We start from the raw sequence: 41,616 nt of genomic DNA on the forward strand, positions 1-41,616 counted from the left end.
TGAAGAAAAGAAAAACTTCGTCTTTGAGACCGTTTTTTCCTCAGACGAGAAGCTTGAATTCATACGCAAGGCAAAAGATGCAGGGTTCTTCATACGATTTTTCTTTGTATGCACAGAAAAGCCGTCAATTAACGTTCTTCGTGTAACAAACCGTTTCCTCACAGGCGGCCACGAAGTCCCTATTTCTAAAATCGTGACCCGCTACTACAAGTCACTAGCGAATGCTGCCGTCGCAATCTCCATAGTAGACAGAGCTTACATCTACGACAATTCCGTCGACAATCAGTTGCCTAAGCTGATTTGCAGAATGGTTGACGGAGCCTTGTATAAGCAGTACGCCGAGATATTGCCCAATTGGGTTCAGGAACTGCTGTAATCAAGGCACTGTAACCCTAGGACATTCTTGTAATTTTAAAAGGCCGCACCATTGGAGGCGCGACCCTTGTTTGTAGTGATAGTTATGGTTTTTCCTTAAGAGTATTACGCTTGACCATTGTTGTTTCTGAATCTTTTTTATTCACCTTTAATTTTTTCATATTTTCATCAAACAAATCATCCTCAGGATTATGAATAAAATCATGATTTAAATACTTATCCATTAAAATGAATTTCTCATCACGAGGTTTATTCATCAAAGCTCTGTCAAACTCATCATCATGTTCGTAATCAAATAATGTTCCACTTTTCATTTGTGCCGATACAACATCTGCATTTGTTTTCCAACCATGAGAATGCATCAACACAAATATCAACCAAAAGAAAAACGGCGGAACAAAAGACCAAACACAAATCTTTGGACATGGATCAAAGATGAGAATGTACGTTACCGAAAAAAAGACATATGCCAAAATATATAAGATACACCTTTTCATATCAAATCACTCTTTTTCAACTATAATGTCACCAACATCAACCCTACCACCGCCAAGACCTTCCGCAAACTCTTCTGCAGCACGTTGTGTCGGGAATGAATTACAATCTCCTCCATTGTTACAATTTGCGAAGCTGTTGTTAAAATCTTCAATAAAAGCTTCATCATCGGCTTTTGAATACAAATCTGAAGCACCAAGCAAGGCATCAAAAGCATTTAAGCCGACGGCCATTGTCTTTCCAACAGCTGCTGATCCTTCAATAATAATTCTTTCCGTAACATGCTGAACTCCGGCTTCTCCTATTCCAATAGAAGCTCCACCAAGTCGATTTGTTCCCCCTGTAACAAATCCTTTTGTAGCGCCATATAAAGCAGTCGATCCTCCAACAAAAGCAGCTGCTGCCGTACCTGTTGTCAAAAGATATGCACCAACAATGGAAGCTGCAGCAACAGCAAAGTCTCTTATCACCCATCCGACAGTAGCTTCGCTATAGCTCATTGGACGAATCTCATAAGATCCCCCTCGTTGCCTTACCATATAATTGCCCTTATTGTCAACACTTGAAATCGGATTCACTCCATTCCCCGCATACAGATACGGACTAGCAAACTGACGAGCCGGATCCACACTCACCCACAATCCGAGCATGGGGTCGAGATATCTTGCGCCGAAGTAGTTCAGCTCGGTCTCGTCATCCTTCTCTTGGCGCAAAGCGCTATGTCCAGCGGCTCGGCAATGAAAATACACAAGTGTATTTTCGCAGCACTCGCCTTGCGGACATATTCCCGTAAAGTTCTCGGTGACCTTGTCACCTTTCTGTTCCAAATCTACCTGCTCGCCGAAGGGCGGACAGCACTTAGCAACTTGTTGCTTAGTGCGCATGGCCACCACGGTGGCGCGGTAGTCGTAGGCGGCCTTCACACTGCCAGCACCGACACCTGTGCCGTACACCAGCATGGTGGAGCCAAGGTGGTTTTTGAGGTAGAATTCGTCAGAATGCTAGTCTTCAACTCCATAGCGGCCGAGGCCATTGGGCATGTTGACGCCTCCAGCGTCCATATTGCCTATACTGCAAACTCGTGTGCTTTCCATCCTGAACTCCACCGGCATTCCCCTCCAATCATAGGAAATTTTCAGGGATTTGGACTTGCGCAGAGCGCAATTCACTGCGGATCGGCAATGAAAATACACAAATGTATTTTTCACTGCTCTCACCTTGTAAGAATTTGTCCTCGATGAGATTTTCCTCGGAATCGTAGACGAAGTTGTCCAGCTTTGCTAATTAACTTTAACACATTTGTGTAAATTGCAGTTAGGCATCACATTTTCATAGAGGATGTTTTTTACATCCGTGAGTAAAAATTTCATTTTTAAAAAAATCGTACATCAACAAGTCTGCATTCAACCAATCATCACCACGCGAAAAATATTCAAATCTCTTACCGACATTTTTACCGCCCTCAAAACGATTCTTGCCTCCCCAGTGAAAAAGGGTAAAATTTGGATTTCTAATTTCTTTTTGGTTATCCAATTCTAACATAAGTTCTTTTTCAATAGCTTGCAGTTTTTTTGACTGTTCTTGAGTCAAAAATTCCATTACTCCGCAACGATTAGACCATACTTTATTTTTAGAACGATTTCTTGTGTACAGAAATAATTCACAGTTATTATCCCCTGCTAGCAAAACCGTACAAAAACCCCTAAATGCATAAATCATTATTTCTTCATCAAGAGAAAAATCAACATTCACACGTTGTTCAAAAAACAAATTGAAAAAAATATTTTGAGCCAAATTATCAAAATATAATTGATGATAATAATCTCTTTCTACAGACTCTAATGATTCTTTTTTTTCATTATTTCCGAAAATTTTCACGTTACGTTGAGCCAACTCATCCTCTGATAGTTCTTCTTTTTCGCAGGAACTCAAAAATAAAGTTGCAATAATTAAAAATATAAGTCTATTTCGCATCGATCATTTTCCCAGAATATGGCTTTGCATCAAGATATCTTCCAGCAGGAATAGTCATTATGTGATACTGCGATGGAGAATTTGGATAAGCAAAATACAGGTGTCCAGACCTTAATTCTAAAGCCATCATTGAAGCGCGTTTTACGTTCGTAGGACCATTTGTCCAATCAACATCAGGACCTGACAACCCTTCGCTTTGGAACCAATGATCATTAGGTCCTTTGAGTGGACGAATCGTTCTCCAGCTATGTATGTGGATATAATCTCCGTTTCCAAATCCTGTTCTTACATAATCGTCTCCACCATATGCAATTCCATTTTGCCCATTTTGATTGTAGTAAAACCTTGTTTCTACACCATTATCAAAAGAATAACGAGCCACAGACGCAAGTGTCTCTTCAATTCCTGGACTACTCATAAAGTTACGTTCAGCAGATGCCAAGATATCTAATTCGGCTGGGCTTACTGTTCCCTGGTAATCAGTAGGTACAAATTGGCCTTCGGTACAACGCTCTCCGTCCTCATAATAGTTCCCATCCGGATCAAATCCATTTATAGGGTTGACAAAATTTCCGGCATACAGATACGGGCTTGCGAATTGTCTCTTGGGGTCCACACTCACCCACAATCCAAGCATTGGATCCAGATATCTTGCGCCGAAGTAGTTCAGCTCGGTTTCGTCGTCGCGTTCCTTGCCTGTAAACGTTTCCGTCACCTTATCGGCGGGTTCCATCAAGTCCACCTGCTCGCCAAATGGCGGACAGCAATTAGCAACTTGTTGCTTAAAAAAGGACAACGGATACATTTAAGGGGTGCACCAAAAAAATACTAATCAATATTCAACCCAATTATTTCTTTTCATTTTCCTTCCCATATCGAACTAATTCATAAAAAAATCTAGACATATTAAATAGAAAAACTAAAGAAGTTGTGTAAATACTAATTCCTTCAGCAATTCTGGAATCGTTCATACAAGCTCCTAAAAATGCTGGACCAAAAAAAGAAAAACAAAAAACGGGGCCTACTAGTATTTGTAAAAAAAAATGCCAAAACTTACGATTTTTAGTTTTATTCAACGCCGAAACATGTATTTGAAACACAACAGTAAAAGGAATACTTGCAATAAAATAAATCATTCGGCAAATTCCTTATTCCATTCTGACGTTGTACATTGGTCAAGAACGAATCCAGCAGCACCACCAACAGCACCACCGATAGCTTCCGCAGAGGAAGGAGCAACATAGCCCGCAGGAGCAGCTCCACCCAATAATTCTGTAGCACCAGCGCCCATCATTGCTCCGAACGCAGTTGTCACGAACCCTTTAGTAAAATCTTCAGCAACTTTATCTCCATCAAAACCTTCAAGTTTTTCTGACCCTAGAATTTCAGCAAATGCCGTTGAGCCACCACTAGTTAATCCTCCAACAAGACCACCTAAAAGTGTAGCCTTAAGAAGACCTCCATTGATACCCACAGCTCCGGCAGCAACATAGGCGCCATACGTAACCACGCCTACAATAGTTTCTGTCACGGGATTGTAATTCTCTCCACTAACTCGCCTATATTCAGCCTGAGCATCCCACGATGCAGCAACACCTGTCCCAACACCAACCAACAAACCAAAAGGATTAAAGGCTTTCCCATCATCATCCACCCCATTCACGGGATTCACTCCATTCCCCGCATACAAATACGGGCTTGCGAATTGTCGCTTGGGGTCCACGCTTGTCCACAATCCGAGCATAGGATCCAGGTATCTTGCGCCGAAGTAATTCAGCTCGGTCTCGTCGTCGCGTTCCTTGCCTGTAAACGTTTCCGTCACCTTATCGGCGGGTTCCATGAGGGAGACCTGCTCGCCGAATGCACGGTAATCGTAGGCGGCCTGCACACCACCCTTGTAGCCAGAAAAATAGGTGTCGTTGTAGGCGGAGGTTCCGTATACGAGCATAGTGCTTCCGAGATGATTCTTGAGAAACCATTCAAATTTTGCGCTGGGGATGTATCCCGCGAGTTGCATCTTGTCGACACCATAGAAGGGATCCGTGGCATCTTCCACGCCGTAGCGGCCAAGACCCTGCGGCATATTAACAACAACCTTTGTTTCGCTGGGAGTGCCGTTGTGGAAACTTTCGCGGACCTCGGTGCCGATGCCTGTGTAGTGGGTCACGAGTTCGCGTTCCCAGTCGGCGGCGTATGTTCGCTCGGATGTCGCGCCAGAGGATGTCTCGGAAATGCACGCCTTGCGCTCACGGGTCTTGGACACGCGCCTGCCGGAGCCGTCGTATGCCATCAGCACCCTGACACTGTCCCTGCTGCAACTATGCGTATTCTCAAGTACATTTCCTGATTTGCTTTCCATCCTGAACTCCACCGGCATTCCTCTCCAATCATAGGAAATTTTCAGATTTTTGGAACGGTCCTCGATGAGATTGCCCTCGGAATCGTAGACAAAGTTACCGGCAGCACTCATATCGCGGTTTGCAGCAGACATTCCGCCCATGCCACCGGAGACCTTCTCGAGACGGTTCGTGTTTGCATAGTAGCCGTACTCACCGCCGGTAGCGCCATCACCCCCGCGACCCTGGCCGCGGCGCTGGCTTACAATTCGGCCCTGTTCATCATACTTAAAGTATTCATTGAACATATCCTGTTCAGAATCCTCCACAGACGTGAGACGGTTCATGAAGTCGTACACGTACTTGCTACTACGTTTTTGTTCCCCATTAGCAGCAAGTTCATGAACCATGTAGCTGATGTTACCGTTGTACTGAGGAACGCAATTGTGGTTGCCACAGTCTTCATAGTAGAGTTCTTCTTCAAATAGCTTCTTCCCGTCAGCATTTTTCGCAGTGGCTGTTTTTACAGCACCCGAGATATGGTAGGTATAATCAATTGTAACATTGTTGCCAAGCCTTACGGTCTTAACATTTCCTGTAGGGTAATATGCATAGGACACAAGTTCCGTAGACAGAGATGCACCATTCTTGACGAAAATAGATGAAATTCTTCCCAGACGATCATAGACATACTGGTCCGAAACGGCACGATTCTTGGCATAAATGTTTAAGCCGTAAGGATACTTTTCTGATTTTTGCGATTTTATTCAGTTATGCAACGAAAAAGCCGAGATGAACATCTCGGTTTTAAAGTTTTTCTTTATTCAAGAAATTTATTCTAAAGAAGCGGCGCTGAACTAAAGGCGCTTCAGCACAGCCTGTGCGTGATGGTAGAAGCCTTCTTCCATTGCAACAGCGGCAATTGCCTTGGCGTTCTTCTTGATGGCCTTTTCGCTGTAGCGGATGATGGACATACGCTTCAGGAAGTCGTATACGCCGAGAGGGCTGAAGAAGCGGCCAGTGCCGTTAGTGGGCAGCACATGGTTGGGGCCGGCAAAGTAGTCGCCTACAGGTTCAGAAGACCAGTGACCGATAAACACGGCGCCGGCGTTTTCAATCTGGGCAGCCATGGATTCCGCTTCGTCGGTCATGACTTCCAGATGTTCCGGAGCAATCTTGTTTGCAATGGCAACGCCATCAAACCAGTCCTTTACCACCAGGATGCGGCCGAAGTTGTCCAGCACCTTCTGAAGCAGTTCCTTCTTGGGGCTGTTTTCAACCTGGACGTCTACGCAGGCAGAAATCATCTGGGCGGTTTCCATGTCGTCGGTAATGCAGATGGCGGCTTCGAAACCAGAACCATGTTCAGCCTGGGAAAGCAGGTCTGCTGCAACGAAGTCAGGATCGGCAGTCTTGTCGGCCATGACGAGAACTTCGGAGGGACCAGCCACCATGTCGATGTCTACGACACCGAAGACTTCCTTTTTGGCGACGGCGGCGAAAACGTTACCCGGGCCCACAATCTTGTCGACGCGTTCAACAATAGTCTTGCCCTTGGCATCCTTGGCACCGTAAGCCAACAGGCCGATAGCCTGTGCGCCACCGATGTGGTAGACTTCGGTAATGCCCAACTGCTGGAGCACGAAAGCCACGGCACGGTTGATTTCGCCCTTGATGGGAGTAACCACAACGATGTCCTGAACACCTGCAACGAGAGCGGGCACTGCGTTCATGATCACGGTGCTGGGGTAAATGCCAGCGCCACCGGGAACATAGAGGCCCACACGCTTCATGGGGCGGATGCGCTGACCAAGAACTACACCGTCCTTACCTTCCATGAGCCAGGATTCTTCCATCTGGTTCTGGTGGAAGTCGCGGACGTTCTTGATTGCCTGCTTGAGAGCCTTCTGCAATTCAGCGGGGCACTTGGCGGCAAACTTTGCAATTTCCTTTTCGGAAACGCGGATGTTCTTGCCCTTGAGGCCGTCGAACTTCTGAGCGTATTCCACAGCCTTGGCGTAACCACCCTTCTTGATGTCAGCCAGGATATCTACAACCTTGTTATAAATCTCGCGGCTGGGAGCAACTTCGCGACCGCAGATGCGTTCAATTTCCTTAGAGCTAGGAGTAGCCTTAATTATTTGCATTTCTTAGTTTCCTTCAAAATCTTGTAGCACAGACCGTCCATCAAGGCAAGCCAGCTGGCTTCGATGATGTTGGTGCTGACACCTGCCACATTCCAATGTTCCTTGTCGTCGCCGAAGGTAGTCCACACACGGACCAGAGCGTCGGAACCCACAGAAGAACCTAGAACGCGGACCTTAAAGTCGTCCAGGCGGACCTTGGCCATGTACGGGAAGAACGGCAGCAGAGCCTTACGCAATGCGGCATCCAGAGCGTTCACCGGACCGTCGCCTTCGCTTACCTGATGGCTGATCTTGTCGCCAATCTTAAGCTTTACAGAAGCCTGGGAAACAGAGAGTCCCTGAGGAGTCTTGTCTTCGGTGACGCGATAGTTCATGAATTCAAAAGGTTCAGTGAACATACCCAGCTGGCGGTAAACCAGCATCTTGAAACTTGCTTCGGCAGAATCGAAGTGCCAGCCGGCGTTTTCCTTTTCCTTGATAGCCAGCAGGAGCTTTGCCACCATGGGATCCTTCTTGTCAATGCCCGGCTTGATAGCCTTCAGCTTTTCTACAACCAGAGAACCGCCAGCCTGATCGCTGGTGACGAACACGCGGTCGTTGCCCACGGAATGCGGGTCCACATGTTCAAAGCTGCGGGAAACCTTCATGACGCCATCGATATGGGCACCGCCCTTATGAGCGAAAGCGGCCTCGCCCACATACGGAGCGCGAACGTCGCTTGGAATGTTCACGATCTGGTCGACGCTCAAGAACAGCTTGCGGAGTCCCGCCATCTTCTTGGCGGCAAAGAACTTTACACCCATCTTGAAGTTCAGGTCAGCCATGATGGTAGTGAGGTTGGCGTTACCGCAGCGTTCGCCGTAACCGTTAATGACACCCTGAATCATGGATGCGCCGGACTTCACGGCGTAGATGCTGTTAGCCACTGCCAGGCCGGAGTCGTTGTGAACATGGATGCCCAGAGGTACGTCTACATGTTCCTTGACGGCTTCAAAAATTTCTTCCAGTTCCCAAGGCATGGTACCGCCGTTGGTATCGCACAGAACGATAAAGTCCGCACCACCGAGGGCGGCAGCCTTCAAAGTTTCGATGGCATATTCAGGATTGGCCTTATAACCGTCGAAGAAATGTTCGGCGTCGTAAATAACTTCCTTGGAATGTTCCTTCAAGAATTCAATGGAAGACTGGATCATGTCCAGGTTTTCTTCCAGAGTAGTATGAATGACTTCTGTAACGTGAAGGTCCCAGCTCTTACCGAAGATGGTCTTTACTGGAGCTTCGGACTTCACCAATGCCTGGAGCAGCGGATCCTTTTCGGGAAGAATCTTCGGGCGACGAGTACTACCGAAAGCAGCGATCTTGGCGTGCTTCAGCTTCAGCTTCTTTACTTCGCGGAAGTATTCTTCGTCGGTGGGGTTGCTCGGGTTGGGCCAGCCGCCTTCAATGTAATCAATACCGAAAGAGTCAAGAATTCGAGTAATCTGGATTTTATCGGCCAGAGAGAGACTAATCTTGCGATCTTGATTGCCGTCGCGCAGCGTGGTGTCATAGATAAAGCATTTCATAAGTGCAGTAAATTTAGCAAAAAACTTTGTTTTTTTTCGATGTGTTCATACAATAAACAGTAAAGCAAGGTGTTTGCCTGATGTTTAAAAAAGAGATGCAGCGAATTTACTGCATCTCGTAATTTTTTTACCCGAAGGCCGATTCGTTGAAACTATCCCTGGGAGGTTTCTGCGAAGGTCAAGTTTTCGTAATTCTTGATAGCCAGATTCAGACGATATTCGTTGGGGAACAGACAAACTAAGTTGCGTTCCTTGTCCAGCATGCAGTCCATGGCATATTCTTCAGCGAACTTGTTCACGTCCTTTTCGGGGCCGGAGACCCAGCGGATACCGTGAGCGGGTACGCGATCCAAAGAAACGTCAGCGCCGTATTCACTCTGGAGACGGAACTTCAGCACGTCGAACTGCAGTTCACCCACCACACCGATCACCGGAATAGCGGACTTCATAGGTTCATAAAGCTGGGTAGCACCTTCTTCAGAAAGTTCAGCCAGGCCCTTGGCCATCTGCTTGGACTTCAGCGGGTTCAGGAGGGTGACGCGGGCAAAATGTTCCGGAGCGAAGTCAGGAATGCCGGTGTAGCTCATCTTTTCACCATCGGTCAGAGTATCGCCGATGCGGAACAGACCGGGATCGTTAATACCCACGATGTCGCCTGCCCAGGCATTGTCAATGACTTCCTTGTCCTTGGCCAGGAATGCGGTAGGAGCAGCCAGACGGATTTCTCGGCCGGTACGCACATGGAAAACCTTTTCGCCACGGGTAAAGCTACCGGAGCAGATACGCAGGAATGCGGTACGGTCACGGTGCTTGGGGTCCATGTTAGCCTGGATCTTAAACACAAATGCGCTAAAAGCATCTTCACCCGGATCCACAGGACGCTTGTCGGTATCGCGGATCATGGGAGGAGGAGCCAACTGAGCAAAGGCATTCAACAGCTGACGTACACCGAAGTTGTTCACGGCACTGCCAAAGAACACGGGGCACATCTCCCCCTTCAGGAACTTTTCGTGGTCAAACGGATCCATAGCGCCAGTGACCATTTCGTATTCTTCCTTGAACTGTTCCACCCAGTTCTCGCCGCACATTTCAACCAGGCGGGGATCATCGGGACCAGTCATCTGGATAAGCTGCTGCTCCCCTTCTTCCTTGTTAAAAGTATGGAAGGTATTGTCGGCGATGCAGTACACACCCTTGAAAAGCTTACCCACGCCAATGGGCAGAGTAAAGGGAGCCACCTTGATCTTCAGGACATTTTCGATTTCATCCAGCAGGTCCAGCACATGGCGACCATCAAGGTCCATCTTGTTGATGAAGGTGATAATCGGAGTGTGGCGCATGCGACACACGTTCATGAGGCGGATGGTCTGCTTTTCTACGCCGTTCACGCTATCGATAAGCACCAGGGCGGCGTCCACAGCGGTCAGGGCGCGGTAAGTATCTTCGCAGAAGTCCTGATGGCCCGGGGTATCGACCAGGTTGAACATGCAACCTTCGAAGGGGAAATTCAGAACGGAACTGGAAACAGAAATACCACGCTGCTGTTCGATCTTCATCCAGTCAGAAACCGTGTAGCTGCGGTTGGACTTGGCACGAACATGGCCTGCTTCACGGATTACGTTGCCGTACCACAGGAACTTTTCGGTAATGGTTGTCTTACCAGCGTCAGGATGGCTAACGATGGCGAAAGTGCGGCGTTTAGAAATTTCTTCGTTCATAAAAAGGCTCTAGGTTCAAGGCAAAAGGTTTGAAGCCAGGAACTCAAGAATTAGGGTTCATTTTTTTGCGGCGGTAAAGATAGAAAAAACAGCCGACACCTCGACTGTTCTCCTTAAATTTGACAGGGCTTTTAACTGTTTATTACATCTCGGTGTAAATCTGGTAGCTGTTACGACCTGACTTTTTCACATCATAAAGGGCCTTGTCTGCGCGATCAAATAGGGCCTGATAGTTCATATCCAGGTCGTTTGCAAAGGCCGCCCCTATCGAAATATTGATGACATTCAATTTTTCGTCGTTGCAGAAAGCTTCGTCGGAATTAGAAATCAGATGGCTGATGCACAAGGTCAAATCGGCCATGCTCTTCACGTTGGGCAAGAGCACCACGAATTCATCACCGCCGAAACGGCAGATGGTCACGGATTCAGACTTGTCAAAAGTCTTCTGCAAGATGTTTGCGAACAACTTAATGGCTCTATCCCCTTCCAGATGTCCATAAGAGTCATTCACCACCTTCATATGGTCCATATCCACCACCAGCATGGCTCCGGAATTGTGCTGAACCACCATGAACTTGTCAAAGGCGCGTTCCATGTACCTGCGGTTCCACAATCCAGTTAGCTGATCTGTGTAGGCGGAATGCTCACTCTTATTGATATTCACTTCATTACTGTACATGGTCTTCAGGTGCTTAACCATGGCCTTGTTAATAAAGAAGCCACTTACGAACATCACCACGAACTCGATGGTCATTCCGTCAATGTGGGTAACAAACCATTCGACGGCATCCGGATTAGCAAGGGCGCTGGCCTCGAATTCTGAAATCTGCCAGTTGCTGACCAACATCATCAAATAGCTGAGGATACTCATGGTGACGAAAGTCCTGCGCTTACAATACAGAAGGCTGGTCATGGGCACGAAGAAGTAGCTTAGCGAGATGTCCATGTGGCCAATACTCATGACGTAGATGGTCACCAAGGCACCTACCAGTCCAATGTACTTGATAATGGAACTTTCAGGTTTGAACTTATAAAGCACCGAATGGCCGATGGCGAAAACGAAAATCACCAAAAAAGACTGGAGACAGGCCCAATAAGTGACGCCAGGAAAGGCGGCAAAAAGAACGCCTAAGGCGATCGTCGGAGAAACAAGGCAGCAATACCAGAGGATGCGGCAAAAAATGCCATTCATCCTTTTTTCGTTGTTGTCTAGAAAATACGAGAAATGATTGTCATAATATTCGGAACCCATGGACAAGAATATAGATGATTACGTCGGGTTCAGAACATCTAACTATACAAAAACACCCCGAAAAACAGATATTTTTATTACAACCTGTATGGTCCAGCCACTACCTGTGGTGGTACGGGTGATTTTGCATCACCATCTGGGCCCGGTAGAGCTGTTCCGCAAAGATGATTCGGGCATGGTCGTGGGTAAAAGTCAGAGGAGACAGGCTCAACAGCATATCGGCGGTTTTCTTCAAATTCTCGTCTATACCGTATGCGGAACCGATTAGAAATACCACATTTCCCGGGAAGCGGTCACGGAGCGTGTCAGATAGTTTGACCGTGTCCATCAGCTTCCCCTCTTCAGAAAGAATGATCCGCTTGAAATCGCTCTTGGGGAATTTCTTCTCGAAAAGGGCAGCTTCCTGCGCCAGGGACTGGTTTCGGTCGTCCAGCTTCGATTCCTTGAGTTCCACGACTTCCAGAGGGATGGCTCCCCCACGGAGACGCTTGACGTACTTGTCGACTTCGTCGGCAACAAAAGGCGAACCTGCCTTACCAAAAACTGCGAGAACCCATTTCATGATAGTGATTAGTGGTTGGTGGTTAGTGATTAGTAAGAAGCAGGATTTGGGAAGTTTTTTCTATAGAGACGCGCTGGTGCGCGATATTTATACTGTCTACCAACCACTGTTTACTAACCACTCCTTTACATTGTTCGTTATCTTCCAACTGACAAGCGGTCGATCAGGAAGTTTGCCATTCCCTGCTTGCGCATGCGTTCCTGGGTCTTGGCGATGTCGTAATCCACGCGGATGATGCGCACGCACTTGGTTTCGGTATCCAGCAGGCACCAGCAGGAACGGGGATCGCGGTCACGAGGCTGCCCCACACTGCCGACGTTCACCAGCAGACGTTCCGTATTCTCGATGGTATATTCGTATTCATCCAGAATCTTGGGAATGGCCATGGGGCGGCTTGCCACGATAACCGGGCTATGGGTATGTCCCACAAAACAGTAGCGGCCAGAAAAATGATCGAAGGCGTCCAGAGCATCTTCCAGTTCTGTCACATAGACCCAGTCTGCAGGGCTCAGGGGCGATGCGTGAACGAAGCAAATATCGTTTTCTTCACGGATGTAGGTCAGGCTGCGCATGTATTCCACAGATTCCTTGGAAAGGTGGGTCTGGGTCCATTCGATAGCCTGCTTGGCGTAGGGGTTAAAGCCTTCGCTGGATTCGTGCTTGATGGCGACACTATCGTGATTACCGATAATGCAGATGTCCATATTTTCACGAGCCAGGGCTACACATTCATCGGGGTCTGCGCCGTACCCCACCAAATCACCAAGACAAACCTTCCGATCTACACCATTATCTTCCATGGACTGGAGCACAGCCTTGAAAGCTTCGGCGTTAGAATGGATATCAGAGCAAATTCCGTAAAGCATGAGCCTAATTTAAATAAAAAAGAAGAAATATGAGAGAATTAGGTGGCGAGAAAAGCAAAAATTAAGTTTTCTTTTCTACAAAGCTAAGGCCTTAAACGTCATACGCATTTAAAAATACGGCTCTATTTACTATTTTTGCGTCGTATGGAAATTGTTCAAGACAAGCTGAAGGTCAGCATTGCCTACACTTTAATGGAAAGGTCCGGGAAGATTCTGGAAGAAGTGCCGGCATCCCACCCCTTCGTGTACATTCATGGGTACAACAACATTATCCCCGGTCTGGAGAGTGCCTTGAATGGTCGCCGCGTTGGCGAGAAATTCACAATCGACATTGACGCGAATCTCGGCTACGGTCTTTTCCGCGATGACTTGATCCTGGAAGTCCCTAAGGACGAACTGAAAGAAATTGGTGAAATCTGGCTGGGCATGGAACTGGAAATGTATCAGGATGAAGACATCCGTGAGTTCCAGTTACCCGAAACGGCCGACGAATTTGTAGATGGACTGAACCTGGACAGCGACGACGATAACGAAGCTGACGGTATATACACCATCAAGGAAATCCGCAAGGAAACCGTAATCGTAGACGGCAACCACCCCTTTGCCGGTAAGGACCTGACCTTTGACGTGCAGGTCATTGCCGTAGAATCCCCCAGCTTTACCGAACTGGAATCAGGATTTCCCGATAAGGACGAATTTGACGAACAGGATGAGTTCGACGAATTCGGCGACGATCTTAACAACCCCGATAATTTCAACAGGAGATGGCGATAATGGCCAACATGGATGAACTGAAGAAAGCCGCAGGCGTACGCGCCGCTGACATGATCAAGGACGGCATGACCGTCGGTCTTGGCACTGGAAGCACCGCAGCCCACATGGTTAACCGCCTGGCAGAACGCATCAAGACCGAAGGTATCAAGGTGGTTGGCGTTTCTACTAGCTGGAGCACCACCCTGCAGTGCCGCGCTCTGGGCATCCCCCTGAAGGAAATGGGCGAAGTCTCTCACCTGGACATGGTCATTGACGGTGCCGACGAAATCGACGACAACCGCAACCTGATCAAGGGCCGCGGTGCAGCTCACCTGCTTGAAAAGATTGTGGCCTCCATGACCGACAACTACGTGATTATCGCAGACAGCGGCAAGAAGGTGAACCAGCTGGGTACCAAGTTCGCAGTTCCTCTGGAAATCATCCCGGGTGCAATCGCAGTCGTAACCGAACGCGTTGCCAAGCTGGGTGGCGAAGTCAAGGTCCGTATGGGCGCTCCCGGTAAGGACGGTCCGGTGATTAGCGATTCTGGCAACCTCATTGCCGACGCCAAGTTTGCTCCTATTGCTGATGCAGACAAGCTGGCTCGCGAACTGGAACACATCGTCGGTATCGTCGGTCACGGTCTGTTCGTCGACATGGCAACCAAGGTAATCCTCGCCGACGAAGAAAAGGGACTGATCGAATTCTAAGGAACGAGGTTCTAGGTATGAGGGCGCTCGCAAAGCTCGCTTTCAGGCATGAGGACGGAGCCTTCGGCTCCTTTGAGCTAGATAATCGCGCCGAAGGCGCCTTACTTTAGCTCACAGCTCATTACTCACAGCTCATCGCTCACAGTTCGTATCTCATAATTTGAGTCTGCGCCACTAGATCCTTCGCTCCGCTCAGGATGACAAACGCAGACAAATATCTCATAACTCGTATCTCGTAATTCGTAATTAAAAAAATCCCCCGCATTTCTGCGGAGGATTTTTTAATGCTTTGAGCCAAGCTAATTAAGCTTCGTCGTCAGCCAGTTCCGGAGCCTTCTTGATCACGTTGCGGCGGCCATAGCGAACCTTGGACGGATCGAAAGTGGTTTCAACCGGAGCAATATCAGCTTCGTTCACAACCGGTGCTGCAACAGCTGCGGGAGCTGCGGCGGGGGCTTCAACTGCGGGTGCTGCGGGAGCGGCCGGAGTTTCAACCGGGATGCGAGGAGCGAGGGGACGGCGTTCAGCAACAGGAGCTTCAGCGGCGACCGGTGCAGCAGCTTCGGGAGCGGCAGCTACGGGAGCGGCGGCTTCTGCGGCAGGAGCTGCAGCGGCGGCGTTGAATTCACGACGGGGACGTTCCGGGCGGCCTTCGCGACGGTCGCGGCGGTTGCCACGTTCGTTGCGTTCAGCGCGCTGTTCACGCTGTTCATTACGGGCAGCCGGCTGTGCAGCGTTGGCGGCCTTGTTTTCGCGATTTTCGCGGTTTTCCTTTGCAGGACGTTCCTTATTTTCCTTCTGGCGATTTTCCTTGTTGTTGCGTTCACCGCGCTGAGCCATTTCCTGAGCGTTAACGGGGCGGCGTGCGCCCGGCTTCAGGTTCATGTCGGGGGTGAGCTTCTTGAAAATCGGGGTACGAAGCATAGTAAGGAGCTTGTTAACCTTAGTCAGGATAACGATGCTCAAGATCACTGCAACGAGTGAGAGAGCGATTGCGATGTATTCCATTCGGGGCACCTCATAAATAAGGGTTGACCGCGACTACAGGCTGGAAGAACCCGCAGGCGGTGTGGCGTTGGGTTAATGTAATCCGTATTCGGATTTATGCTTAAAGCCATCTTACTAGCGCCTCCGGAGAGGCTTGACTGGCCATAAGGCTTCGGGCAAATTGGGCCGGCGAAGCATTTAAAGGGGTCTCCGCCGCAGCGGTAGACGAGTTTTTGCCACGAGGCCAAATATACAAAATATTCACAACGAATCCCCCGCACCGACCGACTAGAGGTGGCAGTTCAAGTTGGAATATCTGACTTTTTATATAAAAAATGCGGGCATAACCCGCTGTTTCCTTAATTTTCAGGCCGAAGGCCCCAAAGTTAGAGGTGCATATCCAGCTTTTGTAAAGATTTCTTCACGGAATCGCCGTAGGCGTTCAGGGAATCCAGGGTATGCTGAAGCGAATCTACAGAGTGCTGAAGACTGGCGTTATTCTGTTTCAGGCGTGTAATTTCGGCCTGTGCATCCTTATCGGCGCAGCCCATAAAAGAGAAAGCCATTAGAATAAAAATCAAAGACAAAAGGGAATAAAACTTCATGTTCCCAATAATAGAAATTAGAATGGATGGTAATTTCTATCTTGTGGAGCGTAATTTAAAATCCGGTACGCAATGATGAAAGAACAAGAACTTTTGATGCCTGTTGGAACCTGGGAAATGCTGGAAGCCGCCGTCAAGAACGGGGCCAACGCCGTGTATTTCGGGGTTCCCCACTGGAACGCTCGCGGCCGTACCGAAGACTTTTCTTTTGAAGATGTAAAGGCCATGATCGAGTATGCCCGAAGCCGAGGCGTCCGCAGTTTCATGGCCATGAACGTTCTTGTTTTCGAGCGTGAGCTGCAGGAGTTGCCGGAATTCCTGTCCCAGATTATCGCCTTGAAACCCGACGCCTTTATTATCCAGGACATTGGCCTCGCCCGCTTGATTCGCGCAATTTGCCCGGAACAGGAAATCCACGCCAGCACCCAGATGACCCTGGCCAGCGCCGAGGGCGTAAACCTGGTAAAATCCATCGGCTTTAACCGCGCCGTTTTGAGCCGCGAACTTTCGGCCAAGCAGATTGCCGCCGTCAAGAGCGGAACCGACCTTGAAATCGAAGTGTTCGTACACGGAGCCCTTTGCGTCTCCTATTCCGGCCAGTGCCTCACCAGTGAAAACTTCGGCGGAAGATCCGCAAACCGAGGCCAGTGCGCCCAAAGTTGCCGCCTCCCCTACCGCATTTTTGTAGACGGCAAGGAATTCACCGAAACCGACGCCCAGTATTTGTTCAGCACCCGCGATTTGTGCGCCCTCCCCAAGCTTGAGGAACTTGCCGAAATCGGCGTGGAATCCCTGAAGGTGGAAGGCCGTCTGAAGAGCCCGGAATACGTGGCTGCCGTAACGAGAGCCTATAGAAAGGCGTTGGACAACATTTCCGCAGCCACCAGCAAGCGGGGCGATCTCGGTCTGGAAAGTTCAGACTTGGAACCGCTGGAAGTCTTGTTCTCCCGCGGGTTGACTACCGGCTGGCTTGATGGCGACAACCACCAGGAACTGGTGAACGGAACCTTCAGCAATCATCACGGTCTTTATTTAGGTAAAGTCGTCAAGGTAGAGCGTTCATCTGTTTTTGTAACCGCCGAAAAGGAATGGCTCCCCCGCCCCGGCGACGGCATCCTCTTTGAAGATTACCGCTTTGACGTCTCCCTGGGAAGCCGCCTGTACGGAGCGCAGATTGTACATAACGCCCACAGCAAGCGTGGAGACGGCATGCGTGGCATGGGTCCGCTGCTGCGCCTGGACTTCGGCTACGATTTCGACACACGAAAGATCGGCCGCAACATGGACGTTTTCCGCAACGACTCCCCCACCCTGGAAAAGGAACTGCGCAAGACATTTACCGACCGAAATCAGGAAACCAAGCGTGCGGTGAACATGGAACTTTCCGGTGCGGTGGGCGAACCTCTGACCTTGAAAGTCTGGCTGGCGGCCCCCCCCCTGATGCAAGGGATGGATAAGGCCGCAGAAGTACAAAGCGAACAGATTTTGGAACAGGCGAAAAATGCAGTCGACCCTGCAGCTCTGGAAGCGCTGGCCCGCAAGGAACTTGGGGGCCTGTCGGCCACGCCCTATGAACTTGGAAGTCTGATGGTCCACGTGGCCGGCGCACCTTTCGTACCCGGAAAGGTGCTGCGCAACCTGCGACAGTCCGCAATTCAACAGCTGGGAGCCTCCTCCCTGCAGTGGAAGGAAATGAATATCAGCGCCGCAAACGGAAAAAAATTCCTGCAGACAATTTCTGCAAAGTTCGCCGTCGCCGCCAAGAAGTCCGCAGCTGCTCAAGATCCATCGGCTTCGCTCCGCTCCGCTCAGGATGACACGCAAAAAGAATTCGGCATCGTCCACAAAGTTGCAAAGCCCGTCATCTCCGTGCTGGTCCGCAACCCGGAACAGATTGCCGCCCTCAAGGGATTAGACATCGACAACGTCATCATGGATTTCGACTGGGGCGTCAAATATGACGAACCCCTCCAGCAGATTCGTGAACTTGGTTTTAAGGCTGGCATGGCCACCCTGCGAATCCACAAGCCCGGCGAAAATCATTACCTGAAAAAGATTCTGGAACTCTGCCCGGATTTCGCCCTTGTCCGCAATCTTGGTTCCCTGTCCATCCTCAAGGATAGCGGGATCCCTCTCGTAGGCGACTACAGCCTGAACGCCGCCAACTCCGCCAGCTACGAATGGCTTCTGGATCAGGGACTGCAGACAATCCACCCCTCCTGGGATCTAAACAGCACCCAGCTTTTCGACCTGCTGAAAAACATCGACGGCAGCCGCCTGGAACTGACCCTTCACCAGTACATGCCCGCCTTCCATTCGGAATATTGCGCTTTCGCCCGCAGCCTTACTACAGGCCGCCGCTTCCCGGAATGCGGAAAAATCTGCACCCAGCACAAGGTGGAAATCCTGGACCACAAGGGAGAACGCCACTTCCTGCAATCCGACGCAGAATGCCGCAACACCCTATTCGTAGGCCGTCCCCAGTCTGCGCTTAAATTGATGCCTCAACTCCGCACCTCCGGCGTAAACCATTTCCGCCTAGAAATGCTCAACGAAGATCCAGAAACTGTCCGACGCAAGGTGCTAATTTACACCCAGGCCATCCGCGGAAAAGTCTCCATCGAAGATGCCATCCGTGAAGCCGGCATTCAGGAAAAGTACGGCCTCAGCGAAGGCCAGCTCTTCAACGAAAGCACCTGGCAGAACCGCAAGAAATGCGATTAGGTCGACCCCCTATAGGGCCTTCATCATTACGGTCTTGTTGAATTCTTCGGGTGTAGTAAAAGTAGGCACTATGTCATGCAGGGCGCTGATGGCAGCCTTGTCGTCATTTTTCTTGGCCGCATTACGCAAGGTCCACAGCGCCACAATAAACTGATCCATGTCGATTTCGATCTGCTTTCCGATAAAGATCAGCTTGTTCTTTGTGCGCAGCAACCCCTCTTCGTTCATGAGGAGTTCTTCCTTGATCTTTTCGCCGGGGCGTAAACCGGTAAACTTGATTTCCACATCCTTGTAGGGCACCTTGCCGTACATGCGAATCAGGTTCTCGGCCAGGCTAACGATCTTGACCGGCTGGCCCATGTCCAGCACAAAGATTTCGCCACCCTTGGCAATGGAGGCCGCTTCCATCACCAGGCTCACCGCCTCGGGAATGGTCATAAAGTAGCGGATTATGTCGGGGTGGGTCACGGTCACGGGGCCGCCCTTTTCGATCTGGCGCTTAAACAGGGGGATCACGCTACCGTTGCTGCCCAGCACGTTTCCAAAACGGGTGGTCACGAACTCGGTCTTGCTGCCGGCCTGCTGGCTCAGGTACTGCACGATCATTTCGCAGCAGCGCTTGCTAGCCCCCATGACGTTGGTGGGGTTCACGGCCTTATCGGTACTGATCATCACGAACTTCTGTACATTGTTGAACAGGGCCAGGCAACCCATGTTAAAGGTACCCATCACGTTGTTCTTGATGGCTTCCATGGGGTTGTGTTCCATAAGGGGCACATGCTTGTGGGCGGCGGCATGGAACACCACGTCGGGCTTGTAGGTCTTGAAGATTTCGTTCATGCGGAAGTAGTCTCGCACACTGGCAATCAGGGTCACCAGGTTCAGTTCCTTGCCATATTCCATGACCAGTTCCTGCTGGATATCGTAGGCATTGTTTTCGTAAATGTCTATGATAATCACCTGCTTGGGATTGTACTTGGCAATCTGGCGTACCAGTTCGCTACCGATACTGCCACCGCCGCCACTAACCATGCAGACCTTGCCTTCGATAAAGTTGCGCACATCCTTGTTGTTGAACTTGATTGGTTCACGGCCCAGCAGGTCTTCTACCTTGATGTCGCGGATCTGGCCCACGTAATTGCCGGATTCCACAATATTGCCCAGGAAGGGGACCACCTTTACAGGCAGGTTGGTGTCGTTACAGATTTCCAAAATTTTCTGGCGGTCGGGGGCCGGGCAGCTGGGAATACAGAAAAGGATTTCTTCGATGCGTTCGAGCCTTGCGATTTTTGGGATTTCGCTGGTACCGCCGGCAACAAGAACCCCTTCAAAGGTCTTACCGATCTTATCACGGTCATCATCAATCAGGCAAACAGGATTGATCTTGCTGGCCGCATTGTCAGATGACATATCTTCCGAGGCCACCTTGAATTCACGGAGCAAAGCCAAAGAGGCGCTGCCGGCACCAATGATCATGGTGCGCTTGCGGTGGGCTTCGTCCATGCCGGTCTTAAGGAGCACCATAAAGGCATCCTTGAACAGGTAGCGGAAAGCGCAAATGCCAAAGGTCGCCACGATAAAGTGGAGGATCTGAAACTCAATGAATACTTTTTCGGTAGTCAGGTACAGCAAGAAGTAGCCCAGGAACATGCCCAAAAGGCAGCCATAGATACAGCTCAGGTAATCCTTCTTGCTAAAATAGCGCCACAGCTTATTGTAGGCCCCCATAAAAATCAGGGAACCAAAGCAGGTCAATACAGTCAATGCAAAAATGACAATGAGGTCGGGGCGTCCGATACGTTCTGCAAGCAAAGGGAGAGGAACATTCGCTACTAGCCCTGCAAAAACAACGATGCATGCATCCGCTACAGCCAACAAACGCTTTCGCAACCTGAAGTTGGCAAACAGTAGACGAATTTTATTTAGCATAAGCCACTCCCTTTTTATATACCCATGCTCCAGGATTCGTAAAATATAGAAACTACCACATGAGTGTGGTGCGCACATTTACTGCAGGGTCGCTTCCAAAGGTGTATTCCCCCATGAATCCAACATACACGCCCCTAAAATCAAGGGCGACGGTGCCATTGTAGTGCATTTTTGCACCATGTATAAAGTGCTTTTCTGCCCATTTGTAGGGGTCATCAATGCTGCTGCCGTAATCATCACCCTTCCAGAGCCACTGACTACGGTAACTCATAAATATACTGCGAGTCGTCGCAGACTTATCTAAAGTCATTCTACCATATATGGCCCAGTCGATACTCAAGCTATTTGGTCCATTGGGATTTCCTAGAGGCATTCCCAGGTGAGCCATCTGGGCCATAGCTGTATCATAATGACCATAGGTGTATGGTTCTACACGGGCAATTTCTGCGATAGTTCCGGCTTCAATCTTTTTTTCCTTAAGATAAAAGTCATGGGACACTTGCATACCCGCCATGGCAGCCCAACGGTTATTGCTGTACTTGTTTTCGTATACGGCCATGGGAGACTCCAGGTCATCCAAGAAGAATTCACCATAGATTCGAGCCGTATTGAATAGACGATAATTCAAATCCATAGATAGAGCGCCGTTATTCACTCGCTCGGTGTAATTGCCCTTTTCGATAAACAGGGGTACCACGGGAACAAAGAGCCAAGGTTTATTTTCGTTGTACAGGATTTGCAATTCGCTTATGCCAACCACCAAGTCGTTTTTGAACAAGTTAAGTTCGTAACGGTGTGCATACAGATTACGATCATTCAGGTTATCCTTGCTGTAACTCCAGCTGTTGACACGGAGGTCTGCGTAGGCGCTTAGTACATGGAGGGGACCAAACTTAAAATCCAGGGAAATCATGTTATAAGGGAGCGCAAACTGGTTTAAAGACAAATTATTGTAATAACCGGGCCCCCAGTGCATTACATCTCGGGCAAGTTCCAGCCTGGCAAAAGCATAGTTCAAACCAAGGTGGGCGCGATAACGGGAATAGCTAACGTAATCGGCTCCGCCGTCATTGCTATTTTCACTTTGAACATCAAAGACTTCCCCATCATAACTCTTGGGTTTACGTTTGGCGCCCTTATTGACTCCTGCACTGTGCGCTTCAGAATACATACGGGCATCAAGGTCAAAATCCAGGGAATCGGCAAAGCCTCGAATGTAAAGACCAGCATCAACACCAGGCCAAATAGTATCGTCTAGGGCTTCGCCTCCGCGAAAGTCAATTCCAAGTATAGGAGAAACGGCAACTGCATAAACGTGGGGACCGCCAACGAACACATCGCCGATAGTATCCGCAATGCTTGCCATGGCGCGGGCTTCCGTTTCATTGAAGTGTGTGCGGAAGGTGGTATCGCGGGCAGGGTATGCAAAGAACTGTCTACCCTCCCCTATGGTATGCCTATGGTATTCCAACAACATGGGCATATAATCCAGCCCACGAAGGTTACGGTTATGTTCGGTTCCGTGTACAGGAGATGCAGCAAAAGCGGTATTTGCCAACAAACCAAGCAAGGCAAAGGCTACAGCAACCGCACCCAAGAAAGCAAAAACGCCACGGGTCTCGGAATCATCCTTACTTTTTCTTGGAGTAATACCCATAGTATCCATAACCATAACCGTATCCATAACGGCCGGTTTCACGTTCGCAGTGGTTCATCACAAAGGCCTTTGGCTTTTCTCCAAAGCGATTCATCTTGGTCATCGCCTCGGAAATTTCATCCATGCTATGCTTTCCATAATGCAGAACAAACAGGCTGAAATCGGCAGCAGGGTAAATCAATTCGGCATCGGTCACCATGCTCATGGGTGGGGTATCCACAATAATTACATCGAATTGTTTGCGGGCCTCATCAAGCATGCTCCTAAAGTTTTCACCACGCAATAGTTCACTGGGCGACAGCTTCGTGTGTCCAGCAGAAATAACAAACAAGTTTTCAATATCAGAGGTTGCAACTGCAACTCCAAATTCACACAAACCTCCCAGCACTTCAGCCAGACCCATTTTACAACTGCTACGATGCACGCCTCGACGCATATCCGCATCAATCAGCAAAGTGCGCTTGCCAGACGTAGCGTGTAGTGCAGCCAAGTTAGAAGAAACAAAACTCTTACCTACACCAGGAATAAGACCAGACACCATGATTACAGGATGGGTCTGAGACGGAACCGTAAAATCCACAGAGGTAAGCAAACTGCGGAAGGCTTCGCTTGCCGGATCTTCAGGTTGAGAAACAACCAAGGGAACCAAATTGCGACGACGTGCCTTCATGACCTTACCACGACGTTCAGGAATCTTTGCGAAAACACTGATACTCGTAGCCTTTTCCACCTCAGTTGTACTACGGACGCCGTTGTGGAGCATACGCATAAGGAACACCAGCAACACCGCAACCATGAAGGATGCGGCAACGCAGCAGATAAGGATGTTCAACTTCTTGGGTTTGCTGGGGCGATCTTCCACCATGGCATAGTCCACCACGCGTACGTTACCCACTTCGCCGGCACGAACCACGCGAAGTTGCTGGATGTTGTTGAGCATGGTATTATAAATAGCATTGTTCACCTGCACATCTTCCTGCAGGCGCATCACTTCTTGCTGAGTCAAGGGCATCTTAGCTGCGCTAGCCTTCAACTTAGAAAGTTCGCCCTTCAACTTGTCCTGCTGCTTAGCAATGGTACGCACTGCCGGGTGTTCATCTTTGAACAAGCGAGTAGCTTCCTGATATTCCTGCTGCAGCTTCAGCAACTGCTTCTGCAAGTCCACTTCTTTCTGCAAATGAACCTGAGTTTCACCAGTCATGTCCACAGAACCAATCTTATGGCGGTAATCGGCCAGGATCTTTTCGGCGGTGTCCAACTTGGCCTTAACACCGGGTAACTGTTTTTCTAGGAATTCCAAAGTCTTTTCGGCTTCGGCACTACGCTTTTCTACATTGTGGCGCACATAGGTATTTGCAATGGCATTCAGGATTGTTGCGGAACGATCAGCATAGCGATGTTTAAGGGAAACGGCCAGAATACCGGTCTGCTTCCCCTTTTCGCTAACAGATAACTTTCGGGCTAGGCTACGAATGGCGGCCAGTGGCTTAAGTTGCTGTAGTACAAATTCCTGACCGACGGCTGCGCGAATCAGGCGCACACGCATCACCAACGTATCACCGGCATAGGGAGCGCGAACAGTTTCGCCGACTTCAGCTTCTACAAGTTTTGCCCCTTCGGGAGTAATGACGGCATAGGAATTAGCGCCCGTCACCGTGGCAGTCCAGCGGTCACGGCGGGCAATTTCTGGAATATCCAGTTCGTCGATGTCCATGCGACCTTCGCGATGGAGCAGGCGATCCATCTTGCCTACCGGAATGGCATTAAAGCGCAGATGCTCCTCTTCAACCACATAGGCAAGCACGCTACGGCTCTTAACCAGTTCGATTTCGGCGTCGGCGGGGCTAGTCATATCCAACAGGGCACCCATTTCGCCCATGGCTCGGGTAGCCTTGTTTCCGCGAATATCAATCTGCAGCATGGCGTCGCTTGTAAATTCGGGACGAATCCAGTTCATGACCAGACAGCCAATCAGTGCGCCAACAACCATAAAGGCTGCAATAAAAAACTTCTTAGACCAGAGAATACCAATGGCTTCTATCAATGTGATGGTATCCCCAGCCCTCTGGGGAAGCAGACCTGCCAAATTGATAGTCGCTTTCTGTTCGTTCGTTTCCATACAATACTCCTAGTGGTGCCAAATATAACATTTATGTAATATTTTGGAGAGGTGATACTAGTCACTAGCCAGTGATATACACAATTTGTATTTTAGAAAACAACCAAAAAACACTGCCCCCACCCCATCCTAACCCCACGGGGGCAAAATATGGAGATGTAACATGAAACTGTTTTCTCGTGCAATTGCAGAAGCAATCGGTACTTTCTGGCTGGTCTTGGGCGGCTGCGGCTCCGCAGTCCTCGCTTGCGGCGTCCCCACAACCGGCATCGGTTACGTTGGCGTTTCTCTCGCCTTCGGTCTTACCGTTCTGACCATGGCCTATGCCATTGGCCATATTTCCGGTTGCCACCTGAACCCTGCAGTTACCCTGGGCCTTGTCATGGGCGGCCGTTTCTCTGCCAAGGAAGCTCCGGCTTACATCGTCGCACAGATTTTGGGCGGTATCGTCGCAGCAGGTATCCTTCTGCTGGTGGCATGCCCCAACCTGACTAACGCAGGCATCGGTGCCTTCGCCACTAACGGCTGGTCCGATTCCCTGGTAAACGGCGTGAACGCCTTCGGTGGCAAGGCCACTGGCATGGGCACCGCATTTATCGTCGAAATGGTCCTCACAGGCATCTTCCTGTTCGTGATCATGGGCGCAACCGATAGCCGCGCTCCCGCAGGCTTCGCCCCCATCGCCATCGGCCTCTGCCTCACCCTGATCCACCTGATTTCTATCCCCGTAACCAACACCTCCGTGAACCCGGCCCGTTCCACTGCAATGGCCGTATTTGTTGGCGGTGCAGCTATCAAGCAGCTGTGGCTCTTCTGGGTAGCCCCCATTCTCGGCGGCTGCATCGGCGGTTTCGCCTACAAGATGCTGGGCAAGTCCAAGTAATCGTCAAACGTACTTGCCCGCTCTAAAGGCAAAATAACGGAACTTTTAGTTTCTAGATGGCGTGACTTCGGTCATGCCATCCTTTTTTTTATGCCCAAAGAATGTAAAGAAAACCTTATAATTGTACTTATATGGGAATCTTTAGTTAATTTGAGGCTTGGTAGTGTGTGGTTTTGGATTGATTTAGTTTCACTTTGAGGTGTTTTGTGAATAAGAAAATCGTCCGTATGTCTGTAATGGCACGTTATGCCCTGGCAGGATCTTTAATTTTGGGTACAGCTCTTGGAACAACAGCCTGTTCCGACGACAGTTCAACCGGCGCTGATGATAGCACCACCGGAGAGCTGATCAATTCCAGCGAATCTAGCGAACCTATTTACGACGAAAACGGCAATATCATTTCTAGCGCAAGCGGAGATGTTTCCCCTGTCGACCCCAACAATCCTGCCCCCCTCAGCAGCGCCGGTGTCGTGGACCCGAACAATCCCTCCCCCAATTCCAACGGTTCCACGGAACCCACCCCGGTGGACCCCAATAATCCTGTACCTACCAGCAGCGCAGGCGTCATTACGGAACCTTCTTCCAGCGCCCTCAAGGAATATGACGACAACCACGCTCCCAAGGAGAGCTTCTTGCCGCCGGCAGGTTTCTATACCAGTTTGACCATCGATCCGCCTACCCCCCAAAAGGGAGGCCAGATCAAGTGTACCTTCGATGGCTCCTTCCCCACCCAGAATTCCGAAAGCATTACAGCAGCCAAGCCGATTACCGAAAACACCGTGATCCGCTGCTCTGAATTTGTAAATGGGCAAGCCGCAGATACAACAACGCAAACATATTTTATTAACGAAAATGTGACCATGCCTGTGGTCGCCCTGACGGTGAATCACCACGACATGTTCGACTCCACCGATGGCCTTTATGCTACAGGCCCCCTGACCAACAACCAGGGCGGCGGCATGTGGGATATAGGCGGTTTCGGTGCCACCGACAACAACAATCCCAAGTGCAGCGAACCCTGTAAGCAGGCCAACTTCTGGAAGGATACAGAACTCCCTGTCCATGTAGAATTCTTCGAAAACGGAAGTTCCACCAAGACCAAGAACTGGGAATTTGATGCCGGCATCTCTATTATCGGAAACTACAGCCGCTATAAGCCCAAGAAGAGCGTCGCCATCAAGATGGATAATGACAACTATGGCGACAAGACCTTAAAGTATTCCCTGTTCAAGACCCGCCCCGAAGCCAAGAAGTTCAAGGCATTCAACCTCCGCAACAATGGTAACCGCTTCTGGACAGACTACTTTGGCGACCCCATGCTGGTAAGCCTCATGGAAGGTACCGAAGTGGACTACCAGCGTAGCCGCCAGGTGGTGGTATTCTACAACGGCGAATACTTCGGCATCCACGACATGCGCGAACGCCTGAACCGCAGTTTTGCCGAAACCAACTACGGTGTCGACAGCAAGAGCATCAACGTTGTCAAGAACTGCAGCAACGGCGACGAAGGCTATCAGAATGGTTGGTGCCCCAGCGGTACCAACGGAGCCTCGGCTAATGAATTCGCACAGCTGGTAAATACGATTACCAGTGGCAACTTCGAAGGCGAAAACAACCAGCAGTACGAAGAAGTCAAGAAGAAACTGAACATAAGCAGTTTCGCCCAGTATATGATTGCCGAAATGTATATCCACAACGGCGACTGGCCCAACAACAACATCCGTTTCTGGGGTAGCCCCGCCAATGGCCAGCCCTTCAAGGCCATGATCTTCGACGTGGACCATGGTTACGGCTTTAGCCCGGGTATTACCGGCTTCGATACCGAAAGCCAAAATATGTTCCAGTGGGTTCTGGGAAGCGCAACAATGGATAACAACAATGGAGGCAACCAGGGTGGCAACCAGGGCGGCATAGGTGGTATCGGCGGCTTCGGCGGCGGTATGGGCGGCTGGGGCATGGGCTCCACCACCACACTGGGCAACATGCTAAAGAAACTCCTGGCCAACCCCGATTTCAAGCGTCTGTTCATTAACCAGTCCTGCATCTTGCTGAACAGCTACCTGACTTACGAAAAGGTCCAGGCCGCCGTACAGAATATGCTGGCCACCATTCCCAGTAGCGAACAGTCCCGCGACGAACAGCGCTGGCCCCGTAACCAGAGCAGCTTTACCTGGGCCCCCTCCGGCAGCGATTTGCTGCGATTCGCACAGAACCGCACCGAAACCACCCGCCAGGAACTGGCCAACTACTTCGGCCTTTCCGGTGAAGTTTCTGTAACCCTGTCTGCAAGCGGTAACGGCAAGATCTATGTCGATGAAATGGCCCTCCCCAGCACCACTTACCAGGGCAAATTCCTGGCAGGAAACCCGCTGAAGCTTACCGCCGTGGCCGTATCGGGAGGCGTATTCACGGGATGGTCTGACGGATCTACTGAGAATCCTCGCCTGGTTGAACCTAGCGCAGGTATGACTTTGACGGCTCAATTCAAATAAGATTTCTCTATCGGTTTAGAAGATTTCAGAAAAACGTGGTGCTTCGGCATCACGTTTTTTGCGATTTAAAGCACAGTTTAACACAAAAAAGGTTAACGTCCCTACCTTTTTAGTTAAAAAAAAATATCTTAATCAAGTGTGAATGGAGAATTTTATGATTAAGCATTTAATTTTTCCCTTTTTAGTTTTTTTGACGGCTTTGTGCTTTACGAACTGTAGTACAATTGAAATTAGTGCTGCTGACAAAAATATCGAAGATGCAAATGGTATTCACCACGATACCGTGTATACTACTGACTCCCTGAGACAATTCTACATCCTCAACGATTCCATCGACAATGTCGACACGGTAAAGTTGGATTCAATTAGGGCAGTCATTGTCACTCACAACGATACCATCTATCTAGATAGCATAACTTACCTGGTAGATTCCTCTGCCGCCAAGGAATTTGAAAAACTGGTAAGCCTGGATTCCTGCGCAAAGGAATGGGAAAACTTTAGGGTAAACATCCCCAAGGGAAAGACATACATTTGTAAAGATGGTTCCTGGTCTGTCTACGTAGACTACACCTTGAATAATGCGGCAGTTACAGGCATGGCCCAGAAGGGGCCTCTCGCCTACCAGTCTAACGTAACCATTACCGAATTAACCCTGGATTCCCTTAAAAAGACGAGTAATAGTTTCAGCGACAAGATTTCTGGTAATATGGGGGAATTCGTGATTCCCAAGGTCACCCTGCAAAATCCCATTGTAGAAGTAGAAGCCGAAGGAACATTCCTTAACGAAGTTACCGGAAAGTGGAGTTTACAGAAGGTGACGCTCCAGGCAATTTCCAAGTTGAGCCACAAGGATTCAACCATCAGCCGCGACAGTGTCAACGTGAATCTGCTGACCCACCTGGAGTACCCCCGCGTAAAAAGACTGTATATGAAGGGCTACAGCGTTGATGCCGCCAAGAAGCAAGCTCAGCAGGAAATCATGAATGCACTAGGACTGGGAACTACCGTAGAACACGCCGAAGACCTGAATTTGTATGGCGAGAAAGAAGGTGATGGCCTGCTGATGGCGGTTTCGTTACTGTTCCTGAGAGATCTTGACGATTCAACCGCTTTGGCAAACATTGAATCCTTCCGCAATGACCTGGCGATCAATGGTGTCTGGAACGATTCTGCATTGAAGAAGGATATGGCCGACTGGGCCTACAGATTTTACGTCGACGTTAAATCCGTCAATATATCCGTAAACCTAAGCAGTTGGAATATTGCGGGAATCTCTTCATATACAAATTATCTGAATCAGTTCTGGTCAAATAAGTATGGCCTGGGCCAATGCAACTCCTACAGAAAAAACATCATTCTTCACAACAAGTCTGTAGCGGCAAGTTCCACTGAACAGTACTATATCTGCAATGGCACCAACTGGCGCGAGGCAACCACCATTGAAAAAGACACTTATAAATGGAATTCCTGCAAAACCGGAGACATCAAGAAAGGTAATGTTACCGATTCAGTCTATGTTTGCGGATTAGGCAACAATTGGACATATGACTACATGCAAACCTTGTTCCAGATTTGTGATGAGTCCTCAATTGGCAAAGTTGTGGAAGACTCCACTGAAACCCTGTATATTTGTACGGAAGAAGGCTTTGTCCAATATGATGTTGATGACGCATACGTACTTGACACTCGTGACGGCCAGATTTATAAGACGGCCAAGATTGGAACTCAAACCTGGATGGCTGAGAATTTGAATTTCGTGCCTACAGCTGAATCAGACCAAAGTTGGTGTTATGAAGGATTGGGTCCTGTTCAATCAACATCTCCTTGCTCCGAAAGAGGTCGATATTACCGCTGGAATGCCGCACTAAATAAGACAAGATCTTCTTGTGGATATGGAGTTAGTTGCACTTATTCAAACCCCATTCAGGGATCATGTCCTGTAGGTTGGCATATTCCCACATTAGAAGAATGGTATACTCTCATTAATTTTGTGATGAATGAATATTCCAATGCCGTTTTTGCATTAAACTCCACAACCACATGGACAAACTCCAGCTACGCCACCGATATTTATGGATTTAGCATTAAAGCATACGGAAGTAATCCATATGGAAATACTTCGTTCAGCAATGTGGGAACCCATGCAGAATTCTGGACTGCAGATCAGATATCCACAAGCAACAGCTATCAAATTTCATTCAAATACAATAACTACACAATAGAATCCTCGGACAAGGATGATGCCAGAAATATCCGCTGTATCAAGGATTAACCTAAAGGCGAGAAAAAGGATAAATTATGTTGAATAGAAAGATTTATACGATTTTCTTTGTTTTCAGCCTTTGGGCAGCTTTGTTCATTTACGGATGTGGCGATGACTCAACATCTAGTGCAACTGAACAAAATGGGAATGCATTTATATATGACACCGTGTATGTCAATGATTCCGTATTCAATATTGACACGTTAAAAATTCTTGATACGCTGTATCGTATCGACACGGTTTTTGTGGATTCCATCATTGGTGTCCTGGTGTTGAATCATGACACTATTTATTTAAAGGATTCCGCAGTCATTGCGGATACGGCAAAAATGAAATCCGTCCTGTCGTTCAAGGAACTCAAATACTGCTTTGATGAATGGGAAGGAAACCGCGTATACACCGTCACCAGTGGATACACCTATGTCTGTAAAGATGAACAATGGGTTCTTGACCGCACAGAACCTTATGCCCTGACAAACGGCACCATTACTGGCGTCGCCCAGAAGGGCCCCTTCATGTTCCATAGCGTAATCAATCTCACGGAACTTTACGGCGATTCCCTTTCAAAGACAACCCGTTCCTATACCGACGAAGTTTCTGGCAACAAGGGTGACTTCGTGATACCCGCCGTAACTCTTGAAAACGGCATCGTGTCCATGGAAGCATCCGGCCGATATTACAATGAAGTCACCGGCACATGGACGACAACTTATATGACATTACAGTCCCTTGTAGAAATTTCTGCAGGCGACCAGAAAAAGGTTGGACGTACCAAAGCGAACATCAATATCCTCACCCACCTGGAATATGACCGCGTATTAAAACTTTATCGGATGGGATATTCTTTAGCTGCTGCAAAAAAACAGGCACAGCAGGAAATCATGAACGCATTCGGGTTCCCCACCAAGATTACCAACGCCGAAGATCTTGACCTGTTCAGCACAGCCAACAACAACGGCGTACTGATGACAATCTCGCTGCTGTTCCTCAGGGATCTGAGCGATTCTCTTACCGCAGAAGAAATCAGTCATTTTAGGCAGGACATTGCCGAAGATGGCCTCTGGCAAGATTCTGCGCAGAAAATCGCCATGGCCGACTGGGCCTATAGTTTTGACAAGAACATTGTTCGCGCTTCGGTGTCCAGCTGGAACATTGCGGAAATCGCATATTTCGATAACAGTATGAATGACTTCTGGCAGAACGCCTATGGCATCGGAAAATGCACCTCTACCCGTAACGCCGAAGTCATGAAGAATCAGAATCCCAACAGTTCTAACAAGGACCGTTACTTCATTTGTCGCTATGGTTCCGCCTGGGATTCTGCAACCACCTACGAAAAGGATACCTATGGCTGGAAGAATGATGAAATGGGAGCCGTTAAAAAAGGTAGCGCAACAGATTCATTCTACGTTTATAATGGCACATGGAGCTATGACCCCTTGCAGACCTTGTTCCAGAAATGCGATTCAACTAAGATAGGCATGATTCTGCTGGACACTCTAAGCAATCTTTACAAGATCTGTAGAGAATCCGGTATTGATGATGCTACCGCCTTGGAATACAACACTTACCAATGGGAAGCAGGAACCCCAGGTGAAATCAAGACTGGTTCCGTCAACCCTGATTATTACTACTACTATGTAGCCGACAGCGCATGGCGAGAAGCCAAGACCGTCGAAGTAGACACCTACCAATGGGAAGACGGTGTTGATGGCGATGTGAAAATAGGATCCGTGAATACAAGAAACTGTTACATCTACAGCGTGGATTCCTGGCAAGCTACAGCAACAACCATGTGCGACACTTATGGCTGGGCCGACGGTACCGAAGGCGAATTCAAGGCAGGAAACATAAATACCACCATCATTTATGTTTGGGATAGCGATGAATCTGCATGGCGCGAAGCTAAGGATGAATTCGAAAAAAATTATGGCGCATGCACAACCAATCGTGAAGGCGAAGAAATTCCGGTTAAGGCATGCACGATGTCCTGCACAGAAAAGGAATGGAGTCGCGCAACATTTACAGACTCTAGAGACGGCCAAAAATACACCTATGTCACAATCGGCACCCAGACCTGGATGGCAGAAAACCTGAATTTCGTGCCTACAGTAGAATCAGGACAAAGCTGGTGCTATGCAGGATCCAGTCCAGTCCAATCAACTTCTCCCTGCTCTGAAAGAGGCAGATATTATCGCTGGAATGCAGCACTGAATAAGACAAGATCTTCTTGTGGATACGGAGCCAGTTGTTCTTATTCGACCCCCATTCAGGGATCATGTCCTGCAGGTTGGCACATTCCCACTAGAGCCGAATGGAATACCTTAATTTCATTCGTGCAAACAGAATACTCCAACGCCGTATATGCTCTCAGAGCCACTACCACATGGACAACCTCTGATAATGCCACAGACGATTACGGATTTGATCTTAAGGCTTACGGAAGCAATCCTTATAGCAATGGTTCGTTCAGCAATGTAGGAGCCCGTGCAGATTACTGGACTGCAGACCAGTATTCCTCGAACAACGGCTATTACATTTATTTCAGTTCAAGCAGTAGCACAACAGAATACGCCGACAAGGATGATGCCAGAAATATCCGCTGCGTAAAGGACTAAACAAATCACAGGCTTAAATAACAACAAAGAATCTATTTACTATATTTCTCTGCGTATATTTTTTAACCCGTCTGTCGAAAAAGGCAGACTTCTAACCAAAGGAAGAAACAATGGCTGACAATCTGTCCGTCCTCGGCAAGGCTCGCAAGGCCTACCAGCCGAAACTCCCCGTCGCTCTCCGTAAGGGCGCCCTCAATGTCGCACTCAACAAGGGTAAGGCTACCGAATCCGTCTCTGATCAGAAGAAGATCAAGGCTCTGTTCCCCAACACCTACGGTGCTCCCTACATTCAGCTCAAGGCTGGCAAGGCTGCTGCCGCTGCCAAGGCTTTGAACGTTGGCGTTGTTCTTTCTGGCGGTCAGGCACCTGGTGGCCACAACGTTATCGCAGGTCTCTTCGACGGTATCAAGTCCATCAACAAGAATTCCAAGCTCCTGGGCTTCCTCGGCGGTCCGTCTGGCCTCGAAAACGGCAAGTTCATCGTGATCAACGAAAAGATCATGGACTCCTACCGCAACACTGGTGGTTTCGACATCATCCAGTCCGGCCGTACCAAGCTGGAAACTGAAGAACAGTTCAAGAAGTGCATGGCTGTTGCCAAGGCTCAGAAGCTGGACGCCATCGTCATCATCGGCGGTGACGACTCCAACACCAACGCCGCTGTTCTCGGTGAATACTTCCAGGCTAACGGCGCTTCCTGCGTTGTTTGCGGCTGCCCCAAGACCATCGACGGCGACTTGAAGAACGAATACATCGAAACCTCCTTCGGTTTCGACACCGCTGTGAAGACCTACTCTGAACTCATCGGCAACATCATGCGCGATGCCAACTCCGCTCAGAAGTACTGGCACTTCATCAAGCTCATGGGCCGTTCCGCTTCTCACATTGCACTCGAAGCTGCTCTCCAGACCCATCCGAACATCTGCTTGATCTCTGAAGAAGTCAAGGCTAAGAAGATGAAGCTGAAGCAGGTCATCAAGTACGTTGCAGACATCGTTGCTGCACGTGCTGCTGACGGCAAGAACTTCGGTGTTGCCCTCATTCCGGAAGGCCTCCTGGAATTCATCCCGGATGTTGGCGTTCTGATTTCTGAACTTTCCGAAGCTCTCGCTCACCACGAAAAGGAAGTCGAAGGCCTCGACACCGCTGCTAAGGTTGAAAAGCTCTGCGCTTGGGTTTCCAAGGCTTCTGCTGAAGTCCTCGTTTCTCTGCCTTCCTTCGTTCAGGCTCAGCTCATGCTGGACCGCGACTCTCATGGCAACGTTCAGGTTTCCCTCATCGAAACCGAAAAGCTCATCATCGACATGGTGAAGAGCGAACTCAAGAGCCGCAAGAACTTCAAGGGCAAGTTCTCCGCTCTCAACCACTTCTTCGGTTACGAAGGCCGTTGCGCAGCTCCGTCCAACTTCGACGCTGACTACTGCTACAGCCTGGGCTACACCGCTTCCGTTCTCGCTTTCAACAAGATGAACGGCTACATGAGCTCTGTTCGCGACCTGACCAAGGGTATCGAAAAGTGGACCGCCGGTGGCATTCCTATCACCATGATGATGAACATGGAACGCCGTCACGGTGCAGACAAGCCGGTTATCCAGAAGGCTCTCGTCGTTCTCGACGGTGCTCCGTTCAAGTTCTTTGCTGCTAACCGCGAAGAATGGGCCAAGACTGAATCCTACACCTATCCGGGTCCGATCCAGTACTGGGGTCCCAGCGAAGTTTGCGACGTTACCAACTTCACCATCAAGCTGGAACGCGGCGCAATGAAGGTTGCTGCTGCTAAGAAGGCTCCGGCCAAGAAGAAGTAATCGTTTCGATTGCCAACTTTAAAAGAGAGGTTCCCTCGCAATTGCGCGGGAGCCTTTCTTTTTTACCCTAAGCACCTTTCTTTTGAAAAAAGGCAGTGGATATCACTGAATATCAAAGCAAAACACCGCCTTTTTATTAGTTTACACACAAAATCAAGCGTATATTGTCCCAAAATCTTGTCAACTACTCCTTAAGGGCAGCACTTTTAGGGAAAAAAGTCATTCTCTGGTCATTATTTTTCAATTTACAATGCCGAAAGGCAGTGGAATTCCTTTTTTTTGCAGAAATCCACTGCCTTTTTTTTAATATTTCCCAAAACACGAGGTAACTTATGGCATGCGATAACTGCAAAATCCGCGCACAGTACGACAAGAATCCCAAGTCCCTGATTGGACGATTCTGGCATTTTCACACCAAGTTCTGCCCAGGATTCAAGAAGTATTTCAATAGCCTCAGCGCAGAACAGCAAGAAGAAATGCGCAAACGTTACGATTTGAAATTCTAAATTTCAAACACGATGAATTCAGCTACAGAACAGAAACAGTATAAAAAAGCCTCGCGCGAAATTTACGCCGACTTGCTGCGCATACTAGCCGCATTCGTCGTTGTATTCCAGCACACGGTCACATCTGTTTGGTACACGGTTCCGGTTGACTCCAGTGACTTTGCCGCATTAAACTTTTTGAATAGTTTGAGCAGGTTCGGCGTGGGTGTATTCATCATGGTTAGCGGTGCTTTTATGCTTTCACCCAAGTACCCTCACCCACCTCGCAAAATTTTCACCCATAATCTCCCCCGTACTTTAGTACCGCTCCTGTTTTGGGTGATTGTGTACGGAATCATCGAGCAAGTTATTGCCGGCGGTGACGTTCTGGATTTGCTGTCGGCGCCCCTATTGCTGTTTACCAAGCCCGCTTCACATTTGTGGTTCCTTTATACCATTGCGGGCCTGTACGTTCTGACGCCGCCTCTGCGGGTGTTTACGGAACACGCCTCACGAAAGATGGTCCTGTATGTAATCGCCATCTTCTTCGCCTTTGGTTTGCTACTCCCGACTGCGGATCACCTCCTTGTAAAATTCGCCCACTTCAGGATGTACAAGAACTTGAGTATCCAGGGCGTAACCTCTTTCGCCGGTTTCTATCTCACGGGTTTCTACCTCGCCCACTTCGGGATTTCAGCCACCGCCCGCAAATGGCTGTACGGCGCCGCACTGGCTTCATGGATCATCGCCTTCGTGGCGGCCACCTACATTAGCGAGATGCGCAATACGCCCAACGAATATTTCTTCGGGAATTTCAGGCCCATGACCTTCCTAATGGCCGCAGCCATATTCGCCGCCGTCCGCGCAAAGTTCAGCCGCAAGCTCGACAAAACCCAACACGACAATGCACCCCAACACTGCGACAATGCCCAACACGGCAATGAGCCCGAACACGGCAGCCGTATCGCAAGCTGCCTCCGCTGGGTTGCCGCACTCACCCCTTGCATGATGGGCGTGTACTTGATCCACCCGCTGTTTATCAAAACGTTCTACGGCCTCAAATTGACGGTGCTGGAGCCCCACCCCATCATTACGGCACCTCTGGCCGCCATAGGCTTCTTCGGAATTTCGCTGGGAGCCGTTTACCTGCTCCGCAAGGTACCGGGAATCAGGAAGGTGCTGTAAACAAGAAAGCCCCGGACGAATCCGGGGCAAATTCTAGTCGTTGCCGAGCACCCTCGGCGAAACATTCACTTAGCCGTTCTGCTGTTCGCTGGTGCTAAGCAGGTATGCGTTAATGAAAGGCTTGATCTTGCCATCCAGAACGCCGGCGGTGTCAGAGGTTTCTACGCCAGTGCGCAGGTCCTTTACCAGCTGGTAAGGCTGCAGAACATAGCTGCGGATCTGGCTCCCCCATTCCACCTTCTTCTTTTCAGCCATGCGAGCGTCGCGCTTGGCTTCTTCTTCGAGGCGGTAATGTTCGGCCACCATGGTCTTCAGCATCTTGTAACAGGTTTCGCGGTTCTGGATCTGAGAACGTTCCGTCTGGCAGCTCGCCATAATACCCGTAGGCAAGTGAGTCATACGGACTGCGGAGTCCGTCTTGTTGATGTACTGACCACCGGCACCGCTACTGCGGTAGGTATCCACGCGCACATCAGCCATATCCAGGTCGAATTCCACGTCTTCGTGTTCGGGGTACAGGTACACTGCGGTAAAGCTGGTGTGGCGACGGGCATTGGCATCGAAGGGGCTAATGCGAACCAGGCGATGCACGCCGATTTCGGAACGGAGCAAGCCGTAGGCGTTTTCGCAGGTCACTTCGATAGTTGCGCTCTTAAGGCCGGCATCTTCCGCTTCCTGGAAGTCTACCACCTTGAAGTCCATGCGTTCACGTTCAAAGAAGTGGGTATACATGCGGAACAGCATCAAGGCCCAATCCTGGGATTCGGTACCACCGGCACCCGGGTGGATAGACAGCAAGCAGGCGCAAGCGTCGTCAGGGCCATTCAGCATCTTCTTGAATTCCATCTCTTCGATCTTGGCCTTAAGGTCAGCGATATCCGTTTCAATGGACTTGGTCAAATCTTCGGACTCTTCGTCCTTGCTCATTTCATAAAGTTCGGCCAGATCATTGCAAATGGAAGAAACTTCAGTCCACTTGTTCAGAAGATCGCGAAGGTTGCCGATTTTCTTCATCATGCCCTGAGCCTTTTCCTGGTCATTCCACAGGTTCGGGTCGTTGGAGTCCTTTTCCAACACGTAAAGTTCTTCGGTCTTTGCCTCTAAGTCAAAGATACCCCCAGAGCTTATCGATACGCGCACGCAAATCAATCAGCCCGGTATGTGTAGTCTGGAAAGCCATTCAAAATCTCCATTCAAGGTTCGAGGCCACAGGTTTGAGGCCCGGAGTAAAACTTCTATTAAAAAAAGCAACGGCTTGAATCCACCGCTGCCTTTTTCAATTATTTAAGCGGACTAAACCGTAAGCGGATTAGTTATTGCCGCCGATTGCCTGAGGCGGAGTGTACTTGGCATCAAGGTACTGAACCTTGTAAGTCTTGCCAAGGCCATCCAGGTAAGCCTTCAGCTGAGCCTGGCGATCCTGTTCAGCCTGCACGCGCAGGATGTAGTCGATCTGGTGCTTGTAGCTATCATACTTACCGTCATTACGTTCGGTAAGCATAAAGATTGCAACGCCGTCCTTGTCGGTGTAGACTTCGGTAATTTCGCCCACCTTGATCTTGGCAATGGCCTTGCCCAGAGCGTCGTTACCCTTAACGAACTTGGGAACCACACCGCCGGTCTTCTTGGCAGTCTGGTCGTCGCTGTACATGGCAGCCAGCTGTGCGAAGGTAGCCTTCTTGGAGCGAACCTGTGCTGCAAGACCCTTCAGCATATCCTTGGCGTCAGCCACTTCCTGAGCAGACTTGCCTTTGGTGCTGATCACGATACGGGCACCGCTAACGGAGTCGTTAATGGCAACCTTAGACTTGTTCAGTTCCCAGAAAGCTTCACGCTGCTTTTCGGTAGGATCCTTAGGATACGGAACCTTCTTTTCGAGAATAGCTTCGCTCTTCAGCTGATCTTCGATCTTTTCCTTGAACTGAGCCATGGTGGTGTTGGACTTCTTCAGTTCCTTCTGGAAAGCGTCTTCGCTGGGGAACTGAGCCTTGAAAAGCTTGGTCAGGCTGTCGACCTTGGCTGCCGGAACCTTAATGCCCTGCTTCTTGCATTCCAGCTTGATAAGTTCCTGGCCAACCAGGTTGTCGATGACTGCGTAACGGAGCTGTGTCATCGTCTGGTCGTCAATCTTCTTGCCGCGGAACTGCTGTTCGCCGAGCATCTTGGCAAGGCTATCGATCTTGCCTGCAGAAATACCAGTCTTTTCGACACGAATCACATCCAGGCTCTTGGAATTCATCAACTGTGCAGAAGCGATGCTAGCAGTCAAAAGCAGAGCGGCAGCACCACGAGAAATCAATTTAAGGGACATTATATCATCCTTGTTAAAAATTTTCCGGCAATAAAGATAGCAAAAAAGAAGATGGTAAAGTCGCAAGACAAGGGCGTTGAACTTGTTTTCATTATTTTTCGTTAATAAGGGATGTAATTTTTTATTTTTCGCAGACAAGGAACGCAAACCTATAAGGAGAACATCGTGGAGCTGCAGCACAAGGATAGCACCCAAAGCAAGGGAACCTGCACATGTTCCTGGTGCAAGGGTTCAGGAAAGCGTGGTCGTAGAACGTGCCCGGATTGCAATGGTTCAGGAACCCTTTACCTGGTGGACTGCCCCGACTGCCTTGGAACCGGAGTTTCAAGAGACAGAGGCGTCTGCAAAACCTGCAAGGGCAAGAAAGCCGTCTCCAGCGTAGAAGCCGATAGAATCCATACAGCACGAGAAAAATACGACGGCTACTTGCAGAATCCCGCAGGCGTGTTCTTCAAATCCATCGCCTGCTATATCGCGATCGCCTTTACCGCCAGATCGGTATGGGACCAGATGTGCGTCACTCTAGAGTTCCTTTTTGATGCGGAGATGATATTCCCCTCCGGATTCATATTGCTCTTGGCACTAAGCCTTCTCTTCAAACAATGGAATAACCTTATCAAGGGCTCCACCAACGATGCCGACGGTTCAAAACCGCGCACCATAGGAACAGTCCTTTTTATCGTGGGAATCCTGACCGCCATCATTGCAGGCCCCGTTACGTCAGACGGATTCGGCTGGATGGAAAGCAAGGCCAAAAACACTCTTAACGACAAAATCCTTAAGCCTAGTTCAGTCCAATGCCTAGAGGTAGAATTATCCAGAAAGGTCGACTACACCTACTTCGGCAAGGCCAAAATGAGTAACGGAGAATCAAAGGATATTGTCGCCCGATTCGTGAAGACAGGCTTGTTTTGTTTGATAAAAAAGTCAAATTTTGAACGATCTAAAATGTTTTTTCACGTGTCTTAGGCAATTCAAGTTTTTTGCGCATGGCCAAAAGACGAAGGCTAAAGGTAAAAGCCGTAGTGATTAAAATTCGCGGAGTACTGCCCAGGTTGGCAAACTCTAACACATAAAACAATATACCGCCAATCAGGGCCGCCGTTGCATAAAAGTCGCTTTTTAGCACCTGGGGGATTTCGCTGACCAGCAAATCGCGAATCAACCCACCACCAGCCGCAGTAATGGCGGCAAACAAAATAACAGAGTAAGGTCCAGCCGCCATAGCGCTAGCCTTTGCTGCACCAACCGCAGTAAAGAAGCCTAGCCCCAAGGCATCGGCCACAAGAATAAAAACTCGGATTTTCCGAATCTTCTTGCGCATGAGCAAGTAGAAAAAAGCTCCCACGATACAAATAGGAAAATAAATCGGATTGGTCAAGGCCGCTGGCGGAGTAGCCCCCAGCATCACATCGCGCAGGATACCTCCCCCAACTCCCGTAACCGTGGCAAGCACAATAAGGCCAAGCCAGTCCAACCGGTAACGCACCGCCTTTTCCGCCCCAGAAATCGCGAAGGCAAAAGTACCCAGAATATCAAGAATCAAGAGAAGCATAAACGAACGCAAATATAGAAAAGGGCGCGCAAACCTAAGTCCTAGTCTACAAACTTCTGATTTATAAAGTCATAGACATGGTATGTGTAAAAAGGCTTATTCTCCTCGTACGTCGTTCCTTCACCAATTCTTTTCTTGAAACCATCAACGAGCAGCTTTTTAGCCTGATCAATTACTTCGGCGGACAGAATTCCATCCACATTTACGTCTTGGCCAACCAAGGAATAAAGGTACTTTAATTTAAACTCGCCCTTGGAATAAACGACTTCAAAGAAAACGCCCACCTTTTCATAGTGATAAGCGTCTACAGCCTTTCCCACGTAGTTGCCTTCCTCATTTCCCTTTTCGTCCAAAACGACCCAATTCTTAATATCTTGTTGCTTGAAGGAAATGCGGTCACCACGGGCATACCCCTGCAACTTACGGATTTCATTTGTAATGATGCCTTCGAATAAATCGCCCTGGCATTTAGTCACACCGACGAAGGGCAATTCATTATGGCCCTGCTTGTCGGACAATTGAACTTGAACCTGCAATTGTTGATTCTCTTTTTGATATACACCAGCCAGGTACTTTTTCTTAACCTCAGGGAAAGTGCGTTTCGCCATTTCAATATATGGGGCGAAGACGTCGCTGTTTCCTCGGTTCACATTTACAACATTATCCTTGGCCAGCTCAGCAAAAGAACATACAGCAGCAAAAATCATAACGAACAAGATTTTACGAACAAAAGAAAACATATCAGACCTCCTTATACGTGAATAAAATAAAAAAGAAGCCCGTCTTTGCAGACGAGCCTCATTCCTAAAGGCAATGTTTCTGGATTTCTGCGATGGAGAGGCCAGTGCCCTTGGAAACCTGTTCCAGTGAAAGTCCCATGGCAAGGAAGTTCTTCGCGGATTGCACAAGTTTAGCGAAACCCTTTGCAAGGCCTCGAGCTTCGCCAATTTCTTCACCTTCGGCACGGCCTTCTTCACGGCCTTCGGCACGGATTACATCGGCAACAGACACAAAGCCGTTGCGCTTGCGTTCTGCCATAATTTCTGGACGGTCCATGATTGCCTCCCTGTATTCCGAAGATGTTTCCTCCCCTAAGTATAGTAAAACTTCTTGGATAAAAGCGTGCAAGGTGAAATTGCAAAAATAAACTGGCTCTTCATCAACATGTGTGGGTGGCTTCGCCACCCTTTTTTGTTGACTTTCGCCTAAATTAAACAAAAAATGGGCTATTTTCTAAAATTTAAT

The 41,616-nt window shown here is 49.1% G+C and carries 35 protein-coding genes; 12 read left to right on the forward strand and 23 right to left on the reverse strand.

What is annotated here, in order from left to right; translation table 11 throughout:
• Window positions 1–376 (forward strand): zeta toxin family protein (locus BUB94_RS14045; protein WP_175549736.1); only part of this gene is annotated, 376 nt, incomplete at its 5' end.
• A gap of 82 nt (window positions 377–458) precedes the next feature.
• Here the strand turns inward: BUB94_RS14045 and BUB94_RS14050 are convergent.
• From BUB94_RS14050 to BUB94_RS14105, 13 genes are all read right to left on the reverse strand, one after another.
• The gene (locus BUB94_RS14050; RefSeq protein WP_139259156.1) at window positions 459–737 is read right to left on the reverse strand and encodes a hypothetical protein; all 279 of its coding nucleotides are present in this window, start codon (window positions 735–737) and stop codon (window positions 459–461) included.
• Window positions 738–878: 141 nt separating this feature from the next.
• Window positions 879–1,829, reverse strand: coding sequence for an RHS repeat-associated core domain-containing protein (locus tag BUB94_RS14055; RefSeq protein WP_073238158.1), 951 nt, complete (start codon window positions 1,827–1,829; stop codon window positions 879–881).
• Window positions 1,830–1,871: 42 nt separating this feature from the next.
• On the reverse strand, window positions 1,872–2,039 hold the full coding sequence (locus BUB94_RS16920; RefSeq protein WP_175549737.1) for a hypothetical protein: 168 nt from the start codon (window positions 2,037–2,039) through the stop codon (window positions 1,872–1,874).
• A gap of 160 nt (window positions 2,040–2,199) precedes the next feature.
• Window positions 2,200–2,844, reverse strand: coding sequence for a hypothetical protein (locus tag BUB94_RS14060; protein WP_073238161.1), 645 nt, complete (start codon window positions 2,842–2,844; stop codon window positions 2,200–2,202).
• A complete protein-coding gene (locus tag BUB94_RS14065; protein WP_073238164.1) occupies window positions 2,834–3,649 on the reverse strand; it encodes an RHS repeat-associated core domain-containing protein in 816 nt (271 codons plus the stop codon). Before BUB94_RS14065 ends, BUB94_RS14060 begins: the two co-directional genes overlap by 11 nt.
• A gap of 43 nt (window positions 3,650–3,692) precedes the next feature.
• Window positions 3,693–3,980 carry a hypothetical protein gene (locus tag BUB94_RS14070; RefSeq protein WP_073160973.1) on the reverse strand — a complete coding sequence of 96 codons (288 nt, stop codon included), beginning with the start codon at window positions 3,978–3,980 and terminating at the stop codon, window positions 3,693–3,695.
• Entirely contained in the window at window positions 3,977–5,800 is a 1,824-nt protein-coding gene (locus tag BUB94_RS14075) for an RHS repeat-associated core domain-containing protein (RefSeq protein WP_073238167.1), read from the reverse strand. The genes BUB94_RS14070 and BUB94_RS14075 overlap by 4 nt, the downstream gene beginning before the upstream one ends.
• A gap of 237 nt (window positions 5,801–6,037) precedes the next feature.
• Window positions 6,038–7,327 carry a histidinol dehydrogenase gene (hisD, locus tag BUB94_RS14080; RefSeq protein WP_073238170.1) on the reverse strand — a complete coding sequence of 430 codons (1,290 nt, stop codon included), beginning with the start codon at window positions 7,325–7,327 and terminating at the stop codon, window positions 6,038–6,040.
• The gene (gene cimA, locus BUB94_RS14085; protein ID WP_073238173.1) at window positions 7,318–8,892 is read right to left on the reverse strand and encodes a citramalate synthase; all 1,575 of its coding nucleotides are present in this window, start codon (window positions 8,890–8,892) and stop codon (window positions 7,318–7,320) included. The genes hisD and cimA overlap by 10 nt, the downstream gene beginning before the upstream one ends.
• A 152-nt stretch (window positions 8,893–9,044) precedes the next feature.
• Window positions 9,045–10,610, reverse strand: coding sequence for a peptide chain release factor 3 (locus BUB94_RS14090; protein WP_073160866.1), 1,566 nt, complete (start codon window positions 10,608–10,610; stop codon window positions 9,045–9,047).
• Between the two features lie 142 nt (window positions 10,611–10,752).
• Window positions 10,753–11,862 (reverse strand): GGDEF domain-containing protein, encoded by a 1,110-nt coding sequence (locus tag BUB94_RS14095; RefSeq protein WP_073238176.1) that lies wholly within the window; start codon window positions 11,860–11,862, stop codon window positions 10,753–10,755.
• Between the two features lie 100 nt (window positions 11,863–11,962).
• A complete protein-coding gene (locus BUB94_RS14100; RefSeq protein WP_073160870.1) occupies window positions 11,963–12,424 on the reverse strand; it encodes a 23S rRNA (pseudouridine(1915)-N(3))-methyltransferase RlmH in 462 nt (153 codons plus the stop codon).
• A 137-nt stretch (window positions 12,425–12,561) separates the two neighbouring features.
• Entirely contained in the window at window positions 12,562–13,290 is a 729-nt protein-coding gene (locus tag BUB94_RS14105) for a metallophosphoesterase family protein (protein WP_073160872.1), read from the reverse strand.
• A gap of 144 nt (window positions 13,291–13,434) precedes the next feature.
• On the opposite strand from BUB94_RS14105, the gene BUB94_RS14110 reads away from it, so the two are divergent.
• Window positions 13,435–14,064 carry an FKBP-type peptidyl-prolyl cis-trans isomerase gene (locus tag BUB94_RS14110; protein ID WP_073160874.1) on the forward strand — a complete coding sequence of 210 codons (630 nt, stop codon included), beginning with the start codon at window positions 13,435–13,437 and terminating at the stop codon, window positions 14,062–14,064.
• Complete coding sequence (gene rpiA, locus BUB94_RS14115; protein WP_249269346.1) at window positions 14,064–14,753, forward strand: ribose-5-phosphate isomerase RpiA; 690 nt, start codon at window positions 14,064–14,066, stop codon at window positions 14,751–14,753. The genes BUB94_RS14110 and rpiA overlap by 1 nt, the downstream gene beginning before the upstream one ends.
• Window positions 14,754–15,056: 303 nt before the next feature.
• Here the strand turns inward: rpiA and BUB94_RS14120 are convergent, their stop codons facing one another.
• Together BUB94_RS14120 and BUB94_RS14125 are read right to left on the reverse strand one after the other, a co-directional pair.
• Window positions 15,057–15,761, reverse strand: a complete 705-nt coding sequence (locus tag BUB94_RS14120; protein WP_073238179.1) for a hypothetical protein — start codon at window positions 15,759–15,761, stop codon at window positions 15,057–15,059.
• Window positions 15,762–16,126: 365 nt separating this feature from the next.
• Complete coding sequence (locus tag BUB94_RS14125) at window positions 16,127–16,306, reverse strand: hypothetical protein (RefSeq protein ID WP_139258433.1); 180 nt, start codon at window positions 16,304–16,306, stop codon at window positions 16,127–16,129.
• Between the two features lie 111 nt (window positions 16,307–16,417).
• Between BUB94_RS14125 and BUB94_RS14130 the strand changes: the two genes are divergently transcribed.
• Window positions 16,418–19,069: a U32 family peptidase gene (locus tag BUB94_RS14130; RefSeq protein ID WP_254793749.1), complete on the forward strand. Its 2,652-nt coding sequence runs from the start codon at window positions 16,418–16,420 to the stop codon at window positions 19,067–19,069.
• Between the two features lie 9 nt (window positions 19,070–19,078).
• Here BUB94_RS14130 and BUB94_RS14135 read toward each other — a convergent pair whose 3' ends face one another.
• The 3 genes from BUB94_RS14135 to BUB94_RS14145 are packed head-to-tail and all read right to left on the reverse strand — an operon-like array spanning window position 19,079 to window position 24,774.
• Window positions 19,079–20,998, reverse strand: coding sequence for a polysaccharide biosynthesis protein (locus BUB94_RS14135; RefSeq protein ID WP_073238182.1), 1,920 nt, complete (start codon window positions 20,996–20,998; stop codon window positions 19,079–19,081).
• A 52-nt stretch (window positions 20,999–21,050) separates the two neighbouring features.
• Window positions 21,051–22,682: a hypothetical protein gene (locus BUB94_RS14140; protein ID WP_254793750.1), complete on the reverse strand. Its 1,632-nt coding sequence runs from the start codon at window positions 22,680–22,682 to the stop codon at window positions 21,051–21,053.
• Complete coding sequence (locus tag BUB94_RS14145; RefSeq protein ID WP_073238185.1) at window positions 22,630–24,774, reverse strand: polysaccharide biosynthesis tyrosine autokinase; 2,145 nt, start codon at window positions 24,772–24,774, stop codon at window positions 22,630–22,632. Before BUB94_RS14145 ends, BUB94_RS14140 begins: the two co-directional genes overlap by 53 nt.
• Window positions 24,775–24,937: 163 nt before the next feature.
• Between BUB94_RS14145 and aqpZ the strand changes: the two genes are divergently transcribed.
• The 7 genes from aqpZ to BUB94_RS14175 all read left to right on the forward strand — a co-directional run bounded on the left by aqpZ (window position 24,938) and on the right by BUB94_RS14175 (window position 36,505).
• Window positions 24,938–25,657: an aquaporin Z gene (gene aqpZ / locus BUB94_RS14150; RefSeq protein ID WP_073160886.1), complete on the forward strand. Its 720-nt coding sequence runs from the start codon at window positions 24,938–24,940 to the stop codon at window positions 25,655–25,657.
• 206 nt (window positions 25,658–25,863) lie between these two features.
• On the forward strand, window positions 25,864–28,149 hold the full coding sequence (locus BUB94_RS14155) for a CotH kinase family protein (RefSeq protein ID WP_254793751.1): 2,286 nt from the start codon (window positions 25,864–25,866) through the stop codon (window positions 28,147–28,149).
• Between the two features lie 154 nt (window positions 28,150–28,303).
• Window positions 28,304–30,421 (forward strand): FISUMP domain-containing protein, encoded by a 2,118-nt coding sequence (locus BUB94_RS14160; RefSeq protein ID WP_175547685.1) that lies wholly within the window; start codon window positions 28,304–28,306, stop codon window positions 30,419–30,421.
• 26 nt (window positions 30,422–30,447) lie between these two features.
• The gene (locus BUB94_RS14165; protein WP_073238192.1) at window positions 30,448–33,030 is read left to right on the forward strand and encodes an FISUMP domain-containing protein; all 2,583 of its coding nucleotides are present in this window, start codon (window positions 30,448–30,450) and stop codon (window positions 33,028–33,030) included.
• Between the two features lie 110 nt (window positions 33,031–33,140).
• On the forward strand, window positions 33,141–34,835 hold the full coding sequence (locus tag BUB94_RS14170; RefSeq protein ID WP_073238196.1) for a diphosphate--fructose-6-phosphate 1-phosphotransferase: 1,695 nt from the start codon (window positions 33,141–33,143) through the stop codon (window positions 34,833–34,835).
• A gap of 332 nt (window positions 34,836–35,167) precedes the next feature.
• Window positions 35,168–35,341, forward strand: a complete 174-nt coding sequence (locus tag BUB94_RS16925) for a hypothetical protein (RefSeq protein ID WP_170932293.1) — start codon at window positions 35,168–35,170, stop codon at window positions 35,339–35,341.
• A 12-nt stretch (window positions 35,342–35,353) separates the two neighbouring features.
• Entirely contained in the window at window positions 35,354–36,505 is a 1,152-nt protein-coding gene (locus tag BUB94_RS14175; protein WP_073238200.1) for an acyltransferase, read from the forward strand.
• A gap of 69 nt (window positions 36,506–36,574) precedes the next feature.
• Here the strand turns inward: BUB94_RS14175 and prfB are convergent.
• Window positions 36,575–37,685 (reverse strand): peptide chain release factor 2 gene (gene prfB, locus BUB94_RS14180; protein ID WP_139258434.1). Its coding sequence is split into 2 segments (ribosomal slippage): window positions 36,575–37,612 and window positions 37,614–37,685, totalling 1,110 coding nucleotides; the frame shifts between segments, so codons are not numbered across the junction.
• A 129-nt stretch (window positions 37,686–37,814) separates the two neighbouring features.
• Complete coding sequence (locus BUB94_RS14185; RefSeq protein WP_073238204.1) at window positions 37,815–38,816, reverse strand: peptidylprolyl isomerase; 1,002 nt, start codon at window positions 38,814–38,816, stop codon at window positions 37,815–37,817.
• 165 nt (window positions 38,817–38,981) lie between these two features.
• Here BUB94_RS14185 and BUB94_RS14195 point away from each other — a divergent pair, with 165 nt between their 5' ends.
• Entirely contained in the window at window positions 38,982–39,785 is an 804-nt protein-coding gene (locus BUB94_RS14195; protein ID WP_139260256.1) for a J domain-containing protein, read from the forward strand.
• Here the strand turns inward: BUB94_RS14195 and BUB94_RS14200 are convergent.
• The 3 genes from BUB94_RS14200 to BUB94_RS14210 form a co-directional block, all read right to left on the reverse strand.
• Window positions 39,760–40,371: a trimeric intracellular cation channel family protein gene (locus tag BUB94_RS14200; RefSeq protein WP_073160969.1), complete on the reverse strand. Its 612-nt coding sequence runs from the start codon at window positions 40,369–40,371 to the stop codon at window positions 39,760–39,762. The genes BUB94_RS14195 and BUB94_RS14200 overlap by 26 nt on opposite strands.
• Window positions 40,372–40,412: 41 nt before the next feature.
• On the reverse strand, window positions 40,413–41,111 hold the full coding sequence (locus tag BUB94_RS14205) for a DUF2314 domain-containing protein (protein ID WP_073238213.1): 699 nt from the start codon (window positions 41,109–41,111) through the stop codon (window positions 40,413–40,415).
• Between the two features lie 64 nt (window positions 41,112–41,175).
• Entirely contained in the window at window positions 41,176–41,427 is a 252-nt protein-coding gene (locus BUB94_RS14210) for a hypothetical protein (RefSeq protein WP_073238216.1), read from the reverse strand.
• Window positions 41,428–41,616 lie beyond the last annotated feature (189 nt).

Origin of the sequence: Fibrobacter sp. UWH9 (assembly GCF_900129715.1) — a bacterium.
GTDB lineage: Bacteria > Fibrobacterota > Fibrobacteria > Fibrobacterales > Fibrobacteraceae > Fibrobacter.

Excerpts from the sequence above, each read along its gene's own strand:
- BUB94_RS14050 (WP_139259156.1), bottom strand. The coding sequence starts at position 737 with ATGCATTCTCATGGTTGGAAAACAAATGCAGATGTTGTATCGGCACAA.
- BUB94_RS14055 (WP_073238158.1), bottom strand. The coding sequence starts at position 1,829 with ATGCTGGTGTACGGCACAGGTGTCGGTGCTGGCAGTGTGAAGGCCGCC.
- BUB94_RS14060 (WP_073238161.1), bottom strand. The coding sequence starts at position 2,844 with ATGCGAAATAGACTTATATTTTTAATTATTGCAACTTTATTTTTGAGT.
- BUB94_RS14065 (WP_073238164.1), bottom strand. The coding sequence starts at position 3,649 with ATGTATCCGTTGTCCTTTTTTAAGCAACAAGTTGCTAATTGCTGTCCG.
- BUB94_RS14070 (WP_073160973.1), bottom strand. The coding sequence starts at position 3,980 with ATGATTTATTTTATTGCAAGTATTCCTTTTACTGTTGTGTTTCAAATA.
- hisD (WP_073238170.1), bottom strand. The coding sequence starts at position 7,327 with ATGCAAATAATTAAGGCTACTCCTAGCTCTAAGGAAATTGAACGCATC.
- cimA (WP_073238173.1), bottom strand. The coding sequence starts at position 8,892 with ATGAAATGCTTTATCTATGACACCACGCTGCGCGACGGCAATCAAGAT.
- BUB94_RS14090 (WP_073160866.1), bottom strand. The coding sequence starts at position 10,610 with ATGAACGAAGAAATTTCTAAACGCCGCACTTTCGCCATCGTTAGCCAT.
- BUB94_RS14095 (WP_073238176.1), bottom strand. The coding sequence starts at position 11,862 with ATGGGTTCCGAATATTATGACAATCATTTCTCGTATTTTCTAGACAAC.
- BUB94_RS14100 (WP_073160870.1), bottom strand. The coding sequence starts at position 12,424 with ATGAAATGGGTTCTCGCAGTTTTTGGTAAGGCAGGTTCGCCTTTTGTT.
- BUB94_RS14105 (WP_073160872.1), bottom strand. The coding sequence starts at position 13,290 with ATGCTTTACGGAATTTGCTCTGATATCCATTCTAACGCCGAAGCTTTC.
- BUB94_RS14110 (WP_073160874.1), top strand. The coding sequence starts at position 13,435 with ATGGAAATTGTTCAAGACAAGCTGAAGGTCAGCATTGCCTACACTTTA.
- rpiA (WP_249269346.1), top strand. The coding sequence starts at position 14,064 with ATGGCCAACATGGATGAACTGAAGAAAGCCGCAGGCGTACGCGCCGCT.
- BUB94_RS14120 (WP_073238179.1), bottom strand. The coding sequence starts at position 15,761 with ATGGAATACATCGCAATCGCTCTCTCACTCGTTGCAGTGATCTTGAGC.
- BUB94_RS14125 (WP_139258433.1), bottom strand. The coding sequence starts at position 16,306 with ATGGCTTTCTCTTTTATGGGCTGCGCCGATAAGGATGCACAGGCCGAA.
- BUB94_RS14130 (WP_254793749.1), top strand. The coding sequence starts at position 16,418 with ATGATGAAAGAACAAGAACTTTTGATGCCTGTTGGAACCTGGGAAATG.
- BUB94_RS14135 (WP_073238182.1), bottom strand. The coding sequence starts at position 20,998 with ATGCTAAATAAAATTCGTCTACTGTTTGCCAACTTCAGGTTGCGAAAG.
- BUB94_RS14140 (WP_254793750.1), bottom strand. The coding sequence starts at position 22,682 with ATGGATACGGTTATGGTTATGGATACTATGGGTATTACTCCAAGAAAA.
- BUB94_RS14145 (WP_073238185.1), bottom strand. The coding sequence starts at position 24,774 with ATGGAAACGAACGAACAGAAAGCGACTATCAATTTGGCAGGTCTGCTT.
- aqpZ (WP_073160886.1), top strand. The coding sequence starts at position 24,938 with ATGAAACTGTTTTCTCGTGCAATTGCAGAAGCAATCGGTACTTTCTGG.
- BUB94_RS14160 (WP_175547685.1), top strand. The coding sequence starts at position 28,304 with ATGATTAAGCATTTAATTTTTCCCTTTTTAGTTTTTTTGACGGCTTTG.
- BUB94_RS14165 (WP_073238192.1), top strand. The coding sequence starts at position 30,448 with ATGTTGAATAGAAAGATTTATACGATTTTCTTTGTTTTCAGCCTTTGG.
- BUB94_RS14170 (WP_073238196.1), top strand. The coding sequence starts at position 33,141 with ATGGCTGACAATCTGTCCGTCCTCGGCAAGGCTCGCAAGGCCTACCAG.
- BUB94_RS16925 (WP_170932293.1), top strand. The coding sequence starts at position 35,168 with ATGGCATGCGATAACTGCAAAATCCGCGCACAGTACGACAAGAATCCC.
- BUB94_RS14175 (WP_073238200.1), top strand. The coding sequence starts at position 35,354 with ATGAATTCAGCTACAGAACAGAAACAGTATAAAAAAGCCTCGCGCGAA.
- BUB94_RS14185 (WP_073238204.1), bottom strand. The coding sequence starts at position 38,816 with ATGTCCCTTAAATTGATTTCTCGTGGTGCTGCCGCTCTGCTTTTGACT.
- BUB94_RS14200 (WP_073160969.1), bottom strand. The coding sequence starts at position 40,371 with ATGCTTCTCTTGATTCTTGATATTCTGGGTACTTTTGCCTTCGCGATT.
- BUB94_RS14205 (WP_073238213.1), bottom strand. The coding sequence starts at position 41,111 with ATGTTTTCTTTTGTTCGTAAAATCTTGTTCGTTATGATTTTTGCTGCT.
- BUB94_RS14210 (WP_073238216.1), bottom strand. The coding sequence starts at position 41,427 with ATGGACCGTCCAGAAATTATGGCAGAACGCAAGCGCAACGGCTTTGTG.